At 57.1% G+C, this 57527-nt stretch carries 57 protein-coding genes and 1 pseudogene (1 of these 58 only partly in view); 11 read left to right on the plus strand and 47 right to left on the minus strand.

Annotation, left to right across the window (positions count from 1 at the left end):
- Window positions 1–109: 109 nt before the first annotated feature.
- From VN577_01495 to VN577_01545, 11 genes are all read right to left on the minus strand, one after another.
- Window positions 110–496 (minus strand): type II toxin-antitoxin system VapC family toxin, encoded by a 387-nt coding sequence (locus VN577_01495; protein ID HWR13473.1) that lies wholly within the window; start codon window positions 494–496, stop codon window positions 110–112.
- The gene (locus tag VN577_01500; GenBank protein HWR13474.1) at window positions 493–738 is read right to left on the minus strand and encodes a type II toxin-antitoxin system prevent-host-death family antitoxin; all 246 of its coding nucleotides are present in this window, start codon (window positions 736–738) and stop codon (window positions 493–495) included. The genes VN577_01495 and VN577_01500 overlap by 4 nt, the downstream gene beginning before the upstream one ends.
- A 236-nt stretch (window positions 739–974) precedes the next feature.
- The gene (locus tag VN577_01505) at window positions 975–3242 is read right to left on the minus strand and encodes a helicase-related protein (GenBank protein HWR13475.1); all 2268 of its coding nucleotides are present in this window, start codon (window positions 3240–3242) and stop codon (window positions 975–977) included.
- A gap of 403 nt (window positions 3243–3645) precedes the next feature.
- Entirely contained in the window at window positions 3646–3894 is a 249-nt protein-coding gene (locus VN577_01510; protein HWR13476.1) for a hypothetical protein, read from the minus strand.
- A complete protein-coding gene (locus tag VN577_01515; GenBank protein ID HWR13477.1) occupies window positions 3895–4419 on the minus strand; it encodes a hypothetical protein in 525 nt (174 codons plus the stop codon).
- A gap of 62 nt (window positions 4420–4481) precedes the next feature.
- Window positions 4482–4787 carry a hypothetical protein gene (locus VN577_01520; protein HWR13478.1) on the minus strand — a complete coding sequence of 102 codons (306 nt, stop codon included), beginning with the start codon at window positions 4785–4787 and terminating at the stop codon, window positions 4482–4484.
- A gap of 110 nt (window positions 4788–4897) precedes the next feature.
- Entirely contained in the window at window positions 4898–5065 is a 168-nt protein-coding gene (locus VN577_01525) for a hypothetical protein (protein HWR13479.1), read from the minus strand.
- A 36-nt stretch (window positions 5066–5101) separates the two neighbouring features.
- The gene (locus VN577_01530; GenBank protein ID HWR13480.1) at window positions 5102–5761 is read right to left on the minus strand and encodes a hypothetical protein; all 660 of its coding nucleotides are present in this window, start codon (window positions 5759–5761) and stop codon (window positions 5102–5104) included.
- A 165-nt stretch (window positions 5762–5926) separates the two neighbouring features.
- A complete protein-coding gene (locus tag VN577_01535) occupies window positions 5927–6952 on the minus strand; it encodes a DUF6094 domain-containing protein (protein HWR13481.1) in 1026 nt (341 codons plus the stop codon).
- 264 nt (window positions 6953–7216) lie between these two features.
- Window positions 7217–8158, minus strand: coding sequence for a Rad52/Rad22 family DNA repair protein (locus VN577_01540; protein HWR13482.1), 942 nt, complete (start codon window positions 8156–8158; stop codon window positions 7217–7219).
- 162 nt (window positions 8159–8320) lie between these two features.
- Entirely contained in the window at window positions 8321–8893 is a 573-nt protein-coding gene (locus tag VN577_01545; protein ID HWR13483.1) for a TetR/AcrR family transcriptional regulator, read from the minus strand.
- Between the two features lie 180 nt (window positions 8894–9073).
- Between VN577_01545 and VN577_01550 the strand changes: the two genes are divergently transcribed.
- Window positions 9074–9583: a hypothetical protein gene (locus tag VN577_01550; GenBank protein HWR13484.1), complete on the plus strand. Its 510-nt coding sequence runs from the start codon at window positions 9074–9076 to the stop codon at window positions 9581–9583.
- A gap of 174 nt (window positions 9584–9757) precedes the next feature.
- Here VN577_01550 and VN577_01555 read toward each other — a convergent pair whose 3' ends face one another.
- From VN577_01555 to VN577_01685, 27 genes are all read right to left on the minus strand, one after another.
- Window positions 9758–10015 (minus strand): hypothetical protein, encoded by a 258-nt coding sequence (locus VN577_01555; protein HWR13485.1) that lies wholly within the window; start codon window positions 10013–10015, stop codon window positions 9758–9760.
- Window positions 10016–10030: 15 nt separating this feature from the next.
- Entirely contained in the window at window positions 10031–10699 is a 669-nt protein-coding gene (locus VN577_01560; protein ID HWR13486.1) for a hypothetical protein, read from the minus strand.
- A gap of 20 nt (window positions 10700–10719) precedes the next feature.
- A complete protein-coding gene (locus VN577_01565) occupies window positions 10720–11616 on the minus strand; it encodes a hypothetical protein (protein ID HWR13487.1) in 897 nt (298 codons plus the stop codon).
- Between the two features lie 165 nt (window positions 11617–11781).
- On the minus strand, window positions 11782–12159 hold the full coding sequence (locus tag VN577_01570; protein ID HWR13488.1) for a hypothetical protein: 378 nt from the start codon (window positions 12157–12159) through the stop codon (window positions 11782–11784).
- Between the two features lie 343 nt (window positions 12160–12502).
- Window positions 12503–14083: a glycosyltransferase family 39 protein gene (locus VN577_01575; GenBank protein ID HWR13489.1), complete on the minus strand. Its 1581-nt coding sequence runs from the start codon at window positions 14081–14083 to the stop codon at window positions 12503–12505.
- Between the two features lie 411 nt (window positions 14084–14494).
- The gene (locus VN577_01580; protein ID HWR13490.1) at window positions 14495–15292 is read right to left on the minus strand and encodes a hypothetical protein; all 798 of its coding nucleotides are present in this window, start codon (window positions 15290–15292) and stop codon (window positions 14495–14497) included.
- Entirely contained in the window at window positions 15280–15840 is a 561-nt protein-coding gene (locus VN577_01585; GenBank protein ID HWR13491.1) for a hypothetical protein, read from the minus strand. Before VN577_01585 ends, VN577_01580 begins: the two co-directional genes overlap by 13 nt.
- A gap of 2 nt (window positions 15841–15842) precedes the next feature.
- Window positions 15843–16658 (minus strand): hypothetical protein, encoded by an 816-nt coding sequence (locus tag VN577_01590; protein HWR13492.1) that lies wholly within the window; start codon window positions 16656–16658, stop codon window positions 15843–15845.
- 10 nt (window positions 16659–16668) lie between these two features.
- Window positions 16669–18453, minus strand: coding sequence for a type IV secretory system conjugative DNA transfer family protein (locus VN577_01595; protein HWR13493.1), 1785 nt, complete (start codon window positions 18451–18453; stop codon window positions 16669–16671).
- On the minus strand, window positions 18453–18845 hold the full coding sequence (locus VN577_01600; protein HWR13494.1) for a hypothetical protein: 393 nt from the start codon (window positions 18843–18845) through the stop codon (window positions 18453–18455). Before VN577_01600 ends, VN577_01595 begins: the two co-directional genes overlap by 1 nt.
- Before the next feature lie 42 nt (window positions 18846–18887).
- Window positions 18888–19112 carry a hypothetical protein gene (locus VN577_01605; protein ID HWR13495.1) on the minus strand — a complete coding sequence of 75 codons (225 nt, stop codon included), beginning with the start codon at window positions 19110–19112 and terminating at the stop codon, window positions 18888–18890.
- A gap of 16 nt (window positions 19113–19128) precedes the next feature.
- Window positions 19129–19992, minus strand: coding sequence for a hypothetical protein (locus VN577_01610; GenBank protein ID HWR13496.1), 864 nt, complete (start codon window positions 19990–19992; stop codon window positions 19129–19131).
- A gap of 66 nt (window positions 19993–20058) precedes the next feature.
- Window positions 20059–22908 carry a hypothetical protein gene (locus tag VN577_01615; GenBank protein HWR13497.1) on the minus strand — a complete coding sequence of 950 codons (2850 nt, stop codon included), beginning with the start codon at window positions 22906–22908 and terminating at the stop codon, window positions 20059–20061.
- 142 nt (window positions 22909–23050) lie between these two features.
- Window positions 23051–23362, minus strand: coding sequence for a hypothetical protein (locus VN577_01620; protein ID HWR13498.1), 312 nt, complete (start codon window positions 23360–23362; stop codon window positions 23051–23053).
- Window positions 23363–23834: 472 nt separating this feature from the next.
- The gene (locus VN577_01625; protein HWR13499.1) at window positions 23835–24155 is read right to left on the minus strand and encodes a hypothetical protein; all 321 of its coding nucleotides are present in this window, start codon (window positions 24153–24155) and stop codon (window positions 23835–23837) included.
- Window positions 24156–24209: 54 nt separating this feature from the next.
- A complete protein-coding gene (locus tag VN577_01630; protein ID HWR13500.1) occupies window positions 24210–24971 on the minus strand; it encodes a VirB8/TrbF family protein in 762 nt (253 codons plus the stop codon).
- The gene (locus tag VN577_01635; GenBank protein ID HWR13501.1) at window positions 24958–26424 is read right to left on the minus strand and encodes a hypothetical protein; all 1467 of its coding nucleotides are present in this window, start codon (window positions 26422–26424) and stop codon (window positions 24958–24960) included. The genes VN577_01630 and VN577_01635 overlap by 14 nt, the downstream gene beginning before the upstream one ends.
- 13 nt (window positions 26425–26437) lie before the next feature.
- Window positions 26438–27250: a hypothetical protein gene (locus VN577_01640; GenBank protein ID HWR13502.1), complete on the minus strand. Its 813-nt coding sequence runs from the start codon at window positions 27248–27250 to the stop codon at window positions 26438–26440.
- Window positions 27243–28109, minus strand: a complete 867-nt coding sequence (locus VN577_01645) for a hypothetical protein (protein ID HWR13503.1) — start codon at window positions 28107–28109, stop codon at window positions 27243–27245. The genes VN577_01640 and VN577_01645 overlap by 8 nt, the downstream gene beginning before the upstream one ends.
- Before the next feature lie 8 nt (window positions 28110–28117).
- A complete protein-coding gene (locus VN577_01650) occupies window positions 28118–30853 on the minus strand; it encodes a hypothetical protein (GenBank protein ID HWR13504.1) in 2736 nt (911 codons plus the stop codon).
- Complete coding sequence (locus VN577_01655) at window positions 30822–31151, minus strand: hypothetical protein (protein ID HWR13505.1); 330 nt, start codon at window positions 31149–31151, stop codon at window positions 30822–30824. Before VN577_01655 ends, VN577_01650 begins: the two co-directional genes overlap by 32 nt.
- Window positions 31152–31160: 9 nt before the next feature.
- Complete coding sequence (locus VN577_01660; GenBank protein HWR13506.1) at window positions 31161–31628, minus strand: hypothetical protein; 468 nt, start codon at window positions 31626–31628, stop codon at window positions 31161–31163.
- Window positions 31629–31636: 8 nt separating this feature from the next.
- Window positions 31637–32296, minus strand: a complete 660-nt coding sequence (locus tag VN577_01665) for a hypothetical protein (GenBank protein HWR13507.1) — start codon at window positions 32294–32296, stop codon at window positions 31637–31639.
- A gap of 115 nt (window positions 32297–32411) precedes the next feature.
- Window positions 32412–32771, minus strand: coding sequence for a hypothetical protein (locus VN577_01670; GenBank protein HWR13508.1), 360 nt, complete (start codon window positions 32769–32771; stop codon window positions 32412–32414).
- Window positions 32772–33040: 269 nt separating this feature from the next.
- Window positions 33041–34474 (minus strand): TrbI/VirB10 family protein, encoded by a 1434-nt coding sequence (locus VN577_01675; protein ID HWR13509.1) that lies wholly within the window; start codon window positions 34472–34474, stop codon window positions 33041–33043.
- Between the two features lie 929 nt (window positions 34475–35403).
- Window positions 35404–36027: a lytic transglycosylase domain-containing protein gene (locus VN577_01680; protein ID HWR13510.1), complete on the minus strand. Its 624-nt coding sequence runs from the start codon at window positions 36025–36027 to the stop codon at window positions 35404–35406.
- Window positions 36024–37016, minus strand: a complete 993-nt coding sequence (locus tag VN577_01685) for a MoxR family ATPase (GenBank protein ID HWR13511.1) — start codon at window positions 37014–37016, stop codon at window positions 36024–36026. The genes VN577_01680 and VN577_01685 overlap by 4 nt, the downstream gene beginning before the upstream one ends.
- A gap of 622 nt (window positions 37017–37638) precedes the next feature.
- On the opposite strand from VN577_01685, the gene VN577_01690 reads away from it, so the two are divergent.
- The 3 genes from VN577_01690 to VN577_01700 all read left to right on the plus strand — a co-directional run bounded on the left by VN577_01690 (window position 37639) and on the right by VN577_01700 (window position 43178).
- Window positions 37639–40059 carry a DEAD/DEAH box helicase gene (locus tag VN577_01690; GenBank protein HWR13512.1) on the plus strand — a complete coding sequence of 807 codons (2421 nt, stop codon included), beginning with the start codon at window positions 37639–37641 and terminating at the stop codon, window positions 40057–40059.
- Complete coding sequence (locus VN577_01695; GenBank protein ID HWR13513.1) at window positions 40056–41375, plus strand: ribonuclease H-like domain-containing protein; 1320 nt, start codon at window positions 40056–40058, stop codon at window positions 41373–41375. Before VN577_01690 ends, VN577_01695 begins: the two co-directional genes overlap by 4 nt.
- Window positions 41376–42413: 1038 nt before the next feature.
- Window positions 42414–43178 carry a hypothetical protein gene (locus VN577_01700; protein HWR13514.1) on the plus strand — a complete coding sequence of 255 codons (765 nt, stop codon included), beginning with the start codon at window positions 42414–42416 and terminating at the stop codon, window positions 43176–43178.
- A 1034-nt stretch (window positions 43179–44212) separates the two neighbouring features.
- On the opposite strand, the gene VN577_01705 is transcribed toward VN577_01700, so the two are convergent.
- From VN577_01705 to VN577_01730, 6 genes are all read right to left on the minus strand, one after another.
- The gene (locus VN577_01705) at window positions 44213–45691 is read right to left on the minus strand and encodes a trehalose-6-phosphate synthase (GenBank protein ID HWR13515.1); all 1479 of its coding nucleotides are present in this window, start codon (window positions 45689–45691) and stop codon (window positions 44213–44215) included.
- Complete coding sequence (gene otsB, locus VN577_01710) at window positions 45688–46488, minus strand: trehalose-phosphatase (GenBank protein HWR13516.1); 801 nt, start codon at window positions 46486–46488, stop codon at window positions 45688–45690. Before otsB ends, VN577_01705 begins: the two co-directional genes overlap by 4 nt.
- Before the next feature lie 137 nt (window positions 46489–46625).
- Complete coding sequence (locus VN577_01715) at window positions 46626–47261, minus strand: response regulator transcription factor (protein HWR13517.1); 636 nt, start codon at window positions 47259–47261, stop codon at window positions 46626–46628.
- Window positions 47262–47272: 11 nt separating this feature from the next.
- Complete coding sequence (locus VN577_01720; GenBank protein HWR13518.1) at window positions 47273–48616, minus strand: ATP-binding protein; 1344 nt, start codon at window positions 48614–48616, stop codon at window positions 47273–47275.
- Window positions 48617–48656: 40 nt separating this feature from the next.
- Window positions 48657–48830: a hypothetical protein gene (locus VN577_01725; GenBank protein ID HWR13519.1), complete on the minus strand. Its 174-nt coding sequence runs from the start codon at window positions 48828–48830 to the stop codon at window positions 48657–48659.
- Window positions 48827–49006 (minus strand): DUF202 domain-containing protein, encoded by a 180-nt coding sequence (locus VN577_01730; protein ID HWR13520.1) that lies wholly within the window; start codon window positions 49004–49006, stop codon window positions 48827–48829. The genes VN577_01725 and VN577_01730 overlap by 4 nt, the downstream gene beginning before the upstream one ends.
- Window positions 49007–49571: 565 nt before the next feature.
- On the opposite strand from VN577_01730, the gene VN577_01735 reads away from it, so the two are divergent.
- Window positions 49572–50438: a PIG-L family deacetylase gene (locus tag VN577_01735; GenBank protein HWR13521.1), complete on the plus strand. Its 867-nt coding sequence runs from the start codon at window positions 49572–49574 to the stop codon at window positions 50436–50438.
- 222 nt (window positions 50439–50660) lie between these two features.
- Window positions 50661–50924 carry a Na+/H+ antiporter NhaA gene (locus tag VN577_01740; protein HWR13522.1) on the plus strand — a complete coding sequence of 88 codons (264 nt, stop codon included), beginning with the start codon at window positions 50661–50663 and terminating at the stop codon, window positions 50922–50924.
- 262 nt (window positions 50925–51186) lie between these two features.
- Here the strand turns inward: VN577_01740 and VN577_01745 are convergent, their stop codons facing one another.
- Window positions 51187–52872 carry an alpha/beta hydrolase-fold protein gene (locus VN577_01745; GenBank protein HWR13523.1) on the minus strand — a complete coding sequence of 562 codons (1686 nt, stop codon included), beginning with the start codon at window positions 52870–52872 and terminating at the stop codon, window positions 51187–51189.
- A 374-nt stretch (window positions 52873–53246) separates the two neighbouring features.
- Window positions 53247–53621 (minus strand): annotated as a pseudogene (locus VN577_01750) (lytic transglycosylase domain-containing protein).
- A gap of 695 nt (window positions 53622–54316) precedes the next feature.
- Between VN577_01750 and VN577_01755 the strand changes: the two are divergent.
- The 5 genes from VN577_01755 (at window position 54317) to VN577_01775 (ending at window position 56607) form a co-directional block, all read left to right on the plus strand.
- Window positions 54317–54562, plus strand: coding sequence for a helix-turn-helix domain-containing protein (locus tag VN577_01755; GenBank protein ID HWR13524.1), 246 nt, complete (start codon window positions 54317–54319; stop codon window positions 54560–54562).
- A gap of 40 nt (window positions 54563–54602) precedes the next feature.
- On the plus strand, window positions 54603–54998 hold the full coding sequence (locus tag VN577_01760) for a response regulator (protein ID HWR13525.1): 396 nt from the start codon (window positions 54603–54605) through the stop codon (window positions 54996–54998).
- Between the two features lie 93 nt (window positions 54999–55091).
- Window positions 55092–55373 (plus strand): PAS domain-containing protein, encoded by a 282-nt coding sequence (locus VN577_01765; GenBank protein ID HWR13526.1) that lies wholly within the window; start codon window positions 55092–55094, stop codon window positions 55371–55373.
- Between the two features lie 21 nt (window positions 55374–55394).
- Window positions 55395–55667: a histidine kinase dimerization/phospho-acceptor domain-containing protein gene (locus tag VN577_01770; GenBank protein HWR13527.1), complete on the plus strand. Its 273-nt coding sequence runs from the start codon at window positions 55395–55397 to the stop codon at window positions 55665–55667.
- Between the two features lie 262 nt (window positions 55668–55929).
- Window positions 55930–56607: a PEP-CTERM sorting domain-containing protein gene (locus VN577_01775; GenBank protein HWR13528.1), complete on the plus strand. Its 678-nt coding sequence runs from the start codon at window positions 55930–55932 to the stop codon at window positions 56605–56607.
- A gap of 642 nt (window positions 56608–57249) precedes the next feature.
- Here the strand turns inward: VN577_01775 and VN577_01780 are convergent.
- On the minus strand, window positions 57250–57527 hold the final stretch of the coding sequence (locus VN577_01780) for a site-specific integrase (GenBank protein HWR13529.1). 865 nt of this gene lie beyond the right edge of the window; 278 of the gene's 1143 nt are visible here — the last part of the coding sequence; its start codon lies off the right edge, out of view; the stop codon is at window positions 57250–57252.

Consider the following 57527-nt stretch of genomic DNA (forward strand, 5'->3'; position numbering starts at 1 on the left):
TGTCCAGCCGTTGTGAATTGACGTTCGTGCACAATTTGGATTGACCCTCTCCATTGATCACAGTCGTTGACAGGCGCTTCTAAGACACGGAAATGCCGTGCGGACATCCTTACACTTTCTGTATTGGGCCTGGATACCGGGCCACCAGAGTATCGGTGGTCAGCAGCGTGATACCCTCGACGGTCGATTGTGCCACCAAGACTCGGTCGAAAGGGTCTTTGTGAATTGGCGGCAAGCTTTCGATTGCCACCACATGATCGCTGCCGATCGGCAACTCGCTATAGTCATTGTCGAGCAGGCCCCGGCGCAGCAGCCGCGTATCCACCTGAAAGTCGATCCGCCCCAGCCCGCGTTTGATGGTTATCTCCCATAAGCTGGCCGCGCTGAACAGAAGTTCATTCTCCGGATTCTCGATCAGATCATGTGCCTTCGGGGAAAGGCGGTCGGGTTCACCAACCGCCCATAGAAGAAGATGCGTATCGAGCAACAGTTTCATGCGCCACCGCCGAAGATCTGTTCAATCTCCTCGCTGCCCATTTGGTTGAAATCGTCGGGCACCAGTATCTGTCCAGCCATAAAGCCGAGTCGGCGCACTTTGTCTCCTGTCGGAGCCCCCAGCGGCATAACCTTCACTAAGGGCTTGCCCGCTTTGGCGATAATGAAGGGTTCACCACTCGATGCCGCCTCAACCAGCTTTGAAAGCTGGGTCTTGGCTTCGTGGATGTTGACCGTTTTCATCTTTTCCTCCAACTAAAGTCTCCAAATTAGACTAAGTTTAATTAGTTTAGTTTATATGTGGAAAGCGCGAGAGGCAAGTCTCAACGAGGGGTATAAAAGTTGCGAGGCTCCATCCGAACCTCAGAGGCAAGCTCGCGATGGCTTGCGGACTGCAGGTGACGCTGCTCACTCTCCTCACCAGTCTTCACCAGTCTTCCGGACCAGAAGAGGGGAGCAGGAATGAAGGTTGCTTTTCGCTAGAACAGCGAGAGTTGTTCAATGTCGGGCCTGTGAGAACTGGATGGCGGAGACTCCTCGCCGTCTCCCGATGTGGGGCTATCCTCCGACAGCGCCGGATTGCCCATCTTGGCCTGTACCGCCTGAGCACCTTCAAGCTCTTCCGGTCGGCGCGCGGGAGGCTCTGGCCGCAACTGGCCGAGACTCCGCCAGACGTTCTGCGCCGATTCCCCAATTCCTTTCTTCTCGACCAGCTCGCGCGCCATAGCGGTGAGCATGTCGTCATCGCCATCGATAGCCTGGAGGCCTTCGGAAGCGAACTTTCCTTCCATCGCCAACGCCACGAGGAGCTTTTTGCCCATGAGCCGCAGACAGACTTCCTGCATCGTGTCGTTGTAGGCGAAGAACTTCACCTCCACCGGGCGCTTTTGCCCAATACGCCAGGAGCGGCGGCTGGCCTGGAGTAAGGTGTGCAGAGAATACCCGGTCTCATGAAAAAGAATAGTTGGGAAATCCAGCAGATCGAGTCCGGTTTCGACGATCTTGGGATGGCAGATCGCGACGTCGATGCCACGTCGCAACTGTTCGCGGTACCAGGTTTCCCGCTTATGCGTGGGTACGGTGGCCCGCAGGATGGCGGCGCGGATTCCCGCCGTGCGAAACAACTGCTCCAGTCGCGCGGTGACGTCGTGCTTGTTGGTGTAAACCGCAAAGACCTGGCATTTGCGCCCGCGGGCCAGTTGCGCCCGAACCTCATCGAGCAGGGCCTGCTCTTTGGGAAAGGTCAGCTGCGGGTCCATATCCACGGTTTCAGCGATCACGAACCGTTGGCGTGACCCGGCGTCCGGATTGAATTCGGAGCCGTAGAGTGTGCCGAAGCCGTAGGGATGGTCGGGCCAGGCGAGCAGCGCGTTGAGCATGATCGCCACCACACTGCTGTTGCCGCGATGCTCTTTGAGACAAGCCCGGATTTCCTCCTCGAGTCTTTCGTACGCGGGCTGCAACGGATGCTCCAGCGGAACGGCGAGCACATCTTCGCGATAGCTGGGCAGGCCGTCGGAGATATCCTCCAGCCCGATGAACGCGCAGTGGTCCATCAGATAGGCGCCGAACAGCAGCGGTGAGGCTCCCGGCTTGCGCTTGACGGTGACTTCCTTCTTTGTCTTTTTCGAGCAGGCGTTATCTTCGACGGTGATGCGCTCGACCGTTTCGATCACCCCGAAATCGCGGGTGAAGCGCTCGCGGCCCCCGGGGCCCCATTCGTAGCCGTCCGTGATCATCCGTTTCGCGTCGGTGCGGAACAGGGTGTTGAACAGGTCGTCGGCGTAGCCCGAGAGCAGTGTTCCTGTCAGGCCCAGAAATCGTTTTGCTACGCGATTCAGCACGCCCAGTGCGTTGCCTTGCGCGGTGTCCCCAGCGAGTTGATGAATCTCGTCGGCGACGGCATAGTCCCACCACTCCGCCATGTACCGGCCCATGTATTCCGCCGGTGCGATGCGCGCGATTTTCTCGCGATCCGCCTGCCATAACGCACAGTAGCGGGTTGTTCCTCCCTTCGGTTGATGAACCACTTCGTGCCGACGCTTTTGGTCGAAATCCATTGTGCTCCAGCGCACCCCGTCGGTTTCGATGGGGCGGCCGGTATCGGGATTGGTCAGCGAACCGAGATAGGGACCGGAACGGGCGTGTCCATAGCAGTGTTTCCAGAAGTACGAGAGTTTGGCCTTTTCGCGGCCAATACAGAAGATGGAACTCACCGGACAATTTCGTTGCCAGCCCTTGCGCCCTAGTCGTCGCAACTCACTCAGCGAGGTATGCAATCCCTCGCGCACGATCTCCCCGCGCCGCAGCTGGACTTCGTTGATGCCGTGCGCCTCGCGGGGACTCCCGCCATTGCGCATGTCGTCAATCAGAAACACCCGTATTTGCGGCAGCGTCAGGAAGGCTTCGCGCGCCCACTTCTCCACCAGATGCGGAGGCGCCATTACCAACCCCGTGAATCTGCGGCCCGCGCTGTGTACCAGCATACTGGAGAGCGCGATCAGGGTCTTTCCCGTGCCGCATTCGGCAACCACATTGGCATTGCGCGCCTGCTGCCAGCGTCGGCTCACCCCCATCACGGCTATGGTCTGAGCTGGATAGGGCGTGCGCAGCATCTCTGCCAGCAGCGGCGATGGCGCTTCCTCCGCACCATACAGCGCTGGATACGAGGTAAGGATGCGATTCCCGATTTCATCGGAGTGCTGTGTCAAGTATGTGGCGATATCGGTGATGTCGTCCTGCTTCACGAACACCTCGTGTCAAATGAATTTCAAAAATGCGGCCGAATGCGCCTAACCCACAAAAGCCTCCGTGGAGAATCCCCAACCGCAACGCGAGTCCGGTCGCGCCGGTCGCGCCGCCCAAACGACGGGGGCTCGACGTAGACTTTTTCCAGCTACATATCGTCTGAGGTAACTCCGCCTCGCTGAGCCAAACTTCACACCTGCCGGCCATCGGCAGAGTGCCGGCCTGACGCTTCGTCGCTTACAATCTGACCAAGCCGGGCTGACTTCTTCCGCGACCGTTCCATAGCTGCGTGCGTCCATCGGGAGAGCGAGAGGAAAGGTCCATGTAGCTGCGATTGCCGCTGCCAGGCTTACCCCGGTTCGACGCGCTCGCTGACCCGGGGCGCTCTTGGTCATCGTCTTTCTAGTGCGTCCAGCCGAGCTCTTGGGCGAGTCCGATGAGAAGCCCTTCCGGCGCGCCGCCGACGAGCTGCGCGCCGTGCTTGCCGAGCCTGGCAAGCGTTTCATTGATGTCGCACACCGCAAACATGACGCGGGTATGGCCTGGGGCGTTTACCGGGGCGTGCCGGTGAACCGCGACGGCAGGCGACGCGAGGAAGTGCGAGAGCCGATCGAAGGAGAATGCGCCGGGCGTGCCACTGGATTGCAGCAATCAGCGCTTCGAAATTGCCCCGCCTTGCCCGAACTCGGTCAGCTCTTGCGCCATGAGGCGATCGACAATGGCGTCAATAGCGGCGATCACGATTTTGACTGTCTGGTGCTCCGATTCGAGCTGCTCCGCCAACTCGCGCTGCCCCTTTAGCAGAGCTTCGGTGATGTGCTGAGGGATGTCGGCCGTTGCGGAATGCAGGACTTGTTTTACTCGCGCTACCAATTGTTTCCGGAGCGCATGCCGGTAGTGAACGATGGTTGTGCCTTGCTGCGCGATTGCAACGTCCAACTCGTGCAGGATGGCTTCCGGCGACGGCTCGCCGGCTTGCGTCAGTACGCGAGGCGTCAGGGCGGACGCGAGTTCCTTCTTCGCCCGGGCAAGCAGGGTGTAAAGTAGGGAAATCTGATCGCCGCGAGCGAGCCATTCCGCGATCAGGTCCTCCAGCGGCTCTCGCCTGACGGTCACGTAGCCGCACTCCCGATCCGATTCGACAAGATCGGCGAGCACATCATCCAGAGCGCTCACACGTCCTCCTTTGTTCACTGTCTTGTTGTCTTGGAAATAGGTGCGGCAGAGTCCGCCACTGGCTAAAGCGGCTGATCGAGTTCGAAATTGAAGTAGAACCGGGGATGATGCTGAAACTCGAGGCTCCCCACTGCTCCGTCGCTTCGCTGGCGCACCACCACGAACGGCGCGGCAAAACCGATCACCTCGAAGTCGCGCAGCAAATCTTCCGGAGTCCAGACCTGGCCGTGTCGGGCCTCTAATTTAGAGCGGGAAACCGGATTCCGGTTCAGCTCGCTTGCGCGTTCGCGGCGTGCCATCTCCAGCTCTTCGCGGCTGAGGCGCACTCTGGTTTCGCACGTTCGTGATTCATACTGACGGGCAGCCATATGGAGTTCCTCGGTGAATTAGGAGATTTCGAGAGCGCTTCTGAGCGTCAGTTCGCGCTGGCAGCGCCGCTTCCAGACGTCTTTTGGTGTGCGACAATGGGGGAATGAAGTTAGAGGTGGAATGCCATTCTGGGCGGAAAGCGAACGAACGGCCGGTTCGCTTCCGGCTGGACGGGCGCGAGTATCTGATAGAAGAGGTGCTGGATCAGTGGTACGGGCCGGGGGACGAATTCTTTAAGGTCCGTGCCGATGATGGCAACCTTTATATATTGCGTCATGAATCGTCGCCGGTGGAGGGTGGCTGGCACTTGGTCTCATTCCGGCAACCGTCCTGAGTCGCAGGCGACGCTTTTAACAAGAGAGACGTCGGGCCACTCGATCGCGCCGTTCGATTCCGGGAACCTCAGCTTCTTGGTGCGCAGCCCTCGGCGCAGCAGCGCCAGCAATTCTTTCCGTGTTGCCCTCACCGCCACGCCGGCATAGCCGAAGCTTGGCAACTCCTGAATGCGCTGCTGCTGATGCAATTGCGCGATTACCCAGGGTCCCCACTCCGGCGTGGCGGGCAGTCCGTAGTTCCGTACCACCGAAGACCAGATGAATCGACTGTCGTCGCTGATCAGGATTAGTGGTCCATTCGAGGTAGTGTCGGCGATTTCCTGCGAGCAAGCCACAAGGTGTCGCAGCGGGCGCTTGCGTCCGGCAAGCGTGATGGAACCGTGAAAACAGAGCGGCTTTTGTCCCAGTGAGACCATGCGCTCGAAGCCGGACGGATCGATAGCCGTAAAGGAATCACCGTTGGCGAAGGCTGCGCTCAGTGCTCCAAGCTCCACGTCTCCGCCAATCACCGAGACCAGGTGCGCCTTGCCGCGTTCTTCTCCTACGAAGGCATCCAAAAGAACGCGAATGTTGGTGGCCGTCTTTTCCGTCCGCCGCACATAGGCGAGTTTGCCCAATCGCAGATAGGCATTCTTCATTGCCAGCCTCGCTCAAATAGATGGAGAGTTACATCAATCAGGAAGGTACTAATTTGGACGCAGAGTCCTGCTAATGATCAGTGGGGGGGGGCCCCGCACTGCGTAAAGGCGCGAGCAGGGAACTCAGCTCTTACTTCTCTGAGTTCACGCTCTTCGGATGGTGTTTCACCGCTTGGTCTCCTTCAGCTCGATAATCCGCCCATCTTCGTACGCGACCATCAGTTCGTGACTAAACCGTTCCCGCTTTCGAATGATGGTTTCGCTCTCCTCATCTCCTTGTTCATTGAACTCATCCACGTACTTCACCGAGCGCCAGTGGGCGATGTGCCGCGATTCGCCCTCGCCGAAGATGCCGTTCAGCATGCCGCTACAAGCCAGCAGTCCGACGTGTCCTTGGTGCAGGGGCGTAACCGGTCGTCCACTCATCTTCTGGTGTTTCGGAACCAAGATGCCGCGAGCCTTTTGCATCGCGAGCGAGTTCTCGATCGCATCTTCGATGGCATCGAGCGGCAGACCCGTGTAACGGATCGATACCGGGCGGGATGGAGGAATTGGATAGCGCACTTTGGTTTCTTGGTTGAGAACAGCAATCTCGTTCGGACGCATTCCGGTACGGATGAGCAGTTCTGCGCCCTTCGGTTCACCGCGTGCGTGTGCCTTCATGCGTTGTCCGCAGATCACGACCTGATGGTAGCGGACGCATTCCGGGTGTTGGAGCTGCCAGACAGTGATGCGGTCAAACTGGCTGGCCAGCAAGCGAGCGCATGGAGCCAGCGCTGTGCTCGGAACTACGAATATCAGTACGCCGTCCGTCTCCACCCAGCGATAGCAATGTTCCAGGAATCCCAACTCCATGCGCTGATTGCTGTGTGCACCCAGCTCACAGTCGTAAGGCGGATTCAAGTATAGAAGTGAGCACGACTCGGCGGTCACGCGGCATTCGAATACACTCCCGTGGATGGTGGCAATCCCGCGCGCGGCGCACGACGCTGCCCGGTCGGCATCCAGTTCAATGGCAGCGAGCGCGGCATCGCTGTCCATCGTGATGTCCACCAGGGCGGCGCCGTCGCCGGCGCATGGGTCGAGGGCGGAATACGCCGCAGAAGGAATCAGCAGCGTCCTTATGTTTTGCCTCTCTTCAGGTGGCAGCGGGTAATACCCCAGTTTGAGTCTGGAAAACGGGCGGGCCATCGCTTGTGACTCCAGGAAGACTTACCATGAGTTCAATGAACCAAATTGAGGTTGGTTTGGAGCTGGACACAGACTCCTCGCTGGCGGACTTCTGCAGACACGGACACCGCGGAGAATTTCCGGAAGATGAGCGTCGAAGCTGAAACCAAAGGATTTTCGAAGAAGGGTAGGAGAGGAGAGAATGGGGAACTACTCGAAACAGAGTTATCTACGCCCTTTGAACCGTTCGGCGCCGGAGACTTGCCTGAAGTTGTTGCGGGGCGTCTATCGGGCATCGTAATTGGGGCCAGCGAGTTCTTCCAAACCCAGGACAACTGCTTGTAGCGTCCTCATATCCGTGATCTTGCTCGGTGCCGGCGCTTGCAGCTTTGCCAGCAGAGCAGTCACTTTCTCCGGCGGCAGGCGTTTGCTGACGGCCTGGAGCCTGCAGAAGCCGCGGGTGGCCGATTCCAGAATGCTGAGCACACGATGCTTCACCGCTATGTCACCAATGAGCCGGGGCTGACTGGCGCGCCCATACTGGCGTAGTACATTGCGGTAGAAGCCCGGACCCACAACCGCTTCGAGCTTTGCAATCCTTCGGTCTACTTCTTCGCCGTCTGTGGTTCCGCCGCGACCATTGCCGTTTTCAGAGCCGTTGCTGGCGCTGCCGTGGCCGTACCCAGCGGCACCGCCGATCCCATTCCCGTTACCATTGCTACCCGGCGGGCGCATGCCTTTTGCCCAGTTCTCGGGCACTGCCCAGAGCGGCAGCCGCGGCATCTGCTTTGGTTGGCGATGTTCGTCCAAGTCGACCCATCGCGGCTGAAAGTAGTAGAAGTACCGACCTAGGCCGAAGCAACTGCAGGCGCGCTTGAACGCCTGCGCGTCGGCTGCGGTCATTCCATGGTCGTCGTCGGCCCAGTCTTCACCGGTCCCCGAGTGCTCGCCGAGACCAATGATGGCGACGGTGCAGGTGACCAGGACCTTGCCGCTGATGATGGACTCGCCCTTCTTGATCCGAGTGAGATTATGCATGGTTTCAATCTGGTACTTCCGGGTCCATCCATGAGGCGTCAACAACGCGTTAAGCCGGTCGGTGTAGGCACGGGGATCGGCATAAGGCACGATCTGCCCGCGCCGCTTATCGTTGGAGGTATTGGTGATGCGCCACTGAACCTGGTGCCCAGGAAAGGGAATTTCCAGTTCGGCGAGAAGCCTGGTCACGTCCGTCTCCGCAAGAGGACTATCGTAAGGATGATCGTTTGGCACGAGGATGCTCCTTCGCACGGTGACGTGCGGTTTCGCGTCGTTATCGCGTTGGAGGGAAGATAGGCTTGACTGGTGTGAAGCTGGTCTAAACTCTGCGAGAAGGATTTCTTGTTGCCGTCAGAAGCTCCTCAACAGAAATGTTCTTGCGCTCCCCAGCACCTTCTCCCGCGCCGGGTCTGGCAGCATGCGAGCGATTTCCATGGCTCCGGTCATGGTTGAAAAGATGGCAAAGAAGGCCCGCTCTTTTTCTGCCGTTCCGCTGCCAGGCATGAACGGCAGCATCCGATTCTTGTAGTTCACCAGTTCCGGCAGAATCTGGGATTTAAATGTCTTATCTGCCCGTGCTAGTTCAGGCCCAAGCGCCGGCAGGGGACACCCGCGTTCGGGATGGTCGCACATTTCCCGATGCAGATATGTTTTCACCATTGCCTTCCATCCTTCGCCAGGGGGCGCCTGCTGAGCGGCACGAACCAGCGTAGCTATGATTTCCCGGAAAGCCTCACGTAACGATTCCAATAACAACTCATCTTTGCTTTCGAAGTGCTTGTAAAAGCCTCCATGAGTGAGACCGGTGTTCCGCATAACCGTGGCCACCGCCGCCCCCTTCAGGCCTTGGGCGCGGACACGTCGCGAGGCGTCCTGAATGATTTTCCGGTGAGTTTCGACCTTATGTTCCGGCCGGTAGCGCATAACTCATTATAGGATGCTGACGATCATCTCCCGATCATCATGTGTCTTTGGCTTCCGCGTGGGAGACCCGCGCGGACACACCTGGTTTACCCATAGCGCCTATAAAAACTGAATCCATAGGATGATACACATAATCCTATCTCAAGTACGAGCCGTAGGTCGGCTCTAGGAGATAAGGTTATGTTGTCCCAACTCTATTTCTTCGCAAGCGTCGCATTCAGCTTCCTCGCGTGGGGAGTCGTCACCGCCCGGTGGATTTGGCCGCGGCTCCGCAGCCTCGATCGAAGCGAAGCGTTGCGTCCTCTATTGATGCTTCACAGTTTTCGGTTCTTTGGGTTGGTGTTCCTCGTGCCCGGGGTCGTCTCGGCCGATCTGCCCGCTTCCTTTGCTCATCCCGCTGCCTATGGAGATCTGGTAGCCGCGATACTGGCTTTCGTGGCGCTGCTGACCCTGTCCACCGGGGCCGGTTCGGCTGTTGCCTGGATCTTCAATCTCTGGGGTGCAGCCGATCTCCTGAACGCTTTTTACCAGGGTAATCACGCCGCGCTGCAGCCGGGGCAACTGGGAGCCGCGTACGTTATTCCGACTCTCATTGTGCCGCTGCTACTGATCACGCATGCACTCGCCTTCCGGATTCTTCTGCAACCTCAGCACCAATCCGCAACCCTGGAGAGGAGGCATTTCGCCTAGCTCATTGCCAATGTTGGAGGCTCACCAGGAGACTCCCCGCACCCTCGTAAGTTCGGGGGCGGGGAACTCCTCGAAGTTGTCACAGACCGTGTAGCGGGAGTGATCCCTTCCCGCAACTCCACGGATGTCGTGTCTGGCGGAATCCATTGCGCCCTCAGCCGAGTTGCTGGCACATCACCTTACCCGAATCGTCCGCGTACGGCTGACCGTTGCTGCTTCGCCGCTATGGGAACCATCGCTTTCCTCCTGCCGGTTTCTGAACACGGCGGTCCGCATCACCAGTCGATGAAAGACATAGATCAGTAGCGGAGTGCCGGTTGCCGCAGCCATGAAGGCTCCTCCTGGATTCAGCCGCAGTCCTCCGCCGAGGACGATCAACAGAAACAGGAACAGACAGAACACTAAGGCTGAGTTCTTGACTCTTGTCCGCATGACGCCTGATTCTCCTTACGCACTATCCGGCCCGGGGATGACACTAACCGCGACTGATTTAGGCGCATTATGTTCGACCGTTTGCGTTGTGGCTGACCGCAGATAGTGACAATGAAAGCATCGCGTGCAGTTCACTGCCTGTGTGATGGCCCGCACCGCACCGCGAAAACGCTTCGGGATTCCGATCGGATCTCCCGCCATCGTGTAGAAAACCGGCAATACCGAACCGGCTCGGCCCTTCTCCGGCCCGGTCAGTTCCAGTTCCAGCCGGCCATGGATTCCTCGAAACAGGGCCCTGCTTTCCAGGGCCGGCGCGTTACTGCCGAGTGCGAATTGCGGCCGGTGCCGGGTAATCAGCAACTCGTAGGTCCTCGCCTTACGTAGCATTTCGATTCGCACGAGGCTCGGGGCCAGGACTACGGAATGCAGTCCATTGGGAGCGATCGACTCCACCGGGTGAAGATATTCCAGCGGCCGCCCGTCTTCGCGGGCAAACGTCACGTAGTGACCCACATCGCCTACGGCGCCACCTGATTCCAGTCCTCGAATTACGTATCGTCTGGTCAAGTGCTGGTGTTCCACCCGAACCAACGGCTGCGCGAAGATGCCGCGCCGTCTGAGCGCCCCGAGAACGTATCTTGGCAGGGCGAGCCCGTGCGCGTCGAAACCCCTTGTCGATTTCATGAGCTGCCAACTCCCCTGAACTATGCGGACCAACTCTCGCAAATCGGTTGGCCAAGTGCCGCACGGATCATCGCTTTTGTGCATCCTGCCCAGCATTTGTAATACCGCGGGTCCTGCACCAGGATTGCGAGATTATCGCCGCTGCGGTCATGTCCGGATTCGGCGCAGGACGGACAGCGAGCCACATAGTTTCTGCCGATCTTGCGGATTGCGGTGACGTGCTCAAGAATTCGAAACTCCCGGCGAGCAGACGACGAAATACGGAAGTGAAGCTTTGCCGGGACCAATTTTTCCAAATGCGCCACCTGCGATATTTGTTCACCGGCAGTAAAAGTCTGCAGTTCGGCGTCGGTCACCTTCCGCAGTGTCTTCAGGTACTCCAGCTGGGCTTCGAGTGTGTAATCAGCGCCGTAGAACCAGAACCGCCGCTTAGCCCCACGGTGGATTCCGAGAGGCCCGCGAATGGCGTTCCCGAACCCTCCCTCGCCGATGGCATCCTGCTTGGGAAACACCTCAATTCCTTCCGCTAACCCTGAGCCTTTCACCGGTAGGCCGAGTCGGCGAGCCAGACCGTGCACGTAGATACGGCAATCTCGTGCCAGCAGTGGCGTGGCAAAGAAGATCCACAGATGACCACCGCGTTTGCTCATTTCCAACGCTGGTTCGACGTTATCCTGCTTGAGGTGATATTGGAGCTTCAACAGATCTTCCATGGCGTTTTTGTAGTCGGCGTCGATCGCCACCCACTTGCAACGCTGATTCGAAGGATTGATGGCGTACAAACCGACAGTGACCTCGCCCTCCAGATGTCGGCGGATGGTGGAATCGTCGAGCGATAGAAGACGGTCGGTCGCTTTGTTCTTCGGTTGAAAGTAACCATGCCGCCCGCTTTCCGGATGCGGGCGCATTGACTGCAAAGTGTAAGCTCGTCGGTTCACGAACAAGTGCCAGTACGCTCTGACGATTTCTCGGCTGGCCCTCACCGTACACTGCATCCGTTGTTCACCTCCTTCGCGCCGCAGCAGCCAGACGTGGTCCAGCCACGGACTGATGCTGGTTGATAACCCCAAACACGAATACCGTCAAACGCGTGCTTCAGGCGATTTGCCCACCTCGACTGTCCACTGCAATCCTGCGCGCCAGAGTCCGGGATGCTCAACCAGCGCGAGGAAACCGCATTCCTGGAGCAGCCGTTCAAGTTGCGCGGCCGTGTAACCACCGAACTGTTCGTCCTCGAAGTCCACCATGTACCAGGCCCCTTTCCTTCGATCCAAGATGTAAACTGCACCCGAACCTGGATCTCCGGGTACCATCAGCAACACGAGCAGGGCTAGAGGAAATTCAATCCAGCAGACGACCTCCGGCTGTTCGCTTGCCTGCAAAAGTTGAGCGCTTGCAGTCCACAGATCGGCGTCAGCACCGAGTTCTAAAACTGGCGTGACGATCATTCGACCAAACATTGGAGCTTTCCTTTCTGGGCAAGGGCCCGTGATTTAGCTAGCTGGCGCAAATTAAGTTGATCCTATGGAGGGGAAATCACCAGGGACAATCTCAACGTCAGCGACGTTGACGAAGTGGTTCGGCTTCGCCAAACTGCGCGGCGCGATCCGGGAGCGATAGCGAACGGCGAGCGAACTTTACTCAAGGGAATCCACGCACGAGTCCCAATCTAAGTTCGTCCCCCAATCCACTGCAGAGGCTTTGGTTTAGCGGAACATCGGAGGCGCGAAGTGTTGCTCGAAATAGCGCCTACTGGCGTAGGTAATGGGGAGGGCGGCTGGCCAATGTTCTATTCCGGTTCAGCTACCCATAGTAGCGGAAGCGAGGCCAAAAATCTGGCCAGGAGTAGCGCAGGTTATGGCAGACGTAGACGTCAGCGTAGCCGTCGATCGAGGCATTGGTTATGCCGTGGGCCATGGGGATCTGCGCGGCCCAGCGGCACTTCTCGAAGTTCTGTTCACCGAAGGTCTGCTTGAACCCCACGGTGATGACAGTGGAGGGCGGGTCTGCGCCGTAGCCGCGCAGCCAGTTAGAGTTCATGCCGCTAATGGCCAAAGGCAGCCCATAGCGCGGGCCGTAAACGGTGATGGCGGCAGCCTGTCCGTCGTCCGCCGCGATGATGCCCACGGGCTCGCGCTCCTGGGGTGCGAGCGATCCACGCACCCGCGCCACCGTCTCAGCCAGTTCCGGCCAGCCGACCATGTAATGAAAGTTTCCATTGATCGCGTTTGCGACGCGCCACCAGGCCGAGCCGAGGGGAGCAATGGGCATCGAAATCGCCGCGGCCGTAATGCCGGAGATGCTGATCGTAATCCAGGCGTTACGCCATACTTCACGCCACACCGACTCGGTGCGCCCGGATAGCCATTGGTCCCAGTAGGCGGCGCCAGCGGCGATGAGCATGGGGTAGGCGGAGCCGAGGTAGTAGTCGCGTCCGCGCACAGCGAAAAGGATGACGAGTGGGACCACATACATCCAGCCAAGCATGCGGAAACGCCGTCCTCGGGGAGAGCCGAAAACGAACCAAAGTCCACCCAGCCACAAGGGAAGGGTTACAGGGTTGGCGTTCTTCCAAAGCTGGTTGAGAAGGAAGTAGTCAGTCCATCCCCAGCGGATATCGCGCGAGTGGATGACGCTGAGAAACTCGAGCGTGATGAAGTGATGGTTGATCTGCCAGACAATGTTGGGCAGCATGATAACAAAGGCCAGGACAGCGCCGGCCCACATCCAGGGGCTGCGAAGATACCGCCGCGCGGGCGTGAAGATGACGCCAGCAGTGACGCCGAACACAAGTAGCCCCATCGTGTACTTGGTCATCATGCCGGCGCCGATCGCAGCTCCGATCGCCAGCCACCACTGAGGGTTGTCGGATTCGATGAGGCGGATTACGCACCAGGCGACAACCGGCCACCAGAGCAGGTCGAGCGAGGTGTAGGAGAGAAAGCCCCCGCAAAAAAGCGCTTGGCCTCCGATCGCTGCAGCAAGTGCGGCGAGAAGTTGTGCCCGGCGACTGGCACCCAGTCGTTTCGCGCAGAGTCCAGTGACCAGCACGACGATCCCATGGACGATCGCGGGGAAGACACGAAGTCCGCGGACAGAGACGCCGAAAAGTATCAGTTCGAGGCGGCCGACAAAGGCGGTGAGGGGCGGATATTCGACGTATCCCCACTCGAGATGCTGCGCGTTGTTAATAGTCTGGAGCTCGTCGCGGTGAAAGCCGTATTGACCATTGGCAAAATAGTGAAGAAGAAAAACGGCGAGGGCGCAATGGATGAGGATGCTGAAGTCGTTGCGGGATCGTGTTTCGGGGAAGCTGCGCATGCTACGGTCAGCTTGGCCGAGAGACACCCCGGTGGATGCATCGGCACTGGTCCGACCGTTCATGACTCATTCTTGCACTAAGAAGCATCAATCACGCGAATTTCTACTCCCTAACGTGGATGGTGTAATCAGGATTATCATCATGACGGAGGTCGCTTCAATCCTGGTCGAGTTAGCTTCCACCGGCACGTAATTCGGCCAGCACCCTGCAACATCGGCACCTCAATACCGCACTGGAGTTCGGCTCGGTTCAACCGCCTCTCGCCGATCTCGAACATCTAAGCGGACCCATGGTTTATGCTTGACCCGCTTTGTTCCCACCTCGCAACGTCTTCCTTCGCTCCATCCGCAAAAAACGGGATAGTCAACGGCTAATGTCTGCTTCCTGAGTAGATTATGTATGGCAAGAGCACTTCAACAGCATCGCAACGCCACTGCAAAAGCATCTCAATGCGTTACACGCCCCGGCGCCGGTCAGGGTGTAGCCTTCTGCTGCTGCGAAGAACTACTGAGGCCACCGAGGACGTCGCTGAACCGCGATGTGGCCGAGCCACGGTTCGCCTGTACCGGTACATCGAATCCATCGGCCAATACGTCGCGGTACAACCCAAAATGGATGGCTTGGGAGCACGCCTGAAACCGGAATCGCAGAAAGGCCAGGAGATCATGGTTAGGGGCAATGTAGAGGAAGTGGCGCAACTGCCTCTGCGCCTCGATCCGCTTGCAGATGCCATCGTAGCGCGCCTTGGCTTTTGGGGTACGTTCGTATTCCAACGCGAAGCGATGTTCCTGACCTCCGATACGCACCTCGACCGTTGCATCGTAGTCCTTGCCGTATCCGATGTCCGTCAGTTCGTTGCGCGACCGGATATCGGACTCCGGCGTCCAACGCGCCAGCATTCCCGTCCGTTTCAGCGCAAGATGGATCTCGTTGAGTTCCAACGCGTGTTGTACGTGGCCGCTAACGGCCTCAACGCGATCAGGTGATCCGGAGTAGTACTCGCCGCGTGCAATCAGCTCCGAAGCGCCGCCGGGCGAGATTGCGTACACAACGCCGATGTTCATGTCCCGGATTTGGTGGCGGACAAGCAGCGCATGTGCAGCAAGGCGCCGCACACGATTCTCGAAGGCCTTGCGCGAGGATGCGCAGTACTCCAACCGCATGAACTCGAATAATTGGTTGCCGGTAACGAACGTGCTGTGCAACACCCGGCGCAAGAGCGGATAATCGCGCGTCGCGCTGAGTGCGATGGTCCCTTTCAGGTAGCGCACGCGCTTGCCTCCTGCCGTGTCGTGGTCAGCGCCAATCTCGCAATCCACGGCTGCGCATGTGCCGGTTGCAACACGAACCTACCCAATTCACTCTCAACCCAGCCGTACGCGGGCAGTAACAACATAATTTCCTGTTGGTCGCCGCATTCGCTGAACGAAAGCAGCCAACTCTGCTGACACCGCCAGCCGCTGGTCCCGATGTTCAGTTTGCCAGTCAGCGTAGACCGGAGAACCACCAGAAATCTGTCGGGTCTCTCCGGTCTAGGCAATATACGATGGAAGAGTACTTTGTTGTCGCCATTCCATATGCACGGATTCGCACACTCGAACACTCGATTGATCATGTGCTGCAGGCGATGCACGTCGAACCCGCCGCAGTTGTGGAACCGCGCATAGCCGGGAATCCTGGGTCGCTGACGGATGGTGCCGGCGATCACGATGCCAGTCGTGTTGTAGTACACGCCACGTTCAAACCGAAGCGGATCGCTTGCGTCTTTGCCAAACCTGTAGCGCCACACGCTGCCGAAATCGGTTGCCGCGACTAGCATCTCTATGCGCCTTTGAGCCGTTTGTTCTCTCGCTTCTCGGCGTACAACTGCTCCTGCAGATTGTTGATGTGGTGAACCAGCTTCTGGTCGGCGTTGCGCACATCAACTGTGCTCGCGCCGTCACGACTGACGTTGGACTTTCTTGCGAGTGCATCGAGACGGAATGACAGGTCGGCCAGCATCCGTTCCTTTTCCGCCAGATCTCTTTTGGCCAAATCGCGCTCCCGTTTGTAGGTATCTCGCTCCGCCGTCACCGATTGCAACTCAGCGCGGTAGCGCTCCACACCCGACTCCAATCCCTCTGCGGGCACGCCGTGTTCGCTGGCTTCGACCGCGCGATTGCAGCGCTCAATATGTTCGTTGTACTTCTGGATGGCATCGCGCGCGACTTGGCGCGAATATGCGTCGTGGTTGTACAGGTCGGTCATCATTTCGGCCGTGATCCACATGGAACGGCGATGGTCGATCCGTTGTTTTGTGTACAGCACGGCAAGAACAAAGAGCGTGAGCGTGACGATTGCGCTATACCGGAAGTAAGTATTCCGCACGCTGGCGTCGAGAAGTGCCTGACGCCGCTGTTCCATCCAGGCGCCGTAATCGAAATCATCGGGGTTGAACTGCTTGAGCAGGAACTCGTACCAGGTATCACGGCGTTGGTACAGGGCAGCGGAGACCGGCGGCGCCGGAGATGCCCGACGTCGCGCAGCCCGAACGACACTCGCTACTGGATTGGCGTATGCGTGCTGCTGCGCGAATGCAGGACAAAGGAAGACCACCGAGAGGAGAAGAAAAACAGCGATGTCAGACACTGTTTTCACGACACAGTTCCTAGCGTCCGCGCCGGCCAAAGCGGCGCTGCGCAGCCAGTTCCGGCGTCGCGAATCGCAGGTTGGCGCCGCCAGAATGTTCTCGCGATTGCCGAGTTCTGGGATAGAGTTCCGGTTGAAAGTGCGGCACCGCGACCTCTTGTGGAGGGCGCACATGAAGCAATTGATGTAAGGTGCCGCGCGTGTCATCGGTCATCAGGATTTCCATTTGTCCTTTGGGGAGATTCTTGATGTGCTCGTCGAGCGAGCGGGTTTCCCGGTCCTCGCTTTCCACCGCGCGATCGGTCGCCTCGTACTTCTCGTAGCCGAACAGTCGCCAGCGGTACATAGATATACTCCGGCGGGTCACCGTATGTTCGGCCGAAGCGCGGAGGAAATAGCGCGCGGTTTCTTCGTCGCGGGTACGCAAGGTCATGGTGGTGTTAGGCGCCGAGGTCACATCCTCTTTGAATCCGCGCCCCACCTGCATCAACTGGGGCAGGCTCTGGATCGAGAACAGAAACGCGGTGTTGGTGCCACGCGCGGTTTGCAGGATCTGGGAGAAATTGCGATAGCCGAACGGCGCAAACTCATCGAGCACCACGCTGAACATGGGCCGGTTGGAGCGCCGCCGTTGCTCCTCGCTTTCATAACGCTTGCCCACGACCAGCTGCAGGTTCTGCAACAACATCTTGCCTAAGGCTTTGACCGGCTCGGTGTTCTTATTGACGTTGAGCGTGACAAACAGGATCAACTCCTGCTCGATCACCTCGTCGAGGGAGAGTAGCTCTTCATAGGGGCCGGTAACGACGCTGAGTTCGTCGTCTAGAAACGTCATGCACTCGTTAAGCAGACCTTGGATCTTCGGGACGCGTTCCCTATCGGCAAACGATTGATAAAGGTTCTTCACCGACATATCGAAGTTCAGCCGCCGTTGTACTGGAATTTCTGAATCTCGTTCCATGCGGCGTCGCGCAAGTTCGACTTGCTCCCTCAGCACCTGTTCATCGATCGCCATGACCAGCACGTCGTAGAAGTTGAACTTGCGGCCGGTGTAGACCAGCACGCGCACGATGTCGGAGAGGTAATTGAGTTGATGCTTGCCGAAAAACTCATCGTGCAAATTGAAGGAGCCGAACACCATGTTCACGACAGAGGTGTAATCGTCGTCGGTGCAGTGGAAGGGGTTGTAGCGAACAGAGATGTTCGGGTGCGCGGGATTCAAAACTCGGAGCTGATGCAGCCGTCCGGCGCGGTGTACATGCGGCAACAAATCGTAGAAAAACTCCAAGTCTCCTTTGCCGTCAAAGATGACCATCGGGAGGCGGTGAGGATCGGAGGGTGTGCCGACCACGCGCGCCAAGTCCTGCGTGATGATGTTCTTCAGCAAGGTGGTTTTTCCCGAGCCTGTCATGCCGAGGACAATTCCCTGCATGACACGGACTCGATCCGGCCAGAGCCAAGGATTGCCATGCACGTCGTACCCGAGAATGACTGCATTCTGACTCCAGGCGGTGGCGGTGGAACGCTGGTCGCGTTTGGGCGTAACCACCATGGGCGGGTGCGGCCATTGCTTTTCGCGGCGTGCGCGCGCCGTCGTGGCGAGGATCGCGGTACCGCCCAAGGCGAGCAGTGCCAGAGTCGTATAAGAAGCAAGCTCAGCAATTTGGCGATTGTCGAGGTGATAACGCTCTCGGGCAAGATACCAGACGAACCATGCGGTGACCATGAGCAGCAGCGACACGAGAATTTCGACGCTGTCCAACACGGAAGGATGGTTCTGCCTTTGAGCATACGAATCGCGCATCAGCGTACTCCGAAGCTGATCCGGGCCAAGTAAGGCGCAGCGCTCTGCACGGAGCCGAGCGCGATCCTCCAAAGCCAGAGGCGGAGACGGGCGTTTCGATTTCTCTGCGCTTCGCCTGAACGATACAGATTGGGTCCGGGTAGCGCTCGTCTGCTCGTGACCAGCCATTCTTTTTGCTTCTCAATCAGGGCCACGACCCAGCGCATGAGAAACCCGAGGATGTCGCAGAAGAGAAAGCCGCAAGAGATTTCCAACTGAAAAGGACGGTTCGCCGCGCCTGCGACGTAGAGCCAGAACAATCGTCCCAGCCCGAACAACAAAAACCTCCAGAGCCCTAGTTCCCAGTCACGGATGAGTTCCTGTCGATTCAGTTCAACGACTGCCTCTGGCATTTTCCGTGCTCTTTTTTGCCCGTCGTCCATGGCAAACTCCAATCACCGCAAATTGCCGAAATAGGCGAGAGCCGCAATCGCGAGCGCAGCGACCAGCGCAAAGAAGACAAACCGGCGCCGCGGGGCTCGCGCCGCTTTTGGCTCAAAAGGGTTTCGGTACTCCAGCACGAAATCGCCAACTGCCTTGAGTGCACCAATGTCGGGTCGACTGCGGACGTACTGCGACAATGCCGCATGAACCTCTTTTGTGTTGAAGGGCTGCTCCATTGAGAACCTGCCAATCTCATCGCACTAGAAAGGCCGCGATTTGCGCTTTCCGATTACGCCCCTCAGACGACGCGGCACTCGGAAACTGCAACCGCAAGATTCGGGGCTGCTCACTAGACTGCAGTCGGAGCGCCACGACTCCGACGGCTTGCTCTCCTGGCGCAATCTGTTGCGACTGCAACTGGCCGTCGACGATCGGAACTGGAATCTGCTGTCTGACCTTGAGTTTAGCGACCTGTTCATCGTCGAGTTGCGAGTTCACGAGGCCATACAATGATTGCGGAGAACGCATTCCATCCAGTTGAAAGACTTCGGGCGTATGCACGACATAGGGCTGGCTGCCGTGATTCGAAACGGCATACCGAATGAGCAGATTCCCGTCCTTCTCGTACAAGTCGCTGATCCACACTTCCACCGGCTTGGAGTCGTGCTGCCTTCTCGATGGCAGGCGCACCGGCTTGCCAGCCAACAGCAGATCCGTAATAGAGGGAGGCGGCGGTGGCGCGCTGGTCGGCTTGAGCGGCGCGATGTGGACCGGAGTCTGGTCGATGGCAAAGTCCATGTTGGCGACTGAGCCCGCTGGCTCCAGCTCATAGTTCAGTCGCTGATTCGCGGTCCATATAAAAAGGTTGGTGGTTGCATCCGTCTCAGTGGGCTGCACGAAGACCTTGTTCTCCCGCCATTCCACTTTGAAGTTTGGGCTGCCAGCCGCCACCTCTACGACTGGCTCGCTGATTTCGATGACCGTCAGGTGGTTCAGCTCCGTCTTCAAATGCACGATGCGGGTACGGTCACTGGTCGCGGTTTCGATTCTCTGCGCTCTGGCTGGCCCAAGGGCTACGGCCAACAGCGCGAATGTGACAATTCCAACACGATTCATTTGGCTTCTTTCTCTGCCCAAGAACAGCTCCCGGAGACTTGGCATGGAAGCCTCCGGGAGTTTGCTTTAACTGGTTTCCACCAGCGACACACAACTGCGGGTTGGCAGCTGCGGCCGTTGTCGGGTTTCCGGAAAGATCACCTTCCCGTCGCGTATTTCGCTACGTCCCGCCTGGATCGGGAATGGCCGGACCCGCTCGCGGATGATCGGTGAACCCTGCTCGTCACGATCCGTGAAGACTTCTCCTGACTTGTTGACCTGGGCCACAAAAATCAGGCGCTCCACAATCTGGCCGCTGGCTTGGGTGAAGGGCTGGACCAAGAAGATCCGCCCTTCGCCATCGACTTCCACCTCGCCATCGCACAGACTGGGAATCTCCACCGTAACGGGACGTCCTCCGGTACGCTCCGCGATTTGATCGACCACCTCCTGCGGGAAGCTGTAGAACACGATTGACCCGGTCCCGGCCACGAAGTTCGGGTCGGAAACCATCCGCCGCTCCCTGCACACGATCGCGTGCAGGGCCGACAAGTAGGACAACCGCGTTCCGTTCTTGCTGCTACTCCACTTCTGCAGAGCCTGAACCAGCGCTTTCAGCTCGTCGCCCGCCCGCTTGTCGTAGGCGTGCAGCGCGGCCGTGGCCTGGTTGCGGCGGAAAAAGAGTTCCTTGCGAGCTTCGGGGTCCTGCTTGTGGGCCTCGATCTCGGCATTGGCCTTTTCCAACTCGAGCAGAAGCTGTTCGCGGCGGCCCATGATCTCGGTCACGCGGCTGCCGTAGTAGCGGTTGACGACGAAGCACTCCTGATAAATCTCCGGGGTAAAGCTCTGGCCTCCGATCACTCCCCGGAAGTCGCTCAAGGGCGCCGTCATCGTCGCACCGAAATAGCGCCCCAATTCCTTGCGTACGAAGTTGTACAGTCTTCCGACCTTGTCGTTGGCATCGACTTCCAAGTGCTCGTCCATGTCCTCGATCCGGCGTCTCTGTTTCAGCTTCAGCCAAGGCGCAGTGGGAACGTCATTGCGGATGTTGCGAATCACCTCCTGATCGGGCTGGGTCCCATGCTTCAGTTGATCGAGCGCATTCTGAAGCTGATCCACCAACTCTTGGGCAAGGTCGAGCCTTCCTTTTGCCAGACACGAGGTTTTCAAATCGGTGATGGCGCCGATCTGGTTACCGCGTGCCTGCATGGCGACTTGGGGAAGGTTCCACCAAGGACTGGGAGGCTTTGGGTTCTTGTTCTTGACGGCGGCGTGTTGCTCTTCGTAGGCGAACCGGTCCTCAACAAAACGGGGGAATCGATGGTCTTCGACCATGCACACCATATCGAAATCGAAATCGCCGCCATTGCGGGAGGCGGTTTCCGAGTGCAGGATCAGCGTTCCCTTAAGCTGCAGTTGTTCTCGTACCACGGCGGCAACCCGCCCCGGCGCGAGAGAGCAGCCCGCCTGGGCCAGGTGCTCGATCAGCAAGCCTTCAAGATCGTCTTCAGAGAGATTGGTAACCGGCAGCAGGTCTTCCTTCATGCGGATGGGATAGCGCACTACCAGGCCACGCCTGCACTCGGATTGTGCGATGACAGTGGTTTTCGGTATCCAGTCCGAGCCCGAGATCAGACTCCTTTCGTGCAGGCAGAGATAGCCGTCATCCGCCAGCGCGAAGCCGGGCAGACGAAACCCACCGCTGGTGCACAACCGGTACGCCCACTTAGCCAGCACGCGCTGCAGGTGATGCTGGATGAAAGGGTGCTTCAGCATGTATCCGGTTGCATCGGCAATCAGCGTCGCCTGAGCGACCGAGTACTCGCTGGAGGTGTAGTCGGGATCAGGTTCTTCTCCGGGTTCGAGGATCCTCTGGCACAGCTCCGTTCCCAGCAATTGAAACAACTCGGCGAAGTTGTTTTCCTCGAAGGCTTGCCGCACTTTCCCGATCTGGCTGAGTGCGTAAGGCTTGATTTCGAGTTCAATCGAGTCGTCCGGCGCGTGTTCCAACAAGGTGTAGCTCGAATTGAATTCGAGATTGCGGGACACGTCGCGAAAACCGACCAGGACAGGACCGCGAAAAGTGTGTGCCTGACGATCACCGATGAACGAACGGAGCGTCCGCAGCACACCTCCCCTGTACGTGGGCTTCACGCAGGACTTGGGCAGGATGATATCGGCGTCCAGGTGCTGCGCCACATCATCCGTCATGATCTTGAATGCGCCCTTGGCCTGTGTCCGGTCGAAAGCCAAGCGGAATTGATAGAAGCGATGCGTGCCTATCGTCTTTCCGTGAATCCTGCGCTTCGCTTCCTCGATGACTTTCGTGTCTTCCGCTTCGTCCGCGGCGAGAGGTATCGGAAACTCGGTGGACTCTTCCATCCGTTTCTCCAGCAACCTCGCAACTTCCTCCGCGAGAAGTTCGGATTCGTGCTTGCGTTTGAGTTTGCGGAACAGCGATGCCGAAATCCATCCTCGGCAGTCGTTGGTCCCGAGTTCATGGTCATCGACCACGAGGATGCGGCAGTCGGCTTCCTCTGTAATCACCTTGCACGAGGACACCAGGATGCCAAAGTAGGTGATCGCGGCCTGGGGCGAGAAGCGAAAACGCTCCCCCAGCTTCTTTTCAAAGGAACTATCGACCGCGTAGAACTTGCCGTTCTTGGCGCTGCCGCTGGCTCCCACCAGGCTGTAGCGAATGCCGTCTACCTCGATCCTTGTTAGTGCCTGCTCAACGATAGCCTGTTCGCAGGCATCGAGCGGTTCGGTGGGCACGTCAACCCTCGCCACACGGATGCCCGGATACAGTCCTTGCAGGAGACTGTTTGTGAGCTGCGATTCCTGATCGAGTTTCATCGTCTTCTTCGTCAGACTGCCTGAGCGATCGAGTTCGAGCGTCAGTACTGGGGTGGCGCTCGCAGTTGTGAACTGGGACATGACAAAGCTCCTTTCAAGCTGTCGAGCAAGGACAGCTGGAGGAGACTGCTCGCGCCAGTCTCTTCGCCGCCCCTGCCGAAAAATCGAACCGAAAGATTTCGGCCAGGCGCGAAGAGCGCCGGCCAGCACGGGTTGTCAGTCGCTACGCCTTGTTGATCCTCACCGCGTCAGGGTGCCAATAGCTGCGTGAGCACTGCCGAAGCTCGCTCACGAAACCACGAACCCGTCGCAATTTGAACCAGCACCAATCTCCCCAGGCCCATAGCAAACACAGCAGGGCCGTGGTCAGGAGAGTGACCAATGTGCCCATCAGCAAATCCAAAACGCCGAGGGGCGCGTAATCCAGGTATTGCCGGACCATTACAAAACGCTCGAACAAAACAATTGGCCCGCATACCTTTGCAATGGTGAACATCCAACGCCGGAACAAAATCAGAAAACGTTGCTTCACCATCTTTCTTTCTCCTTTCCGCCTGTTCCCAGGACCGAAAGGAGGCTCGCTCGCGCGGCTCTCTCGCTGCCCTGGACGAAAACGTTTTGGTTTCCGGCCAGGTTCGCGAACCGAACCTCGCCAGCACTCAACCGCAATCAGCTTGCGGATCGCTCACTACAGATCAAACTCATCTGTGAATGAAGCCAGTACCTATGAATCTGCGGAGGCTTTGCCCCCTCAACCTGCTTGAGCGCTGGCCGCCATGCACGCATAGAGTGATAACGACCGACATAAGCAAACCCAGTCACTCCAAACCGAGGATTTGTCCGTCCACACCCAGATCGAGTCAAGATCGAAGCCGTTCCCATTGATTTGCGTTTCACCAATTGAGGAAGCAATGTGCGAGCGATTCGAAGCAACCGCTCCAGCGCCGTCTGCCGCATAGAAACTCATGCTCATACTTTCTCTTCATCTCATCAGCGCCAGGCACACCCTACTTGCTCTGCACCGATTCTTTGTTAAGCTGCGGGCGCCTGCCGGAAAAATCCGGAACAACGCGAAACTCCTCAATCGCGTAATAGGTGACTCCCAGGCGCAGGGCCTCAACGAGCGCCTCGCCTTCGCTCGCGACTTCCCGGTCGAGTGCGGGGGCTCCATTGTCGCCGCCCGCTCGGCCTAGGAAGTAGCGCACGTGCCCGTCGTTTTCCTGACTGGCTTCAGAAGGCGAGCGCCGTCCGCGGGAACTTGGTTTCTCGCCGCCGTCCGCTTTGGTTGTCGGGGAGACAGCCTCGGTATCCGTTGTCGCTGTAGCCATTCACCTGCTCCTGAAAGCACCGGCCCCGTATCGCAGCCCGGCCGTTGATTCTTGTTACCGATCAAGCTCACTTTTCTGTTCAAGTCCGTTGTCGCGCTCGCCAACCATCTGCTTTTCCGAGTACTCCGCCACCAAAAGGCCGCTTGGGTTGAACTCGCTGCGACGCTCCTCGACCAGTCGGACCTTGTATTGGCCAACGATCCGGTCAGTTACTTCCGCTCCGTTTCTCACCTTGTGGATTTCCTTGACGGCGAAGACGACAAAGCTCCACGGTCCATCCTTGGTGTGCTCGATCGATCGAATTCGCAGATCCGAAATGACGTGATCCTGTTGAATCTTGCCGACCGTGTCTTCATCCCGCAGCCGGTTCATGGTGAAGGTACGAAGATTGGTGGTCATCATGTTGAGGGACTCGGCAATATTGCGCGGCGCCGAATCCGGAGTGTAGGAAAGATAGTGCTCAAGGAACCGCCGCACCACGGCTTTGCCTTCGAGTTCGGTCGGCGCGACAGAGCCAAAAGCGTCCGCATCAGGCGACGCCGATTGCGCGGCCAGCGTCATTTCCTCAGGTGATTTGCGTGCGCGCTGTAGACCACCGACAACAGCTGCGTTGCCGTCCTGGTCGACACGGATCACCGTGGGAGGCTGGACGCGCACGTAGATCGCGAATCCAAGCGACGCGAACGCCACAATTCCAAAAAGAACGGCTAGAAACATCGCCCGGTTGGCGTAGGCGCGCAACATGCCGTCGTGTTCGTAGTACTTGGTGTAGGGCGCGATCTCCGGCAGTTCCAGTACTGAGTTATCTCGAATCATGATGCCTTCCCATACCCACCAATCTCATCGTCGTTCCGATCATGTGGCCGGCTCGCCACGCCGCGAGTCCGGCAAGGCTGCGCCCGTTGTAACCGCGGCTCGCCGGCCCGCCGCTTCCACCGGTCCAGCGTGTCGTGCCGTATGTCGCACTTGGAAAGGAACCTACATGTCCCGCCTCCTCCCAGCCGCTACCATTCCAGGTGAAGACTTGTCCGCTACGCGGATTTCTCAGTGTCGTTGCAGCGCCTGTCTCTGCACTGGCTCCGGTTCCCGCGCTCGCACCGGCGTCGACGGCGGTTTCTACCCCAGCTGAGGTTGTTGCATCGGCTGCGCCGGCATGGCCAGAAGACGTTCCCAAACCCAGAGTACCGTGACTTGGGTTGGGAGCTGATCCTGCGCTTTGCGCAGCTCCAGTTTCTGTGTTTAAGGGAGTCGGTGGTGTGGATTGGCCGATTGCAGAGACCGCACCTCCGAGACTCTGGGATTGAGGAAGACTCGAAGCTGATGGAGCGGGACTGTTTCCTCCGCGGTCAGTCGAGGGCGGGGGCGGTGGTCCTTCGGCTGCAAGAACTCTTCCTGCCCCGACTCCCTCTCCGCCAGCGAGCGCCAAACCAGAAGCCGCCGCACCCAGAGTGGCGGCTGCGCCAACCACCGTCATCAACGTGCTTCCCATATCGCCGCGGACGATTCGGCTCGCAATGAACGGAATCAGCGCGATCATGATCGACAACAACAGGCTGGCAAGGCTCATGACAATCATCTGGCTAGAACCAGAGAAAGCGTTTAGGAAGGATCCGGTGAGTTGCATGGGATCAGTGATCTGCAAGGCTGACATCAACGACTGAAAGATCGCGTACAGTAGCCCCCAAAAGTGAAAGACCGTCAGGTTCACGAGAAAAGACCTCGCTAGCTGTCCCATCGATCTCGAAGGCATCAGGGCGAGAACAAACGGTCCGACGACATACAGAATGGCTCCATAGAGGGCGTAGAAGAGGCAGAACAACGTATAGGTAACCGGCAACAGCACGTACCCAGCCAGCGTGATGATGCTCGCGATCGTTGACGCGGCTCCTCCAGACACTAAGTTCCATATCGCAGAGAACCAGTCCGGATTCGTATTCCAGGCCTGCGACAGGCTATTGAGCCAGGACTGCACCGCGTCCAATCCGCCCGACAGGTTGTAGATACCGTCCGCCACACTGTTGAACATGCTGTTCACAGCACGAAAGGCGCTGGGATAATTAATGAACACGATGCCGAGGATCAAGTATTTGAGAGCTGCAACTCCCAGTGCGCCCACATCTCCGCCGTTGCTGTAAGCTTCGTAAACCGACCACAACAAACTGAAGACCAAAATCACCCCGGCGATCTGTAGGACCGCCGTGGTGATCCCTTGTTGATCGATTCCGCTTAAGCCTCGCTGCAACAACTGCTCGAAGTAAAAACTTGGCATCGTTACTCCTCGTCTACCGGTGCTGAAGGAGGTTTACCAGCGCCTGACGGAGGTTGGTGGTATTGGTGGCGCCCATCTTCAGATCCGCGCTGGAATTCGCCAAATCAATTGAGCGCAGACGCATAAGATCGGCCGTGGCCGCTTGGGTGTAGGCATTCGCGCGAATCAGCCATGCATCCGCCTGGGCCTCGATGATGGGCGCACTGCCCGGGGCGGCATTCTGAATGCTCTGATTAAGTCGGCTCGCTGCCTGCAACTCCAAGTCAGCCAGAGCGTCGATCTCGATGGCGCGTTTCATCGCTGCCTGCGCCGCAGCGTCGGTCATGTCCACCATGTTGAGCACCTCTTGGGAGGCGGAGGTAGCCTGCGGAACCGGCCCGTACAGGGCAACGTAGGCGCTTGTCGTCTGCGGGATCTGATTTGGATTTCGAGAAAGAAGGATTTGTTCGAGTTGCTGGGACGCGGGGAGCGTGGCGCTGCTGATAGGAATTTTTATCAGATTTTGTATCTGATTGAAGCTGCCCTGAAGCGCACCCACCAAACTTCGGGCCTGATTGATCAACGCTTGCGGCCAGACCACGGTTTCCTGGAATTGTTGCATCGCCTTGTCCACGCTCAGTATCTGGTTGAGTCCGCCTCCGACCACAGTGGTCAGTGCCGATTGGACACTGGCCAAACCCGCTGACAAAAGCGCGCAGCATGGGTCAAGGCCAAACTGAGCTCTTGCCGGCCATGGCGCGGTGAACACGAGCACGCTGGCGAGGAGGGCCGCCCGCGCTTTGTGACCGAGCAGCCAACTCTTGACGGCTTCGAGGACGTTACTCATTCGTCTCATTTCTTCTGTTCCTTCCCGCTGATTGGCGTTGCAGCAAGTTCACTAGAATGCCGCGCAGCTGCGTAGTATTCGCGGCATTCTCTTTCCGAAGCGTATTGCGATGTGCCAGCTGTGCCGCTTCCTGGCGCAGTTCCGCCGCCAGCATCTTCTGCATCAATGCCTGGCTATGGATGGCGGATACGACCGCTGCAGCGGTCAGGAACGGCGCCGACCCCGGGGCGGCTTGGCTAGCGGCATTTTCGATCAAGTCGGCAGTCTGGAGCTGGATGTCCGTGGCTTGGTCGCTGGCTTTCAGCAGTTTCAGGCTGTTGAGAGCTAACGCATCATCCATGTCCGACATGGCTCGGTCCGTTGGGTTGGCGGCGGTCGCAGCTGGGATCAGGCCATAGGTATTGCCGAACGTGGTGTTGAGAGCCGAAAAGTTGCTGACTTGGTGATCGCGAATGACAGCCTCGAATGCCTGCGAAGTGGGCAGTGTGGCGCTGCTGAGATTCAAGCGAAAGATACTGGTCATCGGCGTCCGGTATTGGCCAATCATCTGCGTAACCTGCGCTTTGGCTTGGCTGATCTGATGCTGCGGCCATGCGCTGACCTGCTGCAGATCATTGACCGCGGACTGCACCGTTTTGATCGAACCGAGAGCCGTACGAATGGTTCCGTTGATTACACCGAGCACTGCCTGGATTCCGGCAAGGACTCCGGACTGCGCGTGGGCGGGCTGTGGCAGACCGACGAGCGTCATTACCAGTGCCCCACTCAGGACGACGGCAATCAATTTCCTGCCGCTCTTGATGGTGACAGCCAGCCACGCGAAGACTGCGAAGAAAACTGCGTACCAGATGACCTGCATATCTACTCCTATCTCGCAGACACTCTTTGGCTTCCGCTTACTCCGACACTATCGGTGGGCGACCCGATAACCGGCGCTGCATTCACGGCACCGGAAACCTCTTCCGGCAAAGGCGCAACATCCGCGAGCCCTTTCGGATATCGCTTCGCTAGTTCCTGGTAGCTTTCTAATGGAGTACGATCCGCGTGCCGGTTGAGAAACCAAGCTCGATACAGCCGTTCGCGCGGAAAGGTTGAGCAGATCCAGTACGCGAGCGGAGTCGGTACAATGCGAATGGTTTGCGTCGTCTCCGCCCTTTCGCCGATAACCAGCAGCGCCTCGGCGCTGCAGCCCTTCCGCGGGGCCCCGAATCCCTTGACCTCGTTTATCGCGACAGGGTTTAGGTTCAGGTGATTGATCAGCGGGGAAACGTCTCCTGGTTGCTGGCCGATGATCTTTGTGGTGGCGTTTTTCAGAATGCCGGGACCGTGCGCACGAGGCTGAAGTTCCGTGCCGACGAAGTCTTCAACTGTCTGGCTGATACCCCATACGCTGGAGTTGCGCTTGCGCGCAGTTCTGTACAACTGCACGAGTTCGGGCGCCAGGGCGGGAGAGTCCAGCAGGAACCAGCACTCATCAAGCACGGAAATGCTTGGTCGCCCACTCTTGGCCGCCGCCCGCTCCGCCATGGCGGTTGCAATCAGCATGCTCATCGCAGTCTCGAGTCGGGGATCAGTGCTCAGTCGCTCGACGTTGAAAAACAGCCAGTCGTTGTCGAGCCGCATCGTGGTGTGCCGATCGAAGATCTTGGCGTAGATGCCGCTCTCGGTCCAAGAACGCAGCTTGATCGCCGCGAGACGGGCCTCATCGATCGTCCGCTGCATCTTGTCGGCATCACGCCAGTTCGCCAACTCTTCGCGAAGATCGTTGAAAGTGGGGATCGGGTTCGAATGGCGGAAGGAGCACCGTTTGTACACGCGCGTGATCGCGTCCGTCAGCACATTGTCCAGCAACGAGGTGTCCGAGCTGTGACTGTCGCCCAGTAAGTGTCTTGTCAGGTTCTTCAAGAACGCCGTTTTCTCGTTGTTGGGGGTCGCCTCGCCCTCGCGGAGGTCCCAGGGATTCAGGGTCTCTCTACCATCAAGATCGACGTTGATTACGCGTCCGCCCAAGAGTTCAACCAGAGGCTCATAGGAGTCGCCGCGTTCCAGGATCGAGACCAAAGGACGACAGCGCGCCGCCATCAGCAGCTTGAGTTGGGCAAGAAAGGTCTTGCCGCCACCGCTCTTGGCCATGATGAGCATGTTGGCGTCGCCAAGACCGGAGTCGAACGGAGAAAACGGGATCAGCTGGCGATAAGGCGTCTCGAACAGCATCAGAGGAGAGTTCTGCGTGCCCTTCCACGGCATCTCGACCGGCAACAAATCCGCCGCATGCAGCGTGAGCACATCCGTTTCGCGCCGATTGGGCTCTCCCAGTCCAGGGAGGCTTGAAAAGAAAAACCTTTTTTGCGCGAGAGTCTCCGGCATGCCGCGTGCGCCGTTCATCCGCGCGATGGCATGCAGCACGCGCTGACGCCGGTCTGCCAAAATTCGTTCGGCCTCGTCCGCCTCGAAGCGGGATCGCGCGGGCCGCGACGTGCGAACCGCAATGGTCAGGCTGAGCTGACACGATTTGAGCGAGCTGGAGATCAAATCCTGCAGAACCTTGATCAATTGGTGCTCCGCCACCTGCGCGTCAACGTTGAGACGAAAACCTCCCTGGATGTCTTTCTGCGCGGCCGCCATTTTTCGGAGACGGCTCTTGTATTGCTTGATTGCCTTCGCTTGATCGGGGAGGACTATTTCCGTGTTGATGATGATCGGAAAGTCCATGACCACCAGTTCCCGTAGCACACCGGGAAAAGTGGCGTCGGGCAAATCTTTTTGGCTGATAAAGGAATACAACAGACCTCCGACCTTTACGTGATCGTCGAGTTCGTCCTCGATGTTGACGTTGGCCATCTGGCTACGCGCGCTCTCGTATCCGAGCGACACCTCGGGTGAGCGGTAAGGACGCGTGTCATTCTGCAGTGGGTTGAGAGCGCGCTTGACCTCTACAAAAAGGTCCCGGTGTGTCATCCGATCCATCTTCATCCCGGTTGCTTGAAGCGTTGCCTCAACGCCCGACATGAGGCTATTGAACTCGGCCACCAACTCCTCATGCTCGCGCCGGCTGCGCTCGATACACTTGCCGACCGACATGTTGAAATTCGAGCCGCGCATTTTCTTCTTCCACTCGAACTCCGGTGATTGATGGTGAATGCGCGGATCCCAGATGAAGTAGAAGTGAAGCGAATGACGGAGGTAGTAGCCGCCCGCGTTCTTCCTGAACCACATCTCAGACAGCTCGCGATCAAGCGTCTGCAGCACCGAACTTGAATTCTGCTGTTCGCGGTTGTACCGGGCGATGAGATCACCGACGCCTTCTCCGATCTCGAACCGTGCCTGCAAGCGCATAGAGCGCTCCGGCAATGAACGGATCATGGATTCAAGTAACATCTTCGTGCGGTTGCGGTCTTCGTCGCTTGCATAGTAAGAGTGAATTCCGTCTACGCGATAGCCAGCCACCAGCGATCCATTTAGCTGGATCAGCAGATTGTCAGTCAGGTCGCGCACTTTCAACTGTTCGCATAGTGGCGGCTGCACTAAGGAGTTTTCGTACTGTTTCGCGGTGACAGGCATGGCTTCGTTCTCAGTCCTTGATGTATTCGCGATCGAGTTCACGATCTCGTTCCAGTCCGGAGTACAGGTGAGGCTTCGTGTGAAAGAGCACCCAGTCCAGCAGGTAGCCACGCTGCTTGCCGTACTTGAACAGCATCAGTGCCGGGACGCACAGTATGGGCACGAAGTACTGCAACACCATATTCATGGGAAGGCCAAGCATCTCGCGATTCAAAAATCTTCCGCAGATGTTCATCACCACTGCAACCGCCAAGATAGCGAACACGTCTTCCGCTTCGAGCCCCAAGAAAGTAACCCGGGTGCGCAAGTTGCGATAAATGGGAGTGACTTCGAGAGCCATGTTCTTCTCCTAGCGAACGCCTCCGGTTCCTTGGGCCACGAAGAACTCGGCAAGTCGCAGCACCCCAGAAACCATCAAGCAAAGGGCCGCGGTCACAAAGTGGCGCAACCAGCCGCTGCTGGGGTGGACAAGCGAGAACACACCGAGTCGCAGCGCCATCGCCGCGACTTGTGAGGCCGCATAGACAGGAAGGATCACGTTGGCGACCCAGTTGATAAGGGCGACGATCGAGAGCCAGTAGAGATCGGGATCGTTCCACGCCCCCTGGGACGCGAAGGTTTCGAATGCACGCGTCAGCCCGGACACCATCAAGCACCCAAGGGCGCCATACATGCTGTGCGAGAAATCACGCCCCTTGGAGAATTGGAGAATGGCGATGATGATGAAGGCCGCCGCCAGTGTTGGCATGATGACATTGCCCAGCCAGTTCGCCAGGTTCAAGACCCCGTGATCGAATGACATATTCCCGAGATTCATTCCGGCTCCTACATCATCGAGTTCAGCAGCTTCCAAATGGCTGAGATGGTCAGCATTGCAAGCGATACCGCCACCAGTCGCATGAAAGGTTTCTTGGTTGCAAAATTCAGAATCGCGCCGACCAATGCGAGCACTGCCGCGATCGGCATAATGGTTGCAGCCAGGTGGGTCCAGAGACTGTCCAGCACATCAGCCGTCGCGTATTGTGTTCCGGTGTTGTAGCTCTGGAGCAAGCTGTAGGTGGTCTGCACGCCCAACAGAAACATCGCCGCGAGCACCGAAGGCAGAGGATGTTGTCCCGCGGCGGCATCGAGGACCGCGCGCAAAACAAAGAACGCCGCCAGGGTCGGAACAATTCGACCGATTACGAAATTCGTGACGAACTGAGCCACATCGGACTGAATACTGGACAGCCATGCCGTCGCGATTCCTCCGGATGGAAGTGGTGCTGCCACTCCGAACGATGGGAACCAATTGAGCAAAGGCTGGAGGGTCAGGAAGACGACAGCCCAGAACATCCATTTCGTAAATCCTCCGCCGACGGCAAAGGTCATCGTTCCTTCACGGCGGAGACTGATGCCTGCCAGCACAAGTGACAACATTGCTGCCGAAGGCGCCAGCAGCAGCACGACCGAGATGATGTCATTGAGCAGTTGCGGAGTTCCCATGGTTGCGTCCTCAATCGCTGTTTGTTGGCAGCCTGATGATCCGCTTACGCTGTGGCAGTCCATACACATCGCCGTGACGGACTGCCTCGCAATAGCGGTCCACGGAGACCGGTGTCTATGCCACGCCTCCGGTTCCATTGGTAATCCAGAACTCCACGAGCCGCGTTATCCCGGATACGGCGAGCAACGCCGCTGCTGCGAACAACCAGCGCCCGCAGCCCCGGCCTGTCAGCCACGAAAACACGGCGCCGACGACTGCTCCGCCCGCACCCACCGGCGCGATCACGTTGCCAATCCAGTTGATGAAGTTGAGGAAGGCTCCTTCTGGCTGGGCTGCTGTCTGCCCCTGCACGGCCACATTGGTCGCCGGTGCCCCGCCAAGGTTCTGTGCTAAGACAAATTGCCCGAGGGCAAGCATCATGACCGCGAGCATGATCATGAGTTTCTTCCATGCGAGATCTGCCTGAAATTTCATCCCGTGCTTACTCCTTTCCGAAGACCGACACCTTCTCGGATCCGCGAAAGGGGGCCAGAAAAGTCATCGGCGTGACGGGGAAAGTAAGATGGAACTCAGAAGCCGTCAAACGGGCATGAAAGGCGACTGAGATGAAGCAACGCCGCTTCCGAGAGTTGGGGGGATGAAGGTTTATAGTGGGACCGCGACCGGTCGCGATCGCTTCTCTGGAGCCGTCCGACACGTATCCAATTCGCCGGTTCCGGCCCAGCACCATTCGCATTGCGTTTTCACGGTTGTGGGGACGCCGGTGCCGCCTGGCTGGTGTGCGTGTAGAGTTCGTTGATTTCGCGCCGCAATTCGAGTAGTTGCCGGAGCTCCTCCATGGTGGGGACACCGCCGCTTCGCCCGGCGGTGTTGGTCGCTGCGTTTCGTGTTCCACTGGAAGAGCCTGCGCTATCAGTGGTGGGTTTCTGCAGGACAATATAGAAACGCGTGTTACCGGGCACGGTCACGACCAAGTTCTGGTTGAACGCCAAGCCGTTCAATTCATCTTGCCCTGCCGTGGCCACGTTGTTGGCCAAGCGCTCTCGCATCAACGCGTTCGTCGAGATCAGACCCACGGAACTTGACCCCTGCGGTCCAACCAGATAAGAAGCCACCGTTCCTAAGCCGGTTAACGAACGCACCAGAAACTTCGTCCCCCTCTTCTTTCCGGACACGTATCCTTTCAGCGGAGCGAAGTTCAGATCCATCGCAGAGCCTTCAATTTTCATAATTGTCTGGTCTGGCATCTCAATGCGGCTGAACTGGAGCCCCACATACCCGGACGGATCGACCTGCGTGAGACGGCCAATAACCTTCGCTCCTGCCGGCATCACGATCTGGCCGTTACGCTCGTAGTTGTACTCGATCACCGCCACGGCTGGAGTCGCTATCGCCGAGCTAATCGGCGACTCTAGGCGGGCTACCAAACGAGTTCCAGCGGGCAATGACAGCGTGTTTTCCGGTTCGTCCGGGGAGTGGGACATGATGGCCGGCTTCGCTCCCAGCGCACGCACGAATACCAGCGACGGTTTCTTCAGATCGGGAGATTGACTCGATGCTGCCGCGTGTTCGCTGGGCGGCGGAGGCGGCGGTGGAATCGTGTTACCTTGTCCAACCAACGGATCAGAGAAATCGACTTTGCCCAGGGCAAAATCCTGCGGAATGCCCGGCTTCGGTGTAGCCGAGTGGAGCGACTGAAGGGGCACATATCCGTTGCGAGAAGTGCGGCCAACTTCTTCCGGAGTCACCTGGCCTGCCAAGCCTGGATCGGCGGACCGCACATCGGCGCTCAGTAGGGGAACCGCGTTCTTACCGGCGTCGGCGCTGTCCTGTCCAGGCGTGACTTTTCGTCCCAGACCGGCTTGGCCGCGCGGAGTTTTACCGGGAACCGCTGTTCGTTTCTTGGGACTTGAGAAGACTCCGAAGAAAACCAAGAGCAACACCACTGCCACGGCCGCCAATACGAAAAACGACTTGCTTTTGTCACGGGCCAACTCCTTCCGGTTTTCGATTGGCTTTTGCTGCCTGCGTGCGCGATCGAAAGCGATGCGGAACGATTCCCGCCATCCTGGCTTGCCGATGTTCTCTGCCTCCGCTTCCTCGGTTGCATTCGCCGAATCCTGCGCTTGCATATGCGAGGCCAAGTTGGTTTCGCTGCTGATTCCGTCATTGTGCATGATTGGCTATCTCCCGGAGCGTGCTCACTCCAAAGCCGATCGGTGCTAAAGCTGGCTTGTCGACGGCGCCTGATTCCGCCATTTGCAGGAAGAGCGTCTCCGAGGAACGCTTGTAGGGAGGCCGCTCAAACCATACCACCCCATCGGAGCGTTCACCCGGCGCGATGCGGCGCTTGCTAAGCCGCGAATCCAGGACCGGCAGCTGTTCCGCCGTGGACCAGCGTTCGCGCTTGATCAATCTTCCGGAGCGGTTGCGACCTCCCAACTGGATCTGCGGTGGCATCAGCAGGATCGGGTTTTTGCCCGCGTTAACGACCGAAAATAGCACGATCACCTCTTGTCCCCCGTCGAGCACCTCGCTGATCCCCGCACGCAGCCGAGCCCCTTTGACCTCGTCGCTTTCCATGTGCTCGCTGTAGAGCACCGGCAAGGGCGCGAGCTTTTGGCGCTCCAGCAAACCGTCGAGAGAATCTGCTTTCGAATCGTTCGTCGCCTCGGATGACGCCGGACTCTGAAGCGCGGTCGGGATCAACCCGGCAGCCGCTGCGGCTAGTCCCGCAGGTTTGGCGACTGGTTCGTTGGCGCTGGCGACCGGCGCTTGGTTAAGGCTGGTGGTTTGCGCCACCAGTGCGAAGGGGACGGGATCGGGTTCAATTAAGAATCTGCCGGCATTCTGATAGCGCAGCAGGAAATCCACCTTGGAAGGGTTCGAACCGTGTCCATGATTGACCAGCAGAATACTGATCTGCCGCCCTTTGATCGTAGAGATCAAAAGGTTGCTCTGGCTGGGCTCGGTGGTTAGCGCCTTCACAAAAACCATTACCGGCTCATGCTCCGAGTGCTCGACCTGAAAGAGAGTAGGGTCGCCCACGACCACCGAATTGACCGGTTCGGGGACGCGGATCGCCGTCACGAAGTGTGCGGTGAGTTCAACGCTTGTGATCTTGTGGTCCGCCGTCGGCCGGTTTCGAACCTGCGGATCGATGCTTGGTTGTTGCGCCAGGGATAGGGTGGCAGCAAGCAGCAGCGCGATCCCCAACAGTTGAATCCTGTTCATGTTCACCTCGATTTCGTCTCCGGCTTTTCCCGGCGGCGAGGCGGCGGAGTCGGTAACGGGCCGCGACGCGTTTCACGTAACTTTGTACGTCCTGGGATGAGTAAGCGAGCCCGCGCATCGAAATCGCATATTCTCCCACGTAGTAGGCGGCAGTCATCAAGCGCAGGTCGCCCCTGAATCGTTGACCCAGCCAAGCCAGATAGGCGACCCCGCCATGAATGTTCTCGTCCAGGCGGAATCGATTGCGAACGCCGAAGCGAAGCGCCGTAGCTGGCATCAACTGCATGATTCCCGCGGCTCCTTTGCTGGAAACGGCGAAAGGGTTCCAGCCGGACTCCTCGTCGATGATGGCCTCCACCAGCTCCACCGGAACGCGATACGCGCCGGCGTAGTAGACCACCCAACTTCCCGCAAGTTCGCGGATGCGATGATCGGCGGGTTGCGCATTGGCCACCCCCACCAGCAACAGCATCACGCAAGCTGCGCACGACGTCATGCGGCCTCCGCGCCGGACACCGGAATCGCCTCGATCTCGGCTGCGGCCAGCAGTTCATCGCGATAGCGTTTTGAGTCGGCGACCAAGCCCTCGAATCCGGCCCGCAGCATCAGCCTTTTGCGGTCGGCCTCTGTCTTGGCCAGCAGCGGTAATAGCAGATCTCGCTGTTCGTGCGAGATTTCCTCTCCGCCAAGAATTTCCAGCGCTTGTGCGAGGTCCAGCATCTCGGCGATCGAAGGAGGCTTCTCCATGTTCCAGCCGCGCAAGGCATGAGCGAGACCTGCAAGCTGTCCCCGCAGTTCCGGACTCTTGCTGGGGCTGCGGATGGCGAGGATTTCCCGTTCGCGCTCGATGCTCGGATATTCAAATCGCAGATAGAAACAGCGCCGCCGAAGCGGGTCGCCCAGCCTGCGCTCCTCGTTTGAGCTCAACACGACAAAAGGAATGGTGCTTGCCTGGATGGTGCCCAGCTTCGGGACGGTGATCTGAAAAGCAGAAAGGACCTCCAACAAAAGCGCCTCGACCCCATGGTCCACCTTGTCCAGTTCGTCGATCAACAACACACACGGCCGCTGTTGACGGCGCAATGCGCGCAACAGCGGCCCTTGGGCAAAGAAATCGAGCGTGTGCATATGGTCGCGAATTTCACACCAGGAGCGGTTCAGGTTTGCGCCCTGCGTTTTGAGATAGAGCTTCTGTAGGGGCTCGTCGAACCTGCCGATGATCTTCTCTTCCGTGATGCCGACATAACACTGGAGGCGTTCGACCACGGTACCTGCGGCGGCGGCGACGGCATAAGCCAGTTCGGTCTTGCCGCAGCCCGGAGGACCTTCCACCAGCAGCGGTTTCCGCATCCGCGCGGCTAGGTACACCACCTCCAGCGTGACTGGATCGATGATGTATCGCGCGTCGCGGAGTTTGTCAGCAAGTTCATGCGCAGATGAGAACACGTCGGCTTCCTTCCGGCATGGACAGTACACCGGAAGCATGTTTCGCGCATCCGACCTCGGGACTACGGAACGTAGATAGTCCCGACGAGGAAGACTTTCTTAGTTGGTTGCTTCGGGCACATGACGGAAGTGGAATGAGTTTTGTATCGTATCTTTCCGGCCTATTCTCCGTGTTCGTGGGGACGATCATGACAGCGCAAGCTCACATTCGGTTCAGAACCGCAGAGAGTCAAAGCATTCTTCACGGATCGCATTTTCCCTGACGCGAACTACGGCTGCCCCGACAAGGAACATGACTCTTACTGGCCTGGCCACTGCCCAGGTAGAGCCCGTTCTATTTGCACCAATCTCGGTCTGAATGACTGCGAAGACCGGCGCCGATCCACAGGTGCGGGGTAAGGAAAACCATACACATAATAAAGGTTAGCGCCGTGGCAGCAGGACGAGCGATAACAAGTTCTTTTTTTTCAAAGATTGCGGGCATTATGGGCATTTTCGACGTGCTTATATGGATTTTTCGCCCCGGTAACTGCTACTCCGCTGGAGCAACCTCAACTTGGCAGGAGCCGACACAGGGGCCAATTTTCCAAGCACCTATTGCACGGTCTGAAAGGAGGCGCTATTCTAGGCGAACAAAAAGCGAATACAACCGGAGTTCTTCATGTCCGCCCACTCCTTATCCCCGCGTCCACCAGCAAGTCTCGAAACTGTCCACAACATTCTCGGATCGCTGGTCGCGCGTTATCACCAGGAAGAAGTGCTGACCGCAGTGCGGAAAATTCCTGCCCGAGAAGCGAACCTTCGTCCTCTCCCAGCCTGGGTGACAAGTGCCCTAGCTGAGGCATATCGGGAAAAAGGAATCCGAGAACTGTATTCGCATCAGGCAATGGCCGCCGAACTCATACGTGGCGGTAAGCATGTCGTTGTGGTGACGCCGACGGCATCGGGAAAGACGCTTTGTTACAACCTACCAGTGTTGAACGCGGTGCTGGAGAATCCCGATACTCGCGCGCTCTATTTGTTCCCGACCAAAGCGCTTGCCCAGGACCAGTTGGCGGAATTGCAGGGTCTCGGGAAGAAACTCGACGACAGTTTCGGAGTGTTCACCTATGACGGTGACACGCCGAGCGATGCCCGAAAAGCGATTCGAGAACGTGGTCACGTCGTTCTGACTAATCCGGACATGCTCCATGCCGGCATCCTTCCTCACCACACGAAATGGATTCGGTTGTTCGAGAACCTGCGCTATATCGTGCTCGACGAATTGCACACCTACCGCGGCGTCTTCGGGAGCCATCTGGCGAACGTACTCAGGCGATTGAAACGTGTAGCGAAGTTCTACGGCTCCAATCCGCAGTTCATCTGCTGCTCCGCCACGATTGCTAATCCCGGAGAGTTGGCTTCTCAATTGATCGAAAACGAGGTCACAGTTATCGACGAGAACGGAGCCCCCGCGGGCGAGAAGCACTTCGTCTTCTATAACCCACCCATAGTCAACCGAAACCTCGGAATTCGACGTAGCTACATCAACGAGGCAACACGGATCGCCAAAGAGATCCTCGCCCGGAAGCTTCAGACGATTGTCTTTGCTAACAGCCGTCTACACACGGAGGTCATGCTCACCTATTTGCAGCAGGCCAATCCTCCGAAGCCCGGCCAATCAGAAGCGATTCGCGGCTACCGTGGAGGCTATTTGCCTGGAGAGCGGCGGGAGATTGAACGCGGTCTGCGCGACGGCCGCATTCTGGGAGTGGTAGCCACAAACGCACTCGAATTAGGGATTGATGTTGGCTCCCTTGACGCATGCGTAATGGCAGGCTACGCAGGAACGATTGCTTCTACATGGCAAAGGGCAGGTCGGGCAGGACGACGGAGCGGAAGCTCATGCTCCGTGTTCGTCGCCTCTTCGGCTCCGCTGGATCAGTTCATCGTGCAACATCCCGACTACTTTTTTGGTAGCTCACCCGAGCACGCACACATACAACCGGACAATTTGGAGATTTTGGTAAACCATCTGAAATGTGCAGCCTTCGAGTTGCCGATTTCTCCGGACGAACGGTTCGGCGACGTCAATGTGCCAGAACTGTGTGAGCAACTAGGGGAGATAGGGTTCCTTCATCAGAGTGGCGGAAACTGGCATTGGATCGACGAAGCCTATCCAGCGGACACAATTAGTTTGCGTTCCGTCACGTCCGACAACTTTGTCATCATCGATACGACTGGCGAAGACGGCGGCAAGCCGGAGGTGATCGGCGAAGTCGATTTTTCCTCCGCCCTTACTACGGTTCATCCCAAAGCGATCTACATCCACCAAGGGCAGCAGTACCACGTCGAGCATTTGGATTTTGACAAGCGCAAAGCCTATGTGAAGCCCGTCGACGTGGATTACTTCACCGATGCGATCCGGTACACGCAGGTTCGCGTACTCGAAGTCGCGGAAGAAGAGGCTATTGCCGGGCCAGCGGCCCGTGCACATGGCGACGTACTGGTGAGATCGCAAGTCGTCGGGTTTAAGAAGATCAAGTTCTTTACCAACGAAAACGTGGGCTCCGGAAAACTGGAATTGCCGGAGAACGAGATGCACACGACTTCGTTCTGGCTAACACTAGGACATAGCCTTCTAGCCGAATTGCCGTTCAGTCTTTCCGAGCGTCAGAGCGGTATTTTTGGCTTGCTCTACGCGCTCGGGTCCATGGCAACTCTCCTGATGATGTGCGATCGCCGGGACCTTGGCACGGCTGTTGGCGAACGCCCGCCCAGTGCTGCAAGCGAGATCAACTGGGAGGATTTCGTGGAGCCTGCAAATGCAACCGAGGCCAAGGAATTCTTCGAACCTAATCTTTATATATACGACGCTTACCCAGGCGGGATCGGATTCAGTAAGCCTCTGTACCAGAGTTGCGGCACATTACTGGATCGCACGCACGAGCTGATCAGCGCATGCCCGTGCGAGAACGGATGCCCTTCCTGCGTTGGTCCCACTGCGGATCGCAGCGAGAGGACTAAAGATGTCGTACTTGCGATTCTTGGAAGACTATGCCGGGACTCTCAGCTCGTGGCCACGAGGACAGAGACCGCATGAGCATCCGATACGTGAGCCTTGACCGAGTACGAGGCTTAAAAGCCCTTCAGCGCTCAACAACTGAAGCACTGGCGCGTGGCCGGCAAACCTCTCTGCTGGACTCCGGCGAGTCGCAGTTCAGAACACGGGGGACGCAGAATGAACCAGACCGGCTGGCACAACTTCTAGGCGCCGCAACACAAGCAAACGAGTATGGAGATTATCTTTCCGTGCGCTGCTGGTGCGCTCAACCGCCTCGATATTCACCAGACCGTCGCGCTCTTAAGCTGCTGCTGCCGGAGGCACCCGATGTGATTGCCGATCCCGAGCAATGGCTTTTTCTGGACACAGAGACCACAGGCCTAGCTGGCGGCAGCGGCACCTATGCATTTCTGGTTGGCATTGCATGGTGGGAAGGTGGTGGGCTTGAGATCGAGCAGTTCTTTATGCGCGAGTACAGTGAGGAGCGCTCACTACTACTGGCTTTGCGGAAGCGGATCGCGGAGCACCCAGTGCTGGTTACCTTCAATGGCAAATCGTTCGATTGGCCGCTGCTCGAAACTCGCTACCGCATGAGCCGTAGGATCCCTGTCCCGAGCCTTCGAGCGCATCTTGATTTCCTTCACCCCGCCCGAAACCTTTGGCGACAGCGACTTGGCTCCGTGAGGCTCTCCGAATTGGAGCGTCATGTGCTCGGCTGGGACCGGAGAGCCGATGTGCTTTCCAGTCTCATCCCGCAAATCTACTTCGACTACTTGCGCGGAGGTCCACCCGAACCGCTCGTTCCAGTTATTCATCACAACCAGATGGACTTACGTGGACTGGCAGCATTGTCCAGCCGCATCGTTGCGCTCCTGGCTGATGTCGAAAACGAAGGACGAGACGGGCTGGAACTGTTCGGTGTGTCTCGCATCTGCGAGAAGCAAGGCGAGAAAGCCCGCGCACGCAAACTATACGAGAAATCAATTGCGTCTATCTTGCCGACCGAGACTGATCGGACAGCGCGGCGCTCTTTGGCGCGGCTCGCCAAACGTGAGGGCGATTTCGAATTGGCGTGTGAGCTCTGGAGAAATACACTCGGAAATTCACGGCATGGCTACGAGGCATACGAGCAGTTGGCGATTTATTACGAGCACAAGGCGCGTTGCCCGGAGCAGGCTCGACAGATCGTTCAGCAGGCGCTCAATGAACTTCACCGCGCCCATCAGGCGGGCGCCATCACGCGGGAGTCGTATGGCGAGATCAAGTCGAGGTTCGAGTACCGACTGGAGCGGGTGGAACGAAAGATCCGAAAACCCTTTCTGAACTTCCTGCCGTGCACCCTCGAGCCTCGGTGAAGGCGGACGCGACTAAAACGGGTGTTGGAATCAAAAGACGACGCAGGATGGCACGACAGCGGACCTAGTGCTCGAGCTGAGTCGCTGGTCGACTGGCTCGAACAGGTAAGGCATCGGAACAGCATCACGGACTTTCCGGAGGCGCATCTTCTCGGCAGAGTCACGACACACAGTTCGCGCGTGATCCTGCTGGCCCCACAGCCATAGATATTTTGCACTCCGGATCCGCATGGTGAGTTGTCCTGTCGTTCTCTTGCGCTGGTGAGGGCGCGCTTTGTCGCCATCTGGCTGCCTCGAATGCGCGCTTCGCCCCGGTACCCAGGCCTAGTTCGCATCCATCAGCGTACGTGGAGTGACCTGGCCGGAGGGGCTCCAGGTATATGTGCCCCAGCCGTATGCACTTCCTGGTGCGAACAGGAGCTTACCTTTTGACGAGATCTCGTTTCGTGAGACCCATTTTTTCAATGAAGAACCAGAACTGCTGCGGAGTCCGAGTAAGTTTAGCCAACCCGATCAGGTGTTGTCCGGGCTCGTTCTCCCCGCGCTCCCACCTCGACACTGCCATGGCGCTAACGCCCAGCTTGTTCGCCAGCTGGGTTTGAGAAAGGTTAAGTCTCCTGCGGAGGTCGAGAATTGCTTTTGCCAAAGAGTGGTTGCTCGACACTTTTTGTCTCCTGTTACTGTGACTATGCAAAATTGTAAACGCCAAACGCGAACGATAGAACAGTTGCTTTAAGAAAATACGTGCGAATACCGCTCAGTTGAGCGGTCTTAGCCGCCCGGGGTACTACTGGAAATCAACGGTACTTCGCGGCGGCGAAATCCTGTTGCTTGGGGGCGGACGGTTAGAAATGAAAACACGTTTGCCGGTTATTGCAGCAACGCTGGGGGCTCCCGCAATCCTGGTCATGGGACCGAGCCGGATCGCTACGCCACCTCCTAGTTGTCCTCACGAGATATGTCCAGGAATGAAAAGTACGTTTCGATGCAAGCAAAGTGGTAGAGTGGGATCGCTGCGAAACGGCGGCCCATTGTTTCATGAGACAACTGATACCATTTGAGACCTACCTTGTGGTAGCAGTGAACATCGTCCTTTTCGCCGTCTTGACCTGGATCATCCGAAGGCACGACCATGGCCGCGATTTCCCGGCTTTTACCGCGTTCATCGAGTTTTCCCTGGCACTCGAAATCGTTTTGCTGTTGATCGCTCTTTCGTCGAGCCCACGGGTGTACTTCTACACATACTGGTCGGGGCAATTGGTAACGTTTGCCTTCCTGTTCTGTGTAGTGCATGAGGTATTCGACTCAGTCACTGAGCGTGCCAGATGGCTCCCTCGCAGCATCAAGAGGGCATTGATCAGGATGGCGACAGCAGTATCCGCGGTAATGGTTGCTGCGTCGCTTCAAATTCCGTCAGGCGCGCGTTTCCCAATCATGGACTTTATCGTTGGCATGCAGCGCGGTCTGGGAATGGCGATCTTTGGGTTCATGGCTCTGACGATCATGTTTTCGCGCTCCTATTCTGTGCCGTGGCACGAGCGCGATACTGGGATCGCTGTGGGCATAGCTGCCGCGTTAGGCTTTCAGACCTTCTGGCCGAAGGTGTCTGCGTTCCTCTTCGACTCACCCGAACAGAAGTTCTATATGAAACTGCTGCCGATCTTCTATACCGTGGCGCTGTTGATTTGGATCCGATCCTTTTGGAACGCCACCCGACACGGTGAAGGAATTGAGGAGGCCGGTCCGGGGAAGATGCGTATTATAGCCGGACGCAAGGGCCTTAAGAGGTTGGGAAGTCCTTAGTTAGATGGAGAAGCAGAAGGTGTTCGACGTCAGCTTAGAAACACAGGTAGTTCGCGTACAACCCAGGGAGCGTTAATACATTGGTAGCCCAGTCGGCGCAGGGCAAGGTGGGAAGGGATGCCACGCTAGTCGGGCTCTTATGCGACGGTACTGGCGCGAGGTTACGAACGTACTGGATGTGATGTAGGTCACAGCGCCAGTAGACGCAGGACACCTACTCTTCGGTAACGAACAATGACTCCTATCGACGACTATTCTTATCTGCGCTCTCAATACGAGGAAATCGTAAGCCATTGCGATTATCTTCTGCGATGCAGCGCCGACACTAAAATCCTAGAACACGCCCGAGACGCACGGCATAAAGCGGTCATTGAACTGCAGCGCCTGACCCGTATGTTTCTTCCACGTACACATGCCTGAATGAGATTTTCGATGAAAGAATATCTCCCGTGAAAGCAGCGGTGTCGGAGTTCTTAACGACGGTACCGGTTGGATCCACAGAATTGCGATGCGACGAACGTTTCTTCTATCTTACCAGCTCCCCAACATCGTAAGCGATAGCGGCATCAGCCCGTTGCCGCGGCAGTGGCGCCACCTAATGCTCATCTGCCGAAGAACAGTGAGTGATTACCGTGACTGTTCTAAGTTGTGCGTGGGTACTGACACGAACGTCCCGTTACTGGTCGTATACCGCTCATCCTCAGGTAAACAGAGATCAAGGGCCCCTGATCCGGTATGCCTTGCTCCTCCGGGAGGGTCAGTTCGCGTTCGAACGCAGCAAGCGAAAAGACCTCCAGTTTTGGACGAATCGAATGCATCACCTCAGCCAACCTGTCGCACTCAGACGGAGGTATGCTGCGGCCGAACACAACCGAATCAAAAGGCTTGCTGACCAGGAGTGCCAAGGCAGCACTGAGTTCGGTTGCCCATTCGGCGCTGCATCCCGCTCCTTGAAAGAAATCGCAACGTTGTTTCTGCCTTTCCGCAGACTCTCCGTAGCAAAGTATATTCATGATCGCGCCTACGTCTTTCTCTCAGTCAGCACTCAACTGAAGTTCCGACCGAATGGCGAGGTCCCTTAGCGCTGGTTCAAACAGGTGAAGCGGTGCGGAGTCCGCACACGTTTTACGGAATGCTGAGGACCAGCGCCACACGTCATGAGTTTTCACTTGTTCGCGCATCGAACGCATCCGGCGCATGCATTCGCCTTCAGGCATTTTCAGAGCAAGCTTCATCACCTCTGCCGTTTGCACGACATCATAAGGATTGGTGAGTAGTGCTCCGAGGGACAACTCATCGGCTGCTCCAGCGAACTCACTGAGAATAAGTACACCGCGTTCGTCATCCCTCGACGCGCAGAACTCCTTGGCCACCAGATTCATGCCGTCGCGAAGAGGTGTCACAACCGCGACGTCTGCAGCCCGGTAGAAACTGCGTAACTCGGCAGGTGACAACTGGCGATGAAGATAGGTGATGGGAACCCAACCTACTTTGCCGAATTCACCGTCGATCCGGCTTACACATCGCTCAATCTTTTCCCGCAAGTCGGAATACGACTTAACCTCTTCGCGACTCGGAACGACGACTTGGATAAAATGCACTAGACCCCTGAATTCAGGTTGCTGCTTCAGCATCACTTCGAAAGCAGAAAGGCGCTCAATGATCCCTTTTGTGTAGTCCAATCGGTCAACCCCGAGGAAGATCTTTTGTGCGGGCAACTGTCTTCGAAGGTCCCTCACTTGATTCATGTCCTCCGGGGAGCATTCGTCAAATTGATCGAAGTCGACACTGATCGGGAACGCGCCGACCACAGTGTGGGTACCGGCGGCAGAAACCAGAAACGAAGAACCGATCCGCCGAAGAACGACTCCCTTTGGGAGATAGCGCTTTACCGAAGCTAGGAAGTTTCGCCTGTCGTGGATGGTTTGAAATCCAACTACGTTGAAGTGCAATAAGCTCTGCAAGATTTCCTTCCGCCACGGCAATTTCCCAAAGGTCTCAGGTTCGGGAAACGGGATGTGATGGAAGTATCCGAGCTTCAGTCGGCATTCACTGTCCCGCAGGGCTGAGGCGACCGTCATGAGGTGATAGTCGTGCACCCAGACGAGATCGCGTGGGGTGGCTATGGCACGAACGGCATCAGCGAAATGCTCGTTCACCTGCTGATAAGTTTCCCAAAAACTGGGCTCAAAGCGACAGCGTGACGGAAAGCCATGAAATAGCGGCCACAGAGTAGCATTCGAACACCCGCTGTAGTACTCGGCCACTTCTTCCCGAGAAAGAGAAACGGGAATGAGTCGATAGTTCCCATCGCCGTTACGATTAAGAGCGTGCAGAACCTCGGCGCTCACCTCCGATCCGGGCCAGCCAATCCACGCTCCGCCGGATTTGTTCATAACCGGCTGGAGTGCGGTAACCAAACCGCCGGAGCTGCGTTCCACACAAACGCTTCCATCTTGCTCTGTTATCGAGACAGGAAGCCGATTGGAAACGACAATCAAACGTGAATTCATCGTTGTTCCTCACTGCCGGCGGCGATCCACTCCGACAGAAACGCCCGCAGTTCCTGCGGCGGCTGCAGCCAAAGTTGTGCTGCCGTAAAGCGATATGTGGGTCGGACCAAGATCGTGAGTCCACGATCGTTGAGCAGTCGAAAGGCTTCTTCATCTGTGGCATCGTCGCCCATGTATGCGACCGCGACATCGGAGCCCAATTCCGAAAGAATTGTCTCGACTGCATGTCTCTTCGTGCCGGCACGGTGACGGAGCTCAACGCCTCCGTCGAATTCGCTGACAAAGAATCCGTTCCGTCCCGTGAACATGCTGAATGTCCGGTAAGCCAGCGCCCTGATCTCCTCCTGGCGATTCGGAAGCAGGCCTCGCCAGTGAACGGCGACACATCCGCGCTTCTGCTCCAAGTAGGCGGCCAATCCCGCGCCCTCGAGTCGCAAAGCAGTTTCCGACAGAATTGAATCGCACTCTGGACTGAGACGCACGCACGAATACTGTCCAGCAGGGAGCAGGCGTTCCAAGCCGTAGCAGCCCCAAATTTCCGGCCGCAACCTTGTCTGAAGGAGGAGAGTTATGTCCTTCACCGGTCTGCCGGAAACTATGACTACCCGTGTTCCGCACCGTTCCATGATCTCGTCGAGCAATGCGGGGACCTGAGGATAGGGATGCGCGCGAGATCGATCGTTTACGAATGGAGCGATGGTACCGTCGTAATCCAGGAGCAGGGCCCGGTCGCGCCTGCTCGCGTACACGCCGAGGACAGCGTGTGCACGATTGGGATGTGCAGGGACAGTGCTCATGGTGCGTCTCAGCCATTAGTCACCATGTTCGGCTGGTTTGCCGAGAGGTGCACCTTGACTATTACGCACGGCGTGCGGCTTGCGACATACTCCGCGGACTGTATTTGCTGGGGAAAAGCTCAGTACTCGGCCCGGCGTTAGGTAATGATCTTCTTCCGTACCGCATAGAGGATTATGTCGGTTGCGCTGTGCAGATTGAGCTTCTGCATGATGCGCGTGCGGTGTGTCTCGATCGTATACGGACTGAGATTCAAATCCTGCGCAATGTCTTTGTTTGATTTTCCTTCCGCGAGCATCTGGAAAACCTCCTTCTCGCGCTCTGTCAGCAGGTCATAGCTGTCTTCAAGGCCGCGCTGTTGCAGCTGTCGCATATAGTCTTCCAGCAAGGTATTTGCGATCGCGGGACTGAAAAAAGATTTCCCTTGAGCTACCACCTGAACCGCACGGTAGAGATCAATATCAGCTGAATCCTTTAAAAGATATCCTTTAGCTCCCGCCGAAAGGCTACGGGTTACGTAGCTTTCATCGGAATGCATGCTCAGGATAATGACCCCTATCTTAGGGTTCTTCTTTACGATTTGGGCCGTTGCCTGAATCCCGTTGAGATTTGGCATGCCGATGTCCATCACGACTACATCAGGTGCGAGTTCTTCGGCCTGCCTCACTGCCTCTCGTCCGTCGCTTGCTTCTCCGATGACTTCGAAATCTTTGTGTTGCTCCAGCTGCAAACGCAGTCCCTTCCGGACAATCCCATGATCATCAGCGATCAACACTCGCACTTTCCTCATGCTGCGACTCCAGTGCTTACCGGGATGTGTAGTGAGACGGCTGTTCCGGTCCCAGTCGAAGATAGAATTGAAAGCTCGCCACCGAGAGATTCAACGCGTTCTTTCATTCCGATCAAGCCTAGACCAGTTCTTGTCTTCATTCGAACATCGAACCCTTTCCCATTATCCTTGATCTCCACGAGGACTTTCTCCGATTCTTTCGTAACGCTTATCTCCACGTGAGAAGCGTGGGCGTGGCGCGCGCAGTTAGTCAGCGCCTCCTGCACGACCCGGTAGATGCAGGTCCGTACTTGATCATCGAGATCGTCGAAACCACCTTTCACTCGTACGGTTGCGGGCACGCCGGTGTGTCGGGAAAACTCACGTCCTTGCCATTCGAGGGCAGGTTCAAGCCCCAGATCGTCGAGCATGGAAGGTCGCAGGCCCATCGCTAGTCCTCGAACCGAACGCATCGCTTCAGCATTTAACCTTTTTGCCTCATCGATCCGGTCGCGAAATGAGGATTCTTCCGCCGTTCTCATTGCCTCGATATTGGCCAGTTCCATTCCCAGCGCTGTGAGGGTTTGCCCAACTTCATCGTGGAGTTCTCGGGATAGGGATTTCCGCTCCGTTTCCTGTGCCTGAACCAGTTTCCGCGCAAGCCGTCTCTGATCGGCCTCAGCTTCTTCGATTTTCGCACGCTGCGATTCGTGCTGGCCTTCGAGGACCGCAACCCGGTAGACGGTGACCGTCGCCACTAGCGCACCAAGGACAAGAGAAAACGTCATCATGCGAATCAGAAAGGAGCGCAATGTTTGCTGTCCCTGCTTGATTCTGGCCTGTTCAGCCTCTAGTGATTTCTGGTTCGCGCGGGCAATCTCACGGGCCAGCGACACGACTGTTTCACGCCGCGGCAGCACCTTATGCCGCAGGAATCCCCAGCTTTTTTCCGCTTTGTCCTGCGGGGTCCAATCAAATGTAGGATCCAGGGATTCCCAATACGCCTGCACTTCGTCCTGGATCTGCTGTAATCGTGGTGTGTACTCGCTGCCCATATGCGATGCCAAACTGTCCATACGGTTTTGGAGTGACTCTCGAATCTTCAGCAGCTGTTCACGGTGTTGTTTTACGTTCTGAGGTGATGGATCCAGCAAGTAGTCGCGAACCAAGATATCGGCGAGATACATGTCAGAAGCAATGTCGCGGCGAAATGCTTCCGTGCGCATGTACGACTCCTGTGTCCGCTGCATCTCCTCGTAAATAGACTTGGCTTTCCGCACGGCGCCAATGCCGAGGATAGCGATGAGCGTTACGAGTATGCCAAAGCTAATTGCCAGAATAACCGAAGACCGAGAGCGCATGGTGACTCCTTCTCGACCGTCTTCTCGAATGAATAGCAGTTCAAAACAGCTTTTGCGTGTATATCAGATAAGCTACCAGGACTCCGCCGAATAACATCGTGATGATCGAAGGAGCAGATATAAGAGGGCCCGAAGTTTCGATGTGCCTGCGCGTGCTGTTGTATCGAACCCAGGCAGCTCCGGAGAGGACCATGCCGACAACCATGAACATCATCCGATCTCGAAGGATATGCCGCTTTGCTGAATGAGCTTTTCATTCAGCCCGAGAAACTGTCGTAGCGTGACGCCGAACTTGGCAACCACGAAGCCGAACACAGTCAGGCTAATTGTCGTTCGGATGCAAGCAAGAAACGTGCGTTCGTTTGCGAGATGATCAGAATTGTTTGCCATTCGAAGCACCCGGATAAGTATAGGTCGCATGCGTGGCCAGAGCGGGCAGAAACGCGGGTTTTGATCCCTTCACGTGTGGCCAACTACTGCCTCGGCACTACGTGTACGAGCAAGCGGGCGATGGGGCGGCGTCTCCGTACAGTCGTGGCTGTACGTCGAGCAGAAGTATCCGATTTTTGTTGAAGACCCAAATGTCAGCGTGCATAGTAAAGCCATGGGACGAGGCTGGCAGATCGGGATCGCCTTAATGGTGGCGCTAGCGATCTTGTTGAGCTTCATTCATCCGGCTACTTCCGTCTTGGCTGGCTGGCAGGCAAAACTTCTCGGCATGCTTCAGCTGGCCGCTCTGACAGTCTTCAGTTTTGTCACTGCCGTATTTGTAAGTCATAGCCCGCTTGCGAAGAGTTGGTTGTGCGCACCCGGTCAAAGCGGAACAGCGCGAGTCAGGTTCATCTGTTCTTTCCTTTGTTAGACCTTTCCTTTTCTTTTCGCGAGGTGCCGTCGCATGCTTTCGCCAGCCCTGCTGCGAGAGTGCGCTCCCCGTTGTAAGCAAAGAGGCAGGAATATGGCTGCTCCCATAACTAAGCAGAAAGCTGCGATACCATCGCTTCAGTCTATCGATGCGCTCCGAGGAAGAACTCTGGTACTGGTGGCTCACCCGGACGATGAGCTCGCCTGTGCCGCATTGTTGCAGCGAGTTCAGCATCCGCTGGTTGTGATCGCAACCGACGGAGCGCCACAGGACGCGTACTTTTGGTCGTCATATGGAACAAGGCACAATTACGTAGCGGTTAGGCGGCAGGAAGCAATCGAATCGCTTAAGGGCGTATCGCCTTTAACGTTCTTGAATGACCGCACCAACACCCACCACTTTTCAGACCAGGCGCTTCACAAGAATCTAATTCATGCCGTCTGGCTGCTGCTTGAAACCGTTGGCGAGTTCGCTCCCGATGCCATCCTCACTTCTGCTTTCGAAGGGGGGCACCCGGACCACGATTCGTGCAGTTTCCTTGCTGCTCTGGTGGGAGGCACTCTCTGTGTACCGGTGTGGGAGATGCCTTTATACCACCGTGATGCCAAAGGGCAACTTGTGTGCCAGGAATTTCTGCAAGCCGTCGGCAATGAGGCTGAGATCTCGGCAACCGACAGGGAACTGATCGGACGAGAGAGAATGCTCGCGGTATACAGATCGCAAGCCGATCTCAGAGAATTTATTAGGGGGCCGAATGAGCTCTACCGGCCACAACTGGCTTACAACTATTCGTGTCCGCCCCATTCCGGTTTGCTTAATTATGAAGTGTGGCGTTGGCCGGTTAGCGGGGCTGAGGTCTCTCTCTCCATGACGAATTGTCACGCATACCTACAAGCGGCGTGCAAGTACTTGCACCAGACGCTCACAAGACCACCGAGGAGCGGCGCATGTGTTTCCTAGCGCGAGGTGCTGATACCGCGGAATCGACTGTGAGTATCTGCGCTCTGCTTGTCAAAGCATTTGGTTTTTCAACAGGCATCCGCATTCTATAAAAGGAGCCAAAATGCACATTCCTGCCCGCAGTCGAGGTTCAGTCCAAGTGAAGGCGGACACCTCGTTCGTAGCGCAAAGGATCCTACTGCCGGCGCAGAGGTTTTTCATACCGAGATCACCAGTGGGCTGATGCTGATCGTTGCCGCCACGGCTGCACTCGTCTGGGCCAACTCATCTGCGGCCGACTCGTATGGAAGATTCTGGACAACGCATATATCCATCCAATTCAGGAGTTTCTCTCTCTCGCATACCTTCCGCGAATGGATTAACGACGCGCTGATGGTGGTCTTTTTCTTTGTCGTTGGCTTGGAAATAAAGCGTGAGTTCGTGCACGGCGAGTTGTCTGGATGGAAGCGAGCCTCGTTGCCGATTATCTGTGCTTGGGCGGGATGATCGTTCCGGCAACGCTCTATCTTGTGTTCAATTCTGGGACACAGACAAGCCATGGGTGGGGAATCCCCATGGCTACTGATATTGCGTTCTCCCTTGGCGTCCTTTCAGGTTCAAATTAGTTTGCCTGCCGGGCTGATCGCATTTGCGAGATGCAGAGCCTGCTGATAATGTCGCAAAAAACGCCGGAGAGTTGAGGCACCGCAAGGCACTAGTATCTCTCAACGCCTTCGCCTTGAGTCACCTCGAATGCCGTCGATATAAGTCACTTGGACTCAACTTCGCCTAACAGAGCAATTAGGCCATCGGCCAGGGTGCCACGCCAGCTGAGATAGTCGTGTCCACCTTCGAACTCGTGGAAAAGGACTTCGTACCCCTTAGCTCGCAGTACATCTCGCAACGTCCGAGTGCAGAACAGGATGGAGTCCGGGCTTCCCGTGGCGTTGAATTCGGCGCTGCCGGCTTCCAAGTAGAACCGCAGCTGCTTCCTGGGGCTCGAGATGAATTGGCGTGTGACCCAGTTAGGCTCCGAACTGGAATCTATGGCATCGCTGCTGGAAGGTGGAGTTCTATGGAAGGCACCGGACTGCGCAAGGACATTGCCGAAGCTCTCCGCATGCCACAGAGCCGAGCATGTGGCGGCGAGACCGCCGGCGCTCGATCCGGCCACTACAGTGAGGTGAGGATCGCTGGTGAAGTTGTATAGACCGTGCGCCCAAGGCAGCAGTTCGGTCACCAGAGCCCGAGAAAACTCCCGATTGCAGACTAACTCGCGATCACGGCCGCCCGGCGCGTTGCCGATCAACAGCGCCACAGCTGGCGGTATTCGCCCCTCCGAAATCAGGTTATCGAGAATGACGGGCGTGGGAACCAGAGTAAGATATTCCTCCTCATCGAATAAGACTATCAGTGGATACGGTTCCGCATGCTGCGTGTATCCGGGCGGCAAATAGATGGCGATTTCACGCTCGTTGCCAAGGGTTGTGCTCTTAAACCGACGTTTCTCCACTCGTCCTCCGGCAACCCCAGGCTGGGGGGTGATCCAAGGCTGCGCTGGGGCATTGGGCATCTCGAGCACCGACTGTCCGCTATATTCCGGCGCATCCACGTTCCCAGGGTCGATGCGGTAGCGCTTGGGGTTAAGGGAATCTGGCCTGGCGGCTGTCGCCGCCATGGTGATGGCATCTGCGTCGAAGCCCAGCGACATCGGACGCAGGCGTCCAACATTGGTGGCCAGCGTATATGCAAGGCGCATTTTCCGATTCACTTTGATGGTCTTGTACCAGACGTCCGTGTCGCCTAAGCGTGTCATGAAGAATTCATCGGGCGTAACGCCAAGATAGGGAAGCCAAAGCACAAGAACATTGTGCGTATACGGCGTGCCCTTCCATACAAATGTCACAGCCATGTTTTCTCGATCGCCGGCAATAGGTTCGATTAGCGGTGCGCCAGTCTTGTTGATCTCCTGCCAGAACCAGTTGAGGCTTTCTTGTTCGCCGCGCTCAAGCGATTTACGCAGAGCTTCGATCCGCAGACTTTCCACCACAGGCTTGAGTGGGGCAAGTCGGGCGGCAAGTGTCACCACCTTGGCAAGCGCAATGCTATAGGTGCCAGTTGCGCGTGGGTTCTTTCCGGCAATGTCTACTCGATACGTTCCCGGAACATTGGCGACCAAGTTGAATTTCCCTTCTGCCGGTCCCATAGTGGCGCCGCGGAAGAGTCTGCCAGAGGGGTCGTACGTTCTCCCGATGAGTACCTGCCCACGTGGGTTCAACGCGAGCTGCACGAAATCGCCAGTGGCAAGTGTGAATGCAAATGATTGCTTTTGACCCGGGGTCAGGTCCACCTCGCGAACGTGGCCTGGCTTAAGTTGCATTTCCTGCGTACTGGCGACTCTACTCAAAACGGCGAAGACAACGAATAAGACCAGAAATCCACGTTTAGCGCACACGAGGATCCTCCTTTGATCATTTCGTGGTAGACGAAGACAACCAAGCTTCCGAGAATAACGCCGCATATCTATGACGCGCTGTGATGCGCAGGAACTTGGAAGAAATCAGATGTCCAGCCATGCATGTTTGAACAAGACGGAGAATCGACTGGGCAACCCGGTACCGACCGACTCAATTGGAAGGGTTACTGGGCACCCACGTAGGACCTGCTTATAATCGCTCTCAGCGACTTCAACCTTTAGTGCGCCGAAGGGTGCGGCACGACAAAAAGACTATGATTCCGTGCCAGGGTAGCTTCCCCAGTGGAGAGCGCTTGCTCAGGTACTTCTTCGTCACCAGTTAACCCAGGGTGAGATAGAAAATCTTCTGAGCCTTACCTTCCGCCAACGTCGCTCTGAATATCGGCGTTTGAGTACAGGCGCCGGTAAAGAACTTCATTGCGCACAATCGCCTGGACATACTCGCGAGTTTCGGTGAAAGGTATGCTTTCCACAAACTCGTCCATACCTCCATACGGACCTGCAGCCAGCCATTGGTTCACGCGGCTACTGCCCGCGTTGTATGCGGCGAGTGCATATTCCTTCTGGCCTTTGAACTCGTCTAGCAGCTGTCGAAAGTGGTAGATGCCAACCCGTAAGTTGATTTCCGGACGTTTTAAATCCACTGGCGTTACGGGAAATAATCCCACATTCCTGCCGGTAGCGGCTGCTGTCGATGGCAGCAGCTGCATTAGTCCGACTGCATTTGCGCTCCCTGATACTGACCGGCGTCACGGTAAATCCGTGACGCCTTGCGACTGAACTCTACGGAAGATAGATTTGCTGCGCGAAGCTCGTTTATGGCCAGATCAGCCAAACCGATCTTCTCCAGTACGAGACTACGCTCTAAGTGAACGCTGCTCGGCTGCCTCGAGGTGCGGCTGGTGCTCACGGTCGTTTGCTGCGGCGCCGCAACGGAAGTCCAGCCAGGTCCACTTTCAGTCACGCGGCTGGCACGTTAATGAAACCAAAGTGCCAGCCACGCTTCGTCCAGCAGTCATTTCCGCCGGCTGTACAGCTGAATTCTGACTCGTGCGGGAAAACAAGCGCTTTGCTTGAATAGATAAACTTTCCTTTAGATGGGCGCCGACCGCTCGCGTGAACTCGCGGCACGGGGAGTGATCTGGACTCGCGCGGTGAGCAACACGGATTCGGCTAAAGGCTGCCAAGAAGCTGCTGCCGTCACCAAGCAGCAACATGAGAAGACCAGAAGTCAACAGTCCGATAAACGGCACACTTTTCTATGGGGTGCGATAAGGCATTTGACTCATCGCTGTGGTCCTGCCGCAAAACTAAATGTCGTTGCGTCAGGCAGTTCGCGAGGAGATTACAGACCGTGTAATCCTCGTCACAGTCGTGATCTGGACGAACTCAGGCACTGGATGCCGCATACTGGGAGGAGAGAGTGGCGAAGACGCTTGGGCGGGCGATCTTCGACCTGCGGCGGGAATTGGGGCTCAATCAGACGGAATTCGGCATGCAAGTTGGGGTGACTGCAATGAGTGTCTCGAGATGGGAAGCGGACTCGAACTGCCCGCCCGGCGAGTGTACAATTGCGATCGCCAAGCTGGCGAAAGACCCGGAATCTTTCTGGTACTTCCTGTCGCAGATTGGCCTAACGAAAAAGGACATACACCCGCACACAACATAGAACGGCCGTTTTTGCAATCTTCGGCGTCAGTGCATATCGGATGCATAGCAAGGTACTTCTAATATTAGCCGTCGAGGACAACGAGGTGCACGGGTACGCCTTGAAGAAAATTCTCGAAAATGAAGGCTTCAAGGTAGCTCTGGCTGGTTCCGGCAATTCAGGGTTGAGATCAGCCGAGTTACTTAAGCCCGACCTCGTCCTGCTTGATGTGAACCTGCCCGACATGGACGGGTTCACAGTATGCAGGCGTTTGAAAGAGATGGCGCGCGAGCGAAAGCAGCACCTTCCCGTCGTGATTTATACGGCCCAGGATAGCTCCGTAAGGCAGGATGCGAAGGCCTGCGGCGCTGACTGCTTTTTGACCTATCCTGTGGAACCGCAGGACCTGGTGACGGTGATCAAAGGGACGCTTTCGAGATCCATCAAAAGTATGTGAATTGGCGCTTTTAGACAAAATCAATTTTTCAGCCGGACTCGAAAGCCCCCGAATATGCACCATCGGCAAACATTGCGACATTCTTTGGAGTTATTGCAAAGCTCCGAACATCTTGGCGTCGTGATCGCCAATGTAGACCGTATTCTCGATGCGAATGATGCGTTTCTGAAGATGATTCGATACACGCGCGAGGAAATGGAACAAGGTTTGATCGATTGGCGTGCCATTACACCTCCCAATTCTGCCGCAAAAGACGAAATAGCGCTGGAGCAACTACGTCTTTATGGAGCTGCAGTCCCATTTGAGAAGGAGTATGTCCTGCGCGACGGTACAAGTGTACCCATGTTGATGGGAGCCATTCGACTCAGCGAGTAGCCGCTTGAGTGGATGACTTACGTGGTCGATTTTACGGAACGGAAGCAAGCTGAACAATCCGAACTGGAAGTAAGAAAGCTACAGGCGCGGCAAGGCGTTGTGAACCAGATCGCCCACGAATTGAATAATCCTCTGGCTGCACTCATGTTTATCGTGCCTGCGCTCCGAGACCTTCCAGAACTCAAAGGCAGCTCCGACGCGCTGGAGATGTTGCGGAATGCCGAACAGATGCTGGAACGCATTGCGGCCTTGACGCGAGCCGTGCTCGCCGCTGGTTCGACAAAGAGCGGTTAGGGCACAGCGAAGTGAGTCCGGGGCGATCGACTTCTTAGACCTGGCGCGGCTAATAATCTCGCGGGCGGTAGTGCTCATTCAGATAGCCAGTGCTCCACGAACATTTTGGGTCATCTACTATCCATTTCTGTGCAAAACTTTGCAGTTGCCAGCCCTTGATTCTTAGATCTTGGTGCTAAGTGGCTGAAGAATATGGTCTTCCGCCCGAAATGAAGTTGGGCCATAAAGTGCGTCTCGTACCGATCAGTTCAGTGGAGGTAGCATGGTACGATTCGGATTAAACCAATCCTCAGGACGGATCGGCCTTTTCGCAGTGGCCCTGCTAGCCGTGACATTCGGCTTCGCACTGTCCGCGAATGCCGATATCGTCGTGGTTACAGGTGTAAACAATCAGGGGACGGATAACGTTCTCCTAAATCCGGCTACCAACGTCCTGACCGTTACGGGAACCGTTGGCGCTAACAATCTTCTCGTCAATTTCACCTCGACGAGCGGCAGTCAATTGCTCAATGCCAACCCTTCGGGGCAAGCAACGGTCTCGGGCGGCACGGGTAACGATCCGTTCTACCAGATCATGTTTGGTCTTGCGGGGGGAAGTACTTTCACCCGTTCCGTTTTTAACATCAATGCCGGGACAAGCGGGAGCGCCGTTATTCACGTCGAGGGCATCAATATCAATGGCGGCTTCTTCGAGGACGATTTCACCGTCGACGCGAATGGTGAGAACTTCTTCACTGTCACCGCGATCAACGGCCAGCTAATTTCATCGATCGCGCTCACCGCGATCAACGGTGCCACATTCGACGATCTGCGGCAGGTTCGACTTGGCGGCGGAGACATCGCTCCTCCTAGACTTCCTGAACCGGCCTCTTTGTCGCTGCTCGGCACTGGTCTCGCGGCACTCGCGGCCGCAGTGTCACGAAAACGCAAACTGAAATAACTGAATGCCATTGCCGCCTCTGGGATTGGAGTGAACCTTTTATGAGAGGGTTCACTCCTTCTTTTCAGCGACAAATGCTTCCGTCCACGGAGATCTTTACGCTGTGAGCGCCGCACCCGGGTGCGACTTCAGGAAGCTGGTTCGCCCAACTCTGACCGCATCGCTTGCTTATTGTCGCGTGGATTCAGCCGATCGCGACATCACCCAAACCATCACTCGAGAGCGAGGGATTTTCCCGATGCCCGCACCCTCGCACGGTCGGTTCAACGCCAGGATTACTGCCGCCTTGGTCAGGGGAACTATTTGGGTCGTCAGCCAAGTAGGGAAGGGATCGGTGTTTTCCTTTTCGCTTCCAATGCATGGTTAACGAGTGGCGAAACCGAATACTATCGGCGCGCTGAACATCGCGGCTCATTCGGGCACACCTCGAATACAAGCAAACTCAATTTGGACCGTCTCTTTTCCCCGGTAAACGAGATCAACAATATTGCCGTCTGGGGTTAGGTGTCCCGCAAAATCCCCGAAGTATGGGCTTGCAAGCGGTAAGGCGTGTCTCGTCAACAACTTAGGAGAGCGTTGCTCCGACTCTTAATCAGTAGGTTGAAGGTTCGATTCCTTCCGCGCTCACCATCTATCAACAACTTACGGCTGTTGCAATCCATTCTGCAATCCACTCATCGCCAGCCCCACGACCTTTTTGTGAGCCTGCTCCATCTCGTCCGTAACGACGTCACCATATTTCATCGTCGTCCGGATGTCGGTGTGTCTCATGAGCTTCTGCTGAACTGCAATGCCGGTGCCAACAGCATCAAGCCATGAACGATACGTGTGCCGAAGCGTGTGCGTTCCGAAGGTGCCGATCCCGGCGGCTTTCGCCGCCTTCTGGTACACGCGCCAGATCTGATCGTATGACCAAGGCA

The organism is Terriglobales bacterium (assembly GCA_035561515.1).
Taxonomy (GTDB): Bacteria; Acidobacteriota; Terriglobia; order Terriglobales; family Acidobacteriaceae; genus DATMXP01.

Bases quoted from the DNA above. Each gene is read 5' to 3' on its own strand.
- VN577_01495 (HWR13473.1), bottom strand. From the start codon at position 496: ATGAAACTGTTGCTCGATACGCATCTTCTTCTATGGGCGGTTGGTGAA.
- VN577_01500 (HWR13474.1), bottom strand. From the start codon at position 738: ATGAAAACGGTCAACATCCACGAAGCCAAGACCCAGCTTTCAAAGCTG.
- VN577_01520 (HWR13478.1), bottom strand. From the start codon at position 4,787: ATGGCTGCCCGTCAGTATGAATCACGAACGTGCGAAACCAGAGTGCGC.
- VN577_01525 (HWR13479.1), bottom strand. From the start codon at position 5,065: ATGACGCAATATATAAAGGTTGCCATCATCGGCACGGACCTTAAAGAA.
- VN577_01530 (HWR13480.1), bottom strand. From the start codon at position 5,761: ATGAAGAATGCCTATCTGCGATTGGGCAAACTCGCCTATGTGCGGCGG.
- VN577_01535 (HWR13481.1), bottom strand. From the start codon at position 6,952: ATGGCCCGCCCGTTTTCCAGACTCAAACTGGGGTATTACCCGCTGCCA.
- VN577_01545 (HWR13483.1), bottom strand. From the start codon at position 8,893: ATGCGCTACCGGCCGGAACATAAGGTCGAAACTCACCGGAAAATCATT.
- VN577_01550 (HWR13484.1), top strand. From the start codon at position 9,074: ATGTTGTCCCAACTCTATTTCTTCGCAAGCGTCGCATTCAGCTTCCTC.
- VN577_01555 (HWR13485.1), bottom strand. From the start codon at position 10,015: ATGCGGACAAGAGTCAAGAACTCAGCCTTAGTGTTCTGTCTGTTCCTG.
- VN577_01560 (HWR13486.1), bottom strand. From the start codon at position 10,699: ATGAAATCGACAAGGGGTTTCGACGCGCACGGGCTCGCCCTGCCAAGA.
- VN577_01570 (HWR13488.1), bottom strand. From the start codon at position 12,159: ATGTTTGGTCGAATGATCGTCACGCCAGTTTTAGAACTCGGTGCTGAC.
- VN577_01575 (HWR13489.1), bottom strand. From the start codon at position 14,083: ATGAACGGTCGGACCAGTGCCGATGCATCCACCGGGGTGTCTCTCGGC.
- VN577_01585 (HWR13491.1), bottom strand. From the start codon at position 15,840: ATGCTAGTCGCGGCAACCGATTTCGGCAGCGTGTGGCGCTACAGGTTT.
- VN577_01595 (HWR13493.1), bottom strand. From the start codon at position 18,453: ATGCGCGATTCGTATGCTCAAAGGCAGAACCATCCTTCCGTGTTGGAC.
- VN577_01600 (HWR13494.1), bottom strand. From the start codon at position 18,845: ATGCCAGAGGCAGTCGTTGAACTGAATCGACAGGAACTCATCCGTGAC.
- VN577_01605 (HWR13495.1), bottom strand. From the start codon at position 19,112: ATGGAGCAGCCCTTCAACACAAAAGAGGTTCATGCGGCATTGTCGCAG.
- VN577_01610 (HWR13496.1), bottom strand. From the start codon at position 19,992: ATGAATCGTGTTGGAATTGTCACATTCGCGCTGTTGGCCGTAGCCCTT.
- VN577_01615 (HWR13497.1), bottom strand. From the start codon at position 22,908: ATGTCCCAGTTCACAACTGCGAGCGCCACCCCAGTACTGACGCTCGAA.
- VN577_01620 (HWR13498.1), bottom strand. From the start codon at position 23,362: ATGGTGAAGCAACGTTTTCTGATTTTGTTCCGGCGTTGGATGTTCACC.
- VN577_01625 (HWR13499.1), bottom strand. From the start codon at position 24,155: ATGGCTACAGCGACAACGGATACCGAGGCTGTCTCCCCGACAACCAAA.
- VN577_01630 (HWR13500.1), bottom strand. From the start codon at position 24,971: ATGATTCGAGATAACTCAGTACTGGAACTGCCGGAGATCGCGCCCTAC.
- VN577_01635 (HWR13501.1), bottom strand. From the start codon at position 26,424: ATGCCAAGTTTTTACTTCGAGCAGTTGTTGCAGCGAGGCTTAAGCGGA.
- VN577_01640 (HWR13502.1), bottom strand. From the start codon at position 27,250: ATGAGTAACGTCCTCGAAGCCGTCAAGAGTTGGCTGCTCGGTCACAAA.
- VN577_01645 (HWR13503.1), bottom strand. From the start codon at position 28,109: ATGCAGGTCATCTGGTACGCAGTTTTCTTCGCAGTCTTCGCGTGGCTG.
- VN577_01655 (HWR13505.1), bottom strand. From the start codon at position 31,151: ATGGCTCTCGAAGTCACTCCCATTTATCGCAACTTGCGCACCCGGGTT.
- VN577_01660 (HWR13506.1), bottom strand. From the start codon at position 31,628: ATGAATCTCGGGAATATGTCATTCGATCACGGGGTCTTGAACCTGGCG.
- VN577_01665 (HWR13507.1), bottom strand. From the start codon at position 32,296: ATGGGAACTCCGCAACTGCTCAATGACATCATCTCGGTCGTGCTGCTG.
- VN577_01670 (HWR13508.1), bottom strand. From the start codon at position 32,771: ATGAAATTTCAGGCAGATCTCGCATGGAAGAAACTCATGATCATGCTC.
- VN577_01675 (HWR13509.1), bottom strand. From the start codon at position 34,474: ATGCACAATGACGGAATCAGCAGCGAAACCAACTTGGCCTCGCATATG.
- VN577_01680 (HWR13510.1), bottom strand. From the start codon at position 36,027: ATGACGTCGTGCGCAGCTTGCGTGATGCTGTTGCTGGTGGGGGTGGCC.
- VN577_01685 (HWR13511.1), bottom strand. From the start codon at position 37,016: ATGCTTCCGGTGTACTGTCCATGCCGGAAGGAAGCCGACGTGTTCTCA.
- VN577_01690 (HWR13512.1), top strand. From the start codon at position 37,639: ATGTCCGCCCACTCCTTATCCCCGCGTCCACCAGCAAGTCTCGAAACT.
- VN577_01695 (HWR13513.1), top strand. From the start codon at position 40,056: ATGAGCATCCGATACGTGAGCCTTGACCGAGTACGAGGCTTAAAAGCC.
- VN577_01700 (HWR13514.1), top strand. From the start codon at position 42,414: ATGAGACAACTGATACCATTTGAGACCTACCTTGTGGTAGCAGTGAAC.
- VN577_01705 (HWR13515.1), bottom strand. From the start codon at position 45,691: ATGAATTCACGTTTGATTGTCGTTTCCAATCGGCTTCCTGTCTCGATA.
- otsB (HWR13516.1), bottom strand. From the start codon at position 46,488: ATGAGCACTGTCCCTGCACATCCCAATCGTGCACACGCTGTCCTCGGC.
- VN577_01720 (HWR13518.1), bottom strand. From the start codon at position 48,616: ATGCGCTCTCGGTCTTCGGTTATTCTGGCAATTAGCTTTGGCATACTC.
- VN577_01725 (HWR13519.1), bottom strand. From the start codon at position 48,830: ATGATGTTCATGGTTGTCGGCATGGTCCTCTCCGGAGCTGCCTGGGTT.
- VN577_01730 (HWR13520.1), bottom strand. From the start codon at position 49,006: ATGGCAAACAATTCTGATCATCTCGCAAACGAACGCACGTTTCTTGCT.
- VN577_01735 (HWR13521.1), top strand. From the start codon at position 49,572: ATGGCTGCTCCCATAACTAAGCAGAAAGCTGCGATACCATCGCTTCAG.
- VN577_01740 (HWR13522.1), top strand. From the start codon at position 50,661: ATGCTGATCGTTGCCGCCACGGCTGCACTCGTCTGGGCCAACTCATCT.
- VN577_01760 (HWR13525.1), top strand. From the start codon at position 54,603: ATGCATAGCAAGGTACTTCTAATATTAGCCGTCGAGGACAACGAGGTG.
- VN577_01775 (HWR13528.1), top strand. From the start codon at position 55,930: ATGGTACGATTCGGATTAAACCAATCCTCAGGACGGATCGGCCTTTTC.